At 66.4% G+C, this 54,750-nt stretch carries 58 protein-coding genes and 1 pseudogene (2 of these 59 cut by a window edge); 31 read left to right on the top strand and 28 right to left on the bottom strand.

Translation table 11 applies throughout. The features are described from left to right. The 5 genes from rpsN to AC5RUM_RS04825 all read right to left on the bottom strand — a co-directional run. On the bottom strand, positions 1-33 hold the beginning of the coding sequence (gene rpsN, locus AC5RUM_RS04845) for a 30S ribosomal protein S14 (RefSeq protein WP_003798555.1). 273 nt of this gene lie to the left of the window's left edge; 33 of the gene's 306 nt are visible here — the first part of the coding sequence; the start codon lies at positions 31-33; the stop codon falls past the left edge of the window. A 2-nt stretch (positions 34-35) separates the two neighbouring features. Further along, on the bottom strand, positions 36-203 hold the full coding sequence (gene rpmG / locus AC5RUM_RS04840; protein WP_003798558.1) for a 50S ribosomal protein L33: 168 nt from the start codon (positions 201-203) through the stop codon (positions 36-38). Next, positions 203-439: a 50S ribosomal protein L28 gene (gene rpmB, locus AC5RUM_RS04835; protein ID WP_400481670.1), complete on the bottom strand. Its 237-nt coding sequence runs from the start codon at positions 437-439 to the stop codon at positions 203-205. The genes rpmG and rpmB overlap by 1 nt, the downstream gene beginning before the upstream one ends. 381 nt (positions 440-820) lie before the next feature. Beyond that, positions 821-1,582 carry an SGNH/GDSL hydrolase family protein gene (locus AC5RUM_RS04830; RefSeq protein ID WP_494033849.1) on the bottom strand — a complete coding sequence of 254 codons (762 nt, stop codon included), beginning with the start codon at positions 1,580-1,582 and terminating at the stop codon, positions 821-823. 4 nt (positions 1,583-1,586) lie between these two features. After that, on the bottom strand, positions 1,587-2,078 hold the full coding sequence (locus AC5RUM_RS04825) for a MarR family winged helix-turn-helix transcriptional regulator (protein ID WP_494033848.1): 492 nt from the start codon (positions 2,076-2,078) through the stop codon (positions 1,587-1,589). Between the two features lie 89 nt (positions 2,079-2,167). On the opposite strand from AC5RUM_RS04825, the gene AC5RUM_RS04820 reads away from it, so the two are divergent. Further along, entirely contained in the window at positions 2,168-2,470 is a 303-nt protein-coding gene (locus tag AC5RUM_RS04820) for a YciI family protein (RefSeq protein ID WP_494033847.1), read from the top strand. 5 nt (positions 2,471-2,475) lie between these two features. Here AC5RUM_RS04820 and AC5RUM_RS04815 read toward each other — a convergent pair whose 3' ends face one another. The 10 genes from AC5RUM_RS04815 to AC5RUM_RS04770 all read right to left on the bottom strand — a co-directional run bounded on the left by AC5RUM_RS04815 (position 2,476) and on the right by AC5RUM_RS04770 (position 15,719). Beyond that, positions 2,476-3,309 carry an SGNH/GDSL hydrolase family protein gene (locus tag AC5RUM_RS04815; RefSeq protein ID WP_494033846.1) on the bottom strand — a complete coding sequence of 278 codons (834 nt, stop codon included), beginning with the start codon at positions 3,307-3,309 and terminating at the stop codon, positions 2,476-2,478. Positions 3,310-3,392: 83 nt separating this feature from the next. Next, positions 3,393-4,424: a siderophore-interacting protein gene (locus tag AC5RUM_RS04810; RefSeq protein WP_494033892.1), complete on the bottom strand. Its 1,032-nt coding sequence runs from the start codon at positions 4,422-4,424 to the stop codon at positions 3,393-3,395. A gap of 62 nt (positions 4,425-4,486) precedes the next feature. Then, the gene (locus tag AC5RUM_RS04805) at positions 4,487-5,317 is read right to left on the bottom strand and encodes an ABC transporter ATP-binding protein (RefSeq protein ID WP_494033845.1); all 831 of its coding nucleotides are present in this window, start codon (positions 5,315-5,317) and stop codon (positions 4,487-4,489) included. Between the two features lies 1 nt (position 5,318). Further along, on the bottom strand, positions 5,319-6,386 hold the full coding sequence (locus AC5RUM_RS04800) for a FecCD family ABC transporter permease (RefSeq protein WP_494033891.1): 1,068 nt from the start codon (positions 6,384-6,386) through the stop codon (positions 5,319-5,321). An 89-nt stretch (positions 6,387-6,475) separates the two neighbouring features. Beyond that, complete coding sequence (locus AC5RUM_RS04795) at positions 6,476-7,462, bottom strand: FecCD family ABC transporter permease (protein ID WP_494033890.1); 987 nt, start codon at positions 7,460-7,462, stop codon at positions 6,476-6,478. Between the two features lie 159 nt (positions 7,463-7,621). Beyond that, a complete protein-coding gene (locus tag AC5RUM_RS04790) occupies positions 7,622-8,731 on the bottom strand; it encodes an iron-siderophore ABC transporter substrate-binding protein (protein WP_494033844.1) in 1,110 nt (369 codons plus the stop codon). A 173-nt stretch (positions 8,732-8,904) separates the two neighbouring features. Beyond that, positions 8,905-9,678, bottom strand: coding sequence for a hypothetical protein (locus AC5RUM_RS04785; protein ID WP_494033843.1), 774 nt, complete (start codon positions 9,676-9,678; stop codon positions 8,905-8,907). Between the two features lie 221 nt (positions 9,679-9,899). After that, complete coding sequence (locus tag AC5RUM_RS04780; RefSeq protein WP_494033842.1) at positions 9,900-13,367, bottom strand: ATP-binding protein; 3,468 nt, start codon at positions 13,365-13,367, stop codon at positions 9,900-9,902. Further along, positions 13,364-14,269 carry a DUF4194 domain-containing protein gene (locus AC5RUM_RS04775; protein WP_494033841.1) on the bottom strand — a complete coding sequence of 302 codons (906 nt, stop codon included), beginning with the start codon at positions 14,267-14,269 and terminating at the stop codon, positions 13,364-13,366. The genes AC5RUM_RS04780 and AC5RUM_RS04775 overlap by 4 nt, the downstream gene beginning before the upstream one ends. Then, positions 14,262-15,719 carry a DUF3375 family protein gene (locus AC5RUM_RS04770; RefSeq protein ID WP_494033840.1) on the bottom strand — a complete coding sequence of 486 codons (1,458 nt, stop codon included), beginning with the start codon at positions 15,717-15,719 and terminating at the stop codon, positions 14,262-14,264. Before AC5RUM_RS04770 ends, AC5RUM_RS04775 begins: the two co-directional genes overlap by 8 nt. Positions 15,720-16,045: 326 nt before the next feature. Between AC5RUM_RS04770 and AC5RUM_RS04765 the strand changes: the two genes are divergently transcribed. The 3 genes from AC5RUM_RS04765 to AC5RUM_RS04755 all read left to right on the top strand — a co-directional run bounded on the left by AC5RUM_RS04765 (position 16,046) and on the right by AC5RUM_RS04755 (position 19,465). Then, entirely contained in the window at positions 16,046-16,348 is a 303-nt protein-coding gene (locus AC5RUM_RS04765; protein ID WP_494033889.1) for a hypothetical protein, read from the top strand. 62 nt (positions 16,349-16,410) lie between these two features. Further along, on the top strand, positions 16,411-18,456 hold the full coding sequence (locus tag AC5RUM_RS04760) for an acyl-CoA dehydrogenase family protein (protein WP_494033839.1): 2,046 nt from the start codon (positions 16,411-16,413) through the stop codon (positions 18,454-18,456). A gap of 178 nt (positions 18,457-18,634) precedes the next feature. Next, entirely contained in the window at positions 18,635-19,465 is an 831-nt protein-coding gene (locus tag AC5RUM_RS04755; protein ID WP_494033838.1) for a YrzE family protein, read from the top strand. A gap of 57 nt (positions 19,466-19,522) precedes the next feature. On the opposite strand, the gene AC5RUM_RS04750 is transcribed toward AC5RUM_RS04755, so the two are convergent. Next, positions 19,523-19,930, bottom strand: coding sequence for a YchJ family protein (locus tag AC5RUM_RS04750; protein WP_494033837.1), 408 nt, complete (start codon positions 19,928-19,930; stop codon positions 19,523-19,525). A gap of 202 nt (positions 19,931-20,132) precedes the next feature. Between AC5RUM_RS04750 and AC5RUM_RS04745 the strand changes: the two genes are divergently transcribed. Both AC5RUM_RS04745 and AC5RUM_RS04740 read left to right on the top strand, forming a co-directional pair. Continuing rightward, positions 20,133-20,960 (top strand): hypothetical protein, encoded by an 828-nt coding sequence (locus tag AC5RUM_RS04745; protein ID WP_494033836.1) that lies wholly within the window; start codon positions 20,133-20,135, stop codon positions 20,958-20,960. A gap of 99 nt (positions 20,961-21,059) precedes the next feature. Further along, positions 21,060-22,169: a sulfite oxidase gene (locus tag AC5RUM_RS04740; protein ID WP_494033835.1), complete on the top strand. Its 1,110-nt coding sequence runs from the start codon at positions 21,060-21,062 to the stop codon at positions 22,167-22,169. A gap of 42 nt (positions 22,170-22,211) precedes the next feature. Here the strand turns inward: AC5RUM_RS04740 and AC5RUM_RS04735 are convergent, their stop codons facing one another. After that, a complete protein-coding gene (locus AC5RUM_RS04735; RefSeq protein WP_494033834.1) occupies positions 22,212-22,985 on the bottom strand; it encodes an SDR family NAD(P)-dependent oxidoreductase in 774 nt (257 codons plus the stop codon). Between the two features lie 39 nt (positions 22,986-23,024). Next, a pseudogene (locus AC5RUM_RS04730) lies at positions 23,025-23,342 on the bottom strand (sugar phosphate isomerase/epimerase family protein); the annotation flags it as partial. Positions 23,343-23,555: 213 nt separating this feature from the next. Between AC5RUM_RS04730 and AC5RUM_RS04725 the strand changes: the two are divergent. From AC5RUM_RS04725 to AC5RUM_RS04700, 6 genes are all read left to right on the top strand, one after another. Further along, positions 23,556-24,893, top strand: a complete 1,338-nt coding sequence (locus AC5RUM_RS04725; protein ID WP_494033833.1) for an MFS transporter — start codon at positions 23,556-23,558, stop codon at positions 24,891-24,893. 65 nt (positions 24,894-24,958) lie between these two features. Continuing rightward, complete coding sequence (locus tag AC5RUM_RS04720) at positions 24,959-25,825, top strand: transketolase (RefSeq protein WP_494033832.1); 867 nt, start codon at positions 24,959-24,961, stop codon at positions 25,823-25,825. Next, the gene (locus tag AC5RUM_RS04715; RefSeq protein ID WP_494033831.1) at positions 25,822-26,859 is read left to right on the top strand and encodes a transketolase family protein; all 1,038 of its coding nucleotides are present in this window, start codon (positions 25,822-25,824) and stop codon (positions 26,857-26,859) included. Before AC5RUM_RS04720 ends, AC5RUM_RS04715 begins: the two co-directional genes overlap by 4 nt. 117 nt (positions 26,860-26,976) lie before the next feature. Continuing rightward, a complete protein-coding gene (locus AC5RUM_RS04710) occupies positions 26,977-27,636 on the top strand; it encodes a GntR family transcriptional regulator (protein ID WP_494033830.1) in 660 nt (219 codons plus the stop codon). Positions 27,637-27,852: 216 nt separating this feature from the next. Continuing rightward, complete coding sequence (locus tag AC5RUM_RS04705; protein WP_494033829.1) at positions 27,853-28,752, top strand: glycosyltransferase family 2 protein; 900 nt, start codon at positions 27,853-27,855, stop codon at positions 28,750-28,752. 1 nt (position 28,753) lies between these two features. Further along, positions 28,754-28,948: a DUF2795 domain-containing protein gene (locus AC5RUM_RS04700; RefSeq protein ID WP_400580751.1), complete on the top strand. Its 195-nt coding sequence runs from the start codon at positions 28,754-28,756 to the stop codon at positions 28,946-28,948. Positions 28,949-29,064: 116 nt separating this feature from the next. Here the strand turns inward: AC5RUM_RS04700 and AC5RUM_RS04695 are convergent, their stop codons facing one another. Further along, a complete protein-coding gene (locus AC5RUM_RS04695; protein WP_494033828.1) occupies positions 29,065-29,481 on the bottom strand; it encodes a hypothetical protein in 417 nt (138 codons plus the stop codon). Continuing rightward, positions 29,478-29,852 (bottom strand): PadR family transcriptional regulator, encoded by a 375-nt coding sequence (locus AC5RUM_RS04690; protein WP_494033827.1) that lies wholly within the window; start codon positions 29,850-29,852, stop codon positions 29,478-29,480. Before AC5RUM_RS04690 ends, AC5RUM_RS04695 begins: the two co-directional genes overlap by 4 nt. A 77-nt stretch (positions 29,853-29,929) precedes the next feature. On the opposite strand from AC5RUM_RS04690, the gene AC5RUM_RS04685 reads away from it, so the two are divergent. Continuing rightward, positions 29,930-30,310, top strand: coding sequence for an RNA-binding S4 domain-containing protein (locus tag AC5RUM_RS04685; RefSeq protein ID WP_494033826.1), 381 nt, complete (start codon positions 29,930-29,932; stop codon positions 30,308-30,310). A 45-nt stretch (positions 30,311-30,355) separates the two neighbouring features. On the opposite strand, the gene AC5RUM_RS04680 is transcribed toward AC5RUM_RS04685, so the two are convergent. The 3 genes from AC5RUM_RS04680 to AC5RUM_RS04670 are packed head-to-tail and all read right to left on the bottom strand — an operon-like array spanning position 30,356 to position 32,930. Then, positions 30,356-31,006 carry a dihydrofolate reductase family protein gene (locus AC5RUM_RS04680; protein ID WP_494033825.1) on the bottom strand — a complete coding sequence of 217 codons (651 nt, stop codon included), beginning with the start codon at positions 31,004-31,006 and terminating at the stop codon, positions 30,356-30,358. Next, the gene (locus tag AC5RUM_RS04675; RefSeq protein ID WP_494033824.1) at positions 31,003-32,523 is read right to left on the bottom strand and encodes a DUF4389 domain-containing protein; all 1,521 of its coding nucleotides are present in this window, start codon (positions 32,521-32,523) and stop codon (positions 31,003-31,005) included. Before AC5RUM_RS04675 ends, AC5RUM_RS04680 begins: the two co-directional genes overlap by 4 nt. Further along, the gene (locus AC5RUM_RS04670) at positions 32,520-32,930 is read right to left on the bottom strand and encodes a hypothetical protein (protein WP_494033823.1); all 411 of its coding nucleotides are present in this window, start codon (positions 32,928-32,930) and stop codon (positions 32,520-32,522) included. The genes AC5RUM_RS04675 and AC5RUM_RS04670 overlap by 4 nt, the downstream gene beginning before the upstream one ends. A 301-nt stretch (positions 32,931-33,231) precedes the next feature. On the opposite strand from AC5RUM_RS04670, the gene AC5RUM_RS04665 reads away from it, so the two are divergent. Next, positions 33,232-34,722: an amidohydrolase gene (locus AC5RUM_RS04665; RefSeq protein ID WP_494033822.1), complete on the top strand. Its 1,491-nt coding sequence runs from the start codon at positions 33,232-33,234 to the stop codon at positions 34,720-34,722. Between the two features lie 22 nt (positions 34,723-34,744). Here AC5RUM_RS04665 and AC5RUM_RS04660 read toward each other — a convergent pair whose 3' ends face one another. After that, on the bottom strand, positions 34,745-34,969 hold the full coding sequence (locus tag AC5RUM_RS04660) for a hypothetical protein (RefSeq protein WP_494033821.1): 225 nt from the start codon (positions 34,967-34,969) through the stop codon (positions 34,745-34,747). Between the two features lie 171 nt (positions 34,970-35,140). Between AC5RUM_RS04660 and AC5RUM_RS04655 the strand changes: the two genes are divergently transcribed. Both AC5RUM_RS04655 and AC5RUM_RS04650 read left to right on the top strand, forming a co-directional pair. Next, entirely contained in the window at positions 35,141-35,293 is a 153-nt protein-coding gene (locus tag AC5RUM_RS04655) for a hypothetical protein (protein WP_494033820.1), read from the top strand. Between the two features lie 64 nt (positions 35,294-35,357). Next, positions 35,358-37,475 carry an AfsR/SARP family transcriptional regulator gene (locus AC5RUM_RS04650; protein ID WP_494033819.1) on the top strand — a complete coding sequence of 706 codons (2,118 nt, stop codon included), beginning with the start codon at positions 35,358-35,360 and terminating at the stop codon, positions 37,473-37,475. Between the two features lie 15 nt (positions 37,476-37,490). On the opposite strand, the gene AC5RUM_RS04645 is transcribed toward AC5RUM_RS04650, so the two are convergent. After that, on the bottom strand, positions 37,491-37,790 hold the full coding sequence (locus AC5RUM_RS04645; protein WP_494033818.1) for an antibiotic biosynthesis monooxygenase family protein: 300 nt from the start codon (positions 37,788-37,790) through the stop codon (positions 37,491-37,493). A 179-nt stretch (positions 37,791-37,969) separates the two neighbouring features. Between AC5RUM_RS04645 and AC5RUM_RS04640 the strand changes: the two genes are divergently transcribed. The 4 genes from AC5RUM_RS04640 to AC5RUM_RS04625 all read left to right on the top strand — a co-directional run bounded on the left by AC5RUM_RS04640 (position 37,970) and on the right by AC5RUM_RS04625 (position 42,003). Next, positions 37,970-39,124 carry an FAD-dependent monooxygenase gene (locus tag AC5RUM_RS04640; RefSeq protein WP_494033817.1) on the top strand — a complete coding sequence of 385 codons (1,155 nt, stop codon included), beginning with the start codon at positions 37,970-37,972 and terminating at the stop codon, positions 39,122-39,124. Positions 39,125-39,166: 42 nt separating this feature from the next. Next, complete coding sequence (locus AC5RUM_RS04635; RefSeq protein WP_494033816.1) at positions 39,167-39,520, top strand: hypothetical protein; 354 nt, start codon at positions 39,167-39,169, stop codon at positions 39,518-39,520. A 463-nt stretch (positions 39,521-39,983) separates the two neighbouring features. Further along, the gene (locus tag AC5RUM_RS04630) at positions 39,984-41,327 is read left to right on the top strand and encodes a sensor histidine kinase (protein WP_494033815.1); all 1,344 of its coding nucleotides are present in this window, start codon (positions 39,984-39,986) and stop codon (positions 41,325-41,327) included. After that, positions 41,320-42,003: a response regulator gene (locus AC5RUM_RS04625; RefSeq protein WP_494033814.1), complete on the top strand. Its 684-nt coding sequence runs from the start codon at positions 41,320-41,322 to the stop codon at positions 42,001-42,003. The genes AC5RUM_RS04630 and AC5RUM_RS04625 overlap by 8 nt, the downstream gene beginning before the upstream one ends. Position 42,004: 1 nt before the next feature. Here AC5RUM_RS04625 and AC5RUM_RS04620 read toward each other — a convergent pair whose 3' ends face one another. Next, positions 42,005-42,367, bottom strand: a complete 363-nt coding sequence (locus AC5RUM_RS04620; RefSeq protein ID WP_494033813.1) for a VOC family protein — start codon at positions 42,365-42,367, stop codon at positions 42,005-42,007. Positions 42,368-42,496: 129 nt separating this feature from the next. Here AC5RUM_RS04620 and AC5RUM_RS04615 point away from each other — a divergent pair, with 129 nt between their 5' ends. Next, entirely contained in the window at positions 42,497-43,114 is a 618-nt protein-coding gene (locus AC5RUM_RS04615; protein WP_400580735.1) for a uracil-DNA glycosylase family protein, read from the top strand. 8 nt (positions 43,115-43,122) lie between these two features. Here the strand turns inward: AC5RUM_RS04615 and AC5RUM_RS04610 are convergent, their stop codons facing one another. Both AC5RUM_RS04610 and AC5RUM_RS04605 read right to left on the bottom strand, forming a co-directional pair. Beyond that, positions 43,123-44,349: a type II toxin-antitoxin system HipA family toxin gene (locus tag AC5RUM_RS04610; RefSeq protein WP_494033812.1), complete on the bottom strand. Its 1,227-nt coding sequence runs from the start codon at positions 44,347-44,349 to the stop codon at positions 43,123-43,125. Next, the gene (locus tag AC5RUM_RS04605; RefSeq protein WP_494033811.1) at positions 44,346-44,642 is read right to left on the bottom strand and encodes a type II toxin-antitoxin system Y4mF family antitoxin; all 297 of its coding nucleotides are present in this window, start codon (positions 44,640-44,642) and stop codon (positions 44,346-44,348) included. The genes AC5RUM_RS04610 and AC5RUM_RS04605 overlap by 4 nt, the downstream gene beginning before the upstream one ends. A gap of 220 nt (positions 44,643-44,862) precedes the next feature. Here AC5RUM_RS04605 and AC5RUM_RS04600 point away from each other — a divergent pair, with 220 nt between their 5' ends. The 10 genes from AC5RUM_RS04600 to AC5RUM_RS04555 form a co-directional block, all read left to right on the top strand. Next, positions 44,863-45,579, top strand: coding sequence for a FadR/GntR family transcriptional regulator (locus tag AC5RUM_RS04600; RefSeq protein ID WP_494033810.1), 717 nt, complete (start codon positions 44,863-44,865; stop codon positions 45,577-45,579). Between the two features lie 33 nt (positions 45,580-45,612). Then, on the top strand, positions 45,613-46,728 hold the full coding sequence (locus AC5RUM_RS04595; protein WP_494033809.1) for an asparaginase: 1,116 nt from the start codon (positions 45,613-45,615) through the stop codon (positions 46,726-46,728). A gap of 9 nt (positions 46,729-46,737) precedes the next feature. After that, positions 46,738-48,168: an aspartate ammonia-lyase gene (locus AC5RUM_RS04590; protein ID WP_494033808.1), complete on the top strand. Its 1,431-nt coding sequence runs from the start codon at positions 46,738-46,740 to the stop codon at positions 48,166-48,168. Positions 48,169-48,213: 45 nt separating this feature from the next. Further along, complete coding sequence (locus AC5RUM_RS04585) at positions 48,214-49,755, top strand: amino acid permease (RefSeq protein WP_494033807.1); 1,542 nt, start codon at positions 48,214-48,216, stop codon at positions 49,753-49,755. A 193-nt stretch (positions 49,756-49,948) separates the two neighbouring features. Continuing rightward, positions 49,949-50,197, top strand: coding sequence for an SCO4226 family nickel-binding protein (locus AC5RUM_RS04580; protein ID WP_494033806.1), 249 nt, complete (start codon positions 49,949-49,951; stop codon positions 50,195-50,197). Positions 50,198-50,335: 138 nt separating this feature from the next. After that, a complete protein-coding gene (locus AC5RUM_RS04575) occupies positions 50,336-51,700 on the top strand; it encodes an MBL fold metallo-hydrolase (RefSeq protein WP_494033805.1) in 1,365 nt (454 codons plus the stop codon). A 35-nt stretch (positions 51,701-51,735) separates the two neighbouring features. Then, positions 51,736-52,230 (top strand): universal stress protein, encoded by a 495-nt coding sequence (locus AC5RUM_RS04570; RefSeq protein WP_494033804.1) that lies wholly within the window; start codon positions 51,736-51,738, stop codon positions 52,228-52,230. Between the two features lie 117 nt (positions 52,231-52,347). Continuing rightward, entirely contained in the window at positions 52,348-53,664 is a 1,317-nt protein-coding gene (locus AC5RUM_RS04565) for an ATP-binding protein (protein ID WP_494033803.1), read from the top strand. Positions 53,665-53,758: 94 nt separating this feature from the next. Continuing rightward, positions 53,759-54,385, top strand: coding sequence for a transmembrane-type terpene cyclase (locus tag AC5RUM_RS04560; protein ID WP_494033802.1), 627 nt, complete (start codon positions 53,759-53,761; stop codon positions 54,383-54,385). Positions 54,386-54,438: 53 nt separating this feature from the next. Continuing rightward, a protein-coding gene (locus AC5RUM_RS04555; RefSeq protein WP_494033801.1) for a low temperature requirement protein A crosses the window boundary here: on the top strand, positions 54,439-54,750 show its 5' end (the start). 951 nt of this gene lie beyond the right edge of the window; 312 of the gene's 1,263 nt are visible here — the first part of the coding sequence; its start codon is at positions 54,439-54,441; its stop codon lies off the right edge, out of view.

The raw sequence follows: 54,750 nt of genomic DNA, 5'->3' as shown, positions 1-54,750 counted from the left end.
CTCGTTGCGAGCGATCTTGGACTTCTTAGCCATGTTTAGCGCTCCTCTCGGAATTCGACGTGCTGGCGGATCTTGGGGTCGTACTTCTTCAGGACCAGACGGTCCGGGTCGTTACGACGGTTCTTACGGGTGACGTAGGTGTAACCCGTGCCCGCGGTCGACTTGAGCTTGATGATCGGACGTACGTCCTTGTCCTTAGCCACTAGAGCTTCACCCCTCGTGCAAGAATGTCGGCGACGACTGCGTCGATGCCGCGCACGTCGATGGTCTTAATGCCCTTTGCAGAGACCTGCAGGGTGACATTACGGCGCAGGGACGGAACCCAGTAGCGCTTCTTCTGAATGTTCGGGTCGAACCGGCGCTTGTTGCGGCGGTGCGAGTGCGAAATGCTGTGTCCAAAGCCCGGCTCGGCTCCGGTCACCTGGCAGTGTGCTGCCATGACGACTCTCCTCTGAAAAATGATTGAAACGGCTGGCAGCGTTCTGCGTCACCGTGCGGCAGGCGGCGTCCGCATCCAGCCCCATTGCCATTCCCCACGCTAAACTCTTCGGCAAAACCGGGAATTCATTGCTGCGGCGAAATGCGATGGGCCACGGGCACCGGGCAATGGAAGCCATTGCGAAGTGCCGGAATGCTGGGCGAATACAGGAATGCACGCAACTTGAGCCCCTAACTACCGGCCTGCAGGACTGTTTATTACTGCCAACAGCCACCGCCAACCGGAGCAATTGCACACGCTCCGCGCCACCTAGCGCCTACCAAGTCTACGAGACGTGCGATTTAAAGGCGAATCCGGCGGCGCAAACCGTTAGGCAAACCCTTAGAGCCGGGTGAGTTGGGCGTACTTCGGCTGGAGGCCGTCGCCCGAGGATTTTCCGGTGACCCGCCGGACAACCCAGGGGGCAGCGAACTCGCGGAACCATTGCGCGTTCGCACGGAGGGCGTCCACGCCGCTGACCTCCGGCACCGGCGTCATGGGCGGAACCTCGATGGAGTGGTCATGCTCAAGCACGGTGAGGACGCGCTTGGCCATGTTGGCGTGGCCGGCGGCGGACATGTGCATGCGGTCCTTGGCCCACATGCCCCAGTCGTAATACTCGTTGAAACGCCAGTAGTCGACCAGCAGCGCTCCATGGTCGCCGGCGATGCCGCGGACGAGTTCGTTGTAGATGGCAGTGCGGCCGCGCATCGTGCCGAACACTTTTGAGCCGCGGGCGTCGAAACCGGTAAACATCACCACCGTGGCGCCGGCCGCCCTGAGTTTGCCTATCCCGGCGTCGTAGTCCTCCAGCAGGTTGTCGATGTCGATCTTGGGCCGGAGGATGTCGTTGGCGCCGGCGTAGATGCTCACCAAAGTCGGTTGAAGTTCGACGGCGGCATCCACCTGTTCAGCCATGATCTGTCGGAGCTTCTTGCCACGGATGGCAAGGTTCGCGTAGCCAAATCCCGGATCCGCGGCACCGAGTTGCTCGGCGACCCGGTCTGCCCAACCGCGGACGCCATTGGGACGTGCGGGGTCCTCGTCACCTACGCCTTCCGTGAAGGAGTCTCCCAAGGCTACGAATCGGGACGTGAAATTCATGGGGTTACTTCCTGGGCGGCTGTTCGCGGAGGATCCAGTGGTTGCTGTCCAGGCGCGCCACGATCTTTTCCCCAATGCGCGCGAGGTCCGCGACATCCTGCTCAGTCAGGGCATCAAGGAACAGCGAGCGGACTGATTCCACGTGACCCGGAGCCAGTCCCACAATGGTCCTCATGCCCTGCTCAGTCAGGTGTGCGGTGGTCACGCGGGCGTCCCCCGGGTGCGGCCGGCGCTCCACCCACCCACGGCTCTGGAGTTTGGTGACCACGTGGGAAAGCCTGGACAGTGACGCGCTGGTCCGGGCGGCCAATTCACTCATGGGCAGGAAGCGCCCCTCGGCCTCGGAGAGCATCGCCAGTACGTTGTAGTCGAACAAAGACACCTTGCCAGCGGCATGCAGCTGGGTGTCCAAGGCCGCCGGCAGCATGGTGTTGATGCTCAGCTGGGCGAGCCAGGCCCGGCGTTCATCGGCGTTAAGCCAGCGCGGTTCGATCATGGCTCCATCCTAGGAGAAAAGAAGATTGACGATTCAAGCGGCACACTATCCGGGGAAGGCAATCTGTGAATAACGGTAGGCTGGCGGGCATGTACGTTGTTTCCCTGACCTACAAGGTTGCCCAGGATATCGTCGACTACCACCTCGATGCCCACGTGGCCTGGCTTAAGGACGCCTTCGACGAGGGCGTATTTATGGCAGCCGGGAGGAAGGTCCCGCGCACGGGCGGCCTGCTGCTGTCGAAAGCTGACCGGCAAACGCTGGACGCCTCCCTGGCGAAGGACCCGTTCTACGTCAACGGTGTGGCCGAGTTCGAAGTCATGGAATTCGCCGCCAACCGGGTGGCTCCGGGGTTTGAGAACCTGCTGGACCAACCCGCGCCGCAGACGTAGCCCACTCAGGGTTCGGCCTGTTCCATCAGTTTCTTCAGGCCGCCCTTGCGGGGCACCTTCACGGGCTCGGGCCAGCGCGGGGTCAGGTTGTCCCCGAGCGTGACGCCACGGAGCTTTCGTCCAAAGAGCGGCAGCACCCAGTCGTTCACCCAGCGTCGTTGCCGTCGCTCCCAGTCGCGGAGCGTAATCCTCGACGGGGGCTCCCACTCCTTGAGGCTGATCTTGTGCGGCACGCCCAGGTGGTCCAGCACCTGCGCCGCTACATACTTGTGGCCTGCCTTGGACATATGCAGGCGGTCCGCATCCCACATCCGGCGGTCCTGCAGGGCGTCGAAGCACCAATAGTCCACCAGCACTGCTCCGTACTTGACGGCGAGTTCCCGCACTCGTTCGTTATAGGAGGCGTTTCTCTTTTTCAGCGGCTCCAGGAGCGCGGACACCCTGACGTCGAATCCCGTGAACAGCACGAGGGTGGCGCCGGTTCCGGCGAGTGTGGCCACGAGCGCCTCATACTGCTCCATGAGCGCATCCATGTCCGTGCCGAAATCCAGGATGTCGTTGCCGCCGGCATACAGCGTAACGAGGGTAGGTTCCAAGGCAACCGCCGGTTCAAGCTGTTCGGCGATGATGTGGCGCAGCCGCTTGCTCCTGATGGCGAGGTTGGCGTATTCCCAGCCCGGCTCCGCTTTGGCGAGCCTCTCCGCCACGCGGTCGGCCCAGCCCCGCACACCGTTCGGCAGGTGCTTGCTCCGGTCCCCCACACCCTCGGTGAACGAATCACCCAAGGCCACGTACCGCCGTCGCCCATCCCGGTCCGGAAGCAAAGGATAAGAACCCACCCGGGACAAGGTACACATCCGGAGCAACGCGCAGGCAAACCGCACATGAACGGTGGCGCTCCTTCCGGGGCAGAGTGCCGGGCCTAGAGTTCGGCCTTCCCCTGCCGCCAGTACCCCATGAAGGCAACCTGCTTCCGGTCGATGCCGACATCCCGGACCAAATAGCGCCGCAGGTCCTTGATGACGCCGGCCTCGCCCGCCATCCAGGCGTAGAACGGCATGGCACCGGCGGGCACGGCCGGGTTCTTGCTGGCGACGATGGCCGCTGTGTCCATGCGCGCAGGCGTCTCCCACAGGATCTCCTGGTCGACGTTGACGTCCTCCGGCTCGGGACCGGCGGCCGCGTCGGGAGACTTGATCCCCACCCAGCCCGGCACCGGGACGGCGGCCTGGACCGCTTGCTGGAGCAGCTCGCCGTGCGGCCGCGATCGCCCGATCGCAGCACCGCGTGCGAGCCAGGTGATGTCGACGTCGGCATCGGTTTGGAGATCAAGGAAGTCGCCCGCCTCCGGGACTTCCAGGAACGCGTGGCCGGTCATGTACTTCGGCAGGCTTTCCAGGACGGCGCTGATGGCGGGAACGGCCGTCTCGTCGCCCGCCAGGAGCACGCGCTGGGCCAGGCCCGGCCGCCATTCGATGCCCGAGTAGATCTCCGCCGTAACGCAGTGCGCGGCACGGTTGTTTGGCCCGATGATGGTCATGGCATCGCCCGGGCGGGCGTTCCGCGCCCAGTTCGCTGCGGGCCCGCCGTTATCGTCTTCGTCGAAGTGCATCACGAAGTCGACGTCGATCTCGGGGTACACGGCGTCGAGCCTGGCGTGGCGCACTGTGTAGGTGCGCATGGAGCCGCGGATGGCCGGATCCATAGCGAGCCATTCCTTGTACCAGCCCGCGTTCTCCATATGGAAGGGTGGCAGCGCGAGCTGCGTGCCGTCGTCGGCAAGGGAAGGGATCACCAGCTTGATGCGCAGGTCCATGGTCCTGCCGTGCACGCCGAAGTCCCGCAGCGAGTAGCCGCCGAACGTGATGCGGCGGAAGTTTGCTCCGAGCTCCTGCACGGCGCTGACCGTGACGTCGAACGCGAGCGTCATCGGCTCGGTGGCGAGCTGCGGCATGGCCCCGGACCTTGCCCGTGCCGCGGCCTTGGCGCCTGTTCCTGCGGGGCTGTTGACTGAGCTCACGAGACCAACTCCAGGGTTGTGGGTACGGTTTTTGGGGATGCGGCGTGGTGGCGTCCGATCGGGATGATCAGCGGGGTGCCGGAAACCGGGTCCGGCAGCACGCGGGATTCCAGCCCGAAAACATCCAGGACCAGCTCTTCCGTGATCACGTCGCGGGCCCCGCCCTCGGCGACGATCCGTCCGCCTTTCAGGGCAATGACGTGGTCCGCATACCGGGCTGCGAGGTTCAGGTCGTGCAGCACGATGGCCACCGTGGTGCCGCGCTGCCGGTTGAGGTCGGTGACAAGGTCCAGTACCTCCACCTGGTGCGCGAGGTCCAAGTACGTGGTGGGCTCATCGAGCAGGAGCACGTCCGTTTCCTGCGCCAGGGCCATGGCGATCCACACGCGCTGGCGCTGCCCGCCTGACAGCTCGTCGACGTTCCGCCCGGCGAGCTCCAGCGTTTCGGTGGCTTCCAGCGCGCGCTGCACCGCGGCGTCGTCCTTTTCCGACCAGCTGCGGAAGAAGCCCTGGTGAGGGTACCGGCCGCGGCCCACCAGGTCCCTGACCGTGATGCCGTCCGGGGCTGTGGGGTGCTGCGGCAGCAGACCCAGGATGCGGGCCAGTTCGCGGGCGGGGAGGGAGTGGATGTCCTTGCCGTCGAGGGTGACGGTTCCGCCGACGGGTTTGAGCAGCCGGGACAGCCCCCGTAGCAGCGTGGACTTGCCGCAGGCGTTGGCGCCCACGATCATGGTCACCCGGCCCTCCGGGATCTCTGCCGTGAGCCCCTCAACGACGCGCCGCTGGTCGTACTGCAGCGTCAGGTCCTTCGCTTTGAGAACAGCCATGTCAGGCATCCTTTCGGTTGGCGGTGACGAGAAGCCACAGCAGGAAGGGGGCACCGAGGGCGCCCGTGACCACGCCGACCGGCAGTGCCGTGCCGTCCAGCAGCAGCGGGGCGATGTTGGCGGCGAAGTAATCGGCGGACAGCACTATCAGGGCGCCTACAAGGGCCGACGCCGGGAGGCTGGCTTTGCCGGTGAAGCGGCGGGCAATGGGGCCCGCCAGGAAGGCGACGAAGGCCACCGGCCCGGCTGCCGCCGTCGCCACGGCAGCAAGCGAGACGGCGGTGAGCACCACGCCCAGCCGGGCCCGCTCCACGCGGATGCCGAGCCCAGCGGCGGTGTCATCGCCCAGTTCGATGATGCGCAGCGGGCCGGCCAGGACTGCGACGGCGGGCACGAGGACCAGGAGTGCCGCCGCCAGCACTCCGGCGCGGTCCCAGCTCGCGTGGTTGAGTGAGCCGTTGAGCCAGACCAGGGCGTCGGCCGCGGTGCGGATGTCCGTTCGGGTCAGCAGGAAATTCACCAGCGCGCCGAGTGCCGAGGCGATGCCCACCCCCGCGAGGATGAGGCGGTTGCCGGCGGCGCTGCCGCTTCCGGCACGGGAGCCGCCTCCTCCCCTCAGCGAGCCGCTGCGGGAGATCCCGTAGATCAGTGCGGCGACGCCAAGGGCACCGCCGAGGGCTGCACCTGAAACGGCCGCGCCGGTGGCGCCGAATACAACGATGGCCGTGACGGCGGCAGCGCTGGCCCCGTAGCTGATGCCGATGACGTCGGGGCTGGCCAGCGGATTGCGGAGCATTGTTTGGAACAGGCCGCCGGACAGTCCGAAAGCAACGCCGATCATAGTGCCAATCACCGCCCGCGGCAGTTTGCTTTCCATCACGATGAAGCTGGCACCCGGAATTCTCTCGCCGCCGGTGAGGTGCGCAGTGAGGATCCGGAAGAAGTCGGGAATGGTGACCGTGTAGCTGCCGAGCAGGATGCCCGCGGCGAAGAGGATCACGACGGCCGCGCCCAGGATCGCTGTCCGGTTCAGCAGCGCCCGGCGCAGGAATGACGCGCGAACTGGCAGATAATGCCCTGTTTTCGCGGTTTTGAGGGCATTATCTGCCAGTTCGCGCTCTAGTCGGGGGGCCTCAAGTGCCCGTTCGCGCTGGGTGGTCACAGTCCGGCCCCCTTACCGCGGCGGACTAGCCACACAAAGACCGGGGCGCCGACGAGGGCGGTCATGATGCCTGCGGGAACCTCGCCCGGCAGCAGCACCACACGCCCGATGACGTCGGACACAAGGAGCAGGGCCGGGGCGAGCACCAGGGAGAAAGGGAGGATCCAGCGGTAGTCCGGACCGGTCAGGAAGCGGACCGCGTGCGGGATGACGAGGCCGACGAACGCGATCGGGCCTGCGAGTGCGGTGGCTGAACCACAGAGCAGCACGATGCCCAGCGCCGTCACCGATCGTGCCAGGCCGACCCGCTGGCCTTGCCCCCGGGCAAGGTCGTCGCCGAGGGCAAGGCCGTTCAGGATGCGACCGGTGCTGAGCACGATCAGCGCGCCGGCCGCCAGGAACGGCAGGCCGGGCAGGATGACAGACCAGTCGCGGCCGGCGATGCCGCCCACCTGCCAGAACCGGAAGCGGTCCAGGGTGTCCTGGCTGGAGACCAGGATGACGTTCATCAGCGAGTACAGGCCGGCGCTGAGGGCTGCGCCAGCAAGGGCGAGCTTGACGGGCGTGGCGCCGTCCCTGCCCATGGACGCAATCAGGTAAACGACGACGGCGGCCGCCGCGGCCCCGCCGAATGCGAACCAGATGTACGCGCCCAGGGAGGACGCGCCGAAAAGGTAGATGCCCGTGACCACGGCCAGGGCCGCACCGGCGTTCACGCCGATGATGCCGGGATCCGCCAGCGGGTTGCGGGTCACGCCCTGCATCGCGGCGCCGGCCAGACCGAGCGCCCCACCGGCAAGCAGTCCCATGATGGTGCGCGGGATCCGGGCATGGATCACGGCGTGGTCGCCGTCGCCCGGATCGAACTGCGTCAGTGCCTGCCAGACCGTGGCCAGGGAAAGGCCCCGCGCGCCCACGGCCAGCGACACTCCACAGACAACGACAAGTACGACGACGGCGGCGGCCAGCCAGGCGGCCCGCATTCCGGGGGCGCGCTTTCCCTTCGCGCGAACTGTCAGCCGATGCCCCCTCAGAGCCGAAATGGGGTCATTAGCTGCCAGTTCGCGCGGGGCGAGCGGGCCGGACGGTGAGCCGGGCGTCTTGCTGCCGGCCGCCGTCGTCGTACGTGGTGTCATTGCTGGTTACTGGACCGCGTCGGCAGCTTTGCCGAGCTGCGGGAGGAACGTGTCCAGCGACCACGGCAGGCTCAGGGGCGAGGCGGCCGAGATCGAGAGGGTCAGCGTGTTGTCCGAGTCGGCGACCAGGGCACCGTCCTTGATGGCGGGGATCTGGCCGAGCAACGCGTCCTTCTTGATGGCGTCGGTGGTCTTGGCGTCCGGGACCCACGTCACGAAGATGTCGGAATCCAGTTCGTTGGCCTTCTCTGCGGACCATGCCAGGAAGAAGTCCTTGGAACCCTTGGCCTTCTCCTCCACAACCGGGGCCAGCTTCATGCCAATTGAGGACAGGAACCGCGGGCGGTTGTCATTGGCGGTGTAGACGTTGACACCGTCGCCCTTGGCGGGCTCAAGGTTGCCGTAGATGAAGGTCTTGCCCGCGAGCTGGGGGTACTTGGCGGCCTTCTCCTTGATGGTGGCCTCGGTCTCGGAGATCAGCTTCGCTGCCTCGGCTTCCTTGCCGAGGGCCTTGCCGATGATGCTGGTGGAGTCCTGCCAGGAGGTGCCGTAGGCGACGTCGGGGTGGGCAACGACGGGAGCGATCTCGCTGAGCTTCTTGTAGTCCTCTGCGGTCAGGCCCGAGTAGGCGCCGAGAATGACATCGGGGTTGAGCTTGGCGATCTCAGTGAAGTTGATGCCGTCAGCCTCGGAGTACTGGGCGGGGGCCTTATCTGTACCGAAGCCTGCGCCGAGCTTTTCGAGGGCGGCGTCCTTCCAGGGAGTGGAGCCTTTGTCGTTGCCGCCCCACTCGTTCTTCGGGATGCCCACGGGAACCACGTCGAGGGCGATGGCGACATCGTCATTTACCCAGGACACGGTGGCGACGCGCTTGGGCTGCTCTTTGATGGTGGTCTCGCCGAAGGCGTGCTTGATCGTCACGGGGAACTGCGTGCTGGACGACTCCGAAGCGGACGGATCCGAAGCGGAAGCAGCCGGGCCGGTGGAGCAGCCGGTCAGCGCCATGGCTGCGGCAGCCACAACGGCGGTGGCCTTGCCGGCGGTCTTGAGGAGGGCGCGGCGGGTGGTGCCTGCGCCGGGCACACGGCCGGGGCCGGAGAAGAGGGGGGAAGTCACGGAACTCCTTAGATCAATGAAGCGAACGCGACTAAGGCTAGCCTATCCTCTCTCGAATTACGAAAGCTTTGCGTCGCGTAATTGTCCGTGTGATGCCGTGCGCCCCCAGCGCCCTACTGCTCCGTGGTTGAGCTTGCCGAACCTTGCTCGGCAAGCTCAACCAGAGCCCGGGTTTAGCGGTACGAAATGCTCAGCAGGAGTGCCTTCAGGGCCTGCCCTTCGTCGCCCGCCAGCCATGCCTTGGCGGCTGCGTCGCTGGCAAAGGGCTTTTCGATGAACTGGACATCCGCGACGAGCACATCTTTTCCGACGCGGATGATGCCGTCCTGCGCCAGGTCTGCTCCGGAAGGCGGGGCCCCGGCCGTGAGGTGCATGCGGTAGACGGACGCGTCCGCCACCCGGTCCACGTAGAAGGAGTAGTGCGCGGCGGGAGCCGGCTGCTTCTGCAGGCCGGGAACCGGCTGGGTTTCGAAGACCTCCCTAGTGACCGGGTGGGTCACGCCATCAGCAATATGCCCCGAGTAAATGGTCGCCTGCCGGTTGCCGTTGGCGTCGTAGACAGTCGCCGTGCCCGATGCCGGCGCTGCCCCCGACCCGGTGAAGAGTTCCACTTTCCATGTGGCCGGGTATTTAAAGGACACCCTGTCACCCGGGAAGGTGAAGGTTGCCAGGTCAGCGGAACCGGGCGCGGCGGTGCCGGACCCGGCAGCACCCGGTGCACCGGCACCCGGCGCATCAGCTCCTGGCTTCGTGCTGGAAGGTGCAGGCGAGGCCGGCGCAGGCGTGGCGGACGCATCCGTGGCAGTCGCGGTGGAGGTGGCGCCGACAGCCGCCGACGGGGTCGCATTGTTGGACGCCGACTCCGCGACTGCCCCGCAGCCGGCAAGGCTGAGGGCGGCTGCGGCCGCCAGGGAGGTGACGAACGTGGCGCGGTGAGCAGTACGCATGATGGTGCCTTTCGTGAGGACGCCGTCAAGCTCGGCAGAGGGTGGCTCTGGCCCGCCGCATGGGAGTGTTGATGACCCTGTGGAGCTGTGGCGAAGTGTTGGTGCTCACCAGATTCGCACGCGGAAATGCGCTCCCACTAGCTTCTCATCAATAAATCCATCGATTTGTTATAAAGCGGAGGCAAGGTTACAGGGGGATGGAGCCCCGGGCGACGGCACGCTCAGCGCAGCACGATGTCCACAGGGTTGGCCTCGGACCTCCATTGGCCTTCGGATCCGGGCTTCGGCGCAATCACAGGGGCGGTCAGCACGCCCGAGCGGTTGGTGCGCTTGTCCCGCAGGATCTCCGTGACGGAACCGAGATGCCGCGACAGGTCGATCACGTTTTCGGGGGCGGCCAGGAGCAGCTGGAAGCCGAATTCGTGCAGCGCCTTGATGCCGGCGCCGGCGAATTCCTCGGAGGCCAGGACGAACGCTTCGTCCATCATCACCGTGCCGTATGTGGTGAAGCCCTGTTCGGCGATGCCCAGCTGGTAGCTCAGCGCCGCCGCCATGATGAACGCCGTGAACCGCTGCCGCTCACCACCGGACATGGAGCCGGTGTCGGCGTGCATGAACACCTCGGTCCGTTTGCCGCCCTTGCTTCCGGCCGGCGCGTGGACTTCGCGGTGCTCCTTGCACTGGATGAACAGGTGGCCGCGGACATCCAGCACCTCGGCCCGCCAGCGCCGGTCCTCCGGGGCCTGCGAACCCAGCCGCTTCACGAGCGTTTCCAATGACTTGTAGCGGCTGGTGAGCTCGGCGTCGTCGTCCACGCTCGTGTGGGGGACTTCCCTGCCGGGCCGCGAATGACGGGTCTTCAGCGCGTTCTGGATGGCGTCCTTAAACTGCTTGGCCGTGGCCGGCAGGGTCTGCTTGATGTCCAGCTCCAGGAAGCTGCCTTCATGGAAGTTGACCTCGGAGAGAATGCCGTTGAGCGGCAGGATGCGGCTCATGATGGAGCGCCGTTCCTCGTCCAGCAGGTGCAGCAGCGTGCTGAACGATTCGTGGGTGCGCTGGTTGAAGAACTGCCGGAACTCCGCTTCCTGTGCCGGCAGGCCGTCGCTGACGATCGCGTGGTAGCGGGCTTCAAACTCACTGGCTGCGCCGATCGACGTGCCGTGATCGGCCGAGATCGCCGTGCCCCACTCGCGCACGAATCCCTCGAAGATCCGGGTCAGCCGCTCGGACATCGCCTGGCCCCGGGATTCCGCGGCGTGCAGTTCCCCCAGCAGCTGAGTTCTGACCCGAGCGGCCAGGTTGTCCAGCTCATGCATTTCCGTCACGTCGCCGAAGCCCTCGAAGTACGGCTCCAGCGCGGCGGCGATGGAGGCCGACGGCGGTGCCTGGGCCAGGCGGGTCCGCGCGGCTTCCAGCAGTGAATCAGCGGTGGTGAGCTGGTGGTCCAGTGCCTTGTACTCGCTCTGCAGCACCGCGGCCGCTTCGGTGCTGGACTGGTGCTTCTGGCGTGCCGCCTCGATATTGGCGCGCAGCGGTTCGAGGTCGGCCTGGGCCGCAAGGGCGTCCTTGAGCCGCTGTTCGATCCGGGCGAGTTCGTCCGCGGCGACCGCCGCGGAGACCTGCTCCCAGGGACGGTGGTCCTCGGCCACGCGGCGCAGCGCCTCGAGCTGCCGGGACATGCCCTGGTGGGATTCCTCCCTGCTCTGGGCGAGTTCGGCTGCCTTGGCCAGCTCCTGCTGCAGGTCCGCCACCTGTGCCGCGACGAGTTCCATTTTGGAGGCGTTATCAAAGCCAAGGACGTAATCCTGGCGGCCGGTGAAGCGGTCGTCCTTCTCTACGGTGTGCCTGTTGCGCTTGACCACGCCGCCCAGGCTCAGGCCTTTGTCGAGCGCGGCAAGGTCGTCCGGATTTTCCACGCAGGGGTAGGCGAAGTCCAAGGCGATGCGTTCACGGATCCACTCACTTGCCTGTGCGGCGGAGCCGCCGCCGGGCCCGGCGGTGAGGATGTCCAGCTTGGTCAGCAGATCGCCGTCGGAGACGTCCTCCACAGCCAGCGCGCCGCCGGCGAGCGGCTTGGACACATCGACGGCGCGCAGGGCGCCGCGGACGGTGTGGTCGTTCAAATAGCGCGTGACGGCGGCGAAGTGCTCCCCCGGAACCAGCAGCGTCGTGGCGAGGCTGCGCAACGCGCGCTCGGCGGCGGGTCGCCACCGTTCCTCTCCCTCCGCGAGGTCGATGAGCTCGCCGCCGAAAGGCATGAGTTCCTCGGGGACGCCCGTGGCGGCGGCGATGGCAGTGCGGTTCTCAATGCTCGACGGCGGCAGCAGGGACTTGCGCGTCTTCAGGGAGATGAGCTCCTGTTCGGCCGCAGCGAGTTCACGTTTCTTCGTCGCATGCCCGTCAAAGGCCTCGAAGCGGAGCTCCTTCAACGTCTCCGAATCGTCCCTGAGTTCCGCGGAGCGGGCGGCGGCCAGTTCGTGGGCCTGCTCCCACCCCTCGGCCGTCCAGTCCAGCTGCAGGCCGGCATCGGAGAGCGACTGGCGGGCCGCTTCTTCCACCTGCTGGCGAAGCTTGAGGCCGACCCGGGCGTTCTCCAGCGACTGCTCGATGGAGGAGATGGCGTTGCCGCCCTGGTTGTTGTACTCAGCCTCGAGCTGGCGCAGGTCCTTGGCGAGGCTGTCACGGACGGCCCGTTCGGCGCCGAGCTCCTTGGCCTTGGCCTGCGCTCGTGCCTTGACCCGGGCGAGGGTCCTCTCGTGGACGGCGACGGCGAGCCGCTGCCGGTAGGCCTCAAATTCTTCGCCGGCAAGTTCCCGGAGCCGGTTTGCATCCAGCAGGGCCTGGGCATAGTCCCTGTTCAGCTCCGGTACCGGGGCCAGCTGATCGCGTTGCTGCCGCACGTCCTCAAGCCGCTGCCGGATGGACATCAGGTTGCTGAATTCCTCAACGACGCCGTCCGCAGCGGCCAGCGTCGCCGGCGCATCCAGCACCTGGTCGCGGAAGAACGTGTTGACGCTGCCGCCCAGGCCCTTGCCGGCCTGGATCACGCGGAGCAGCGGGAGCGCCTGGTCGGAGTTGATGCCCAGCAGGCGGCGGAACCGCTCGGCGAAGGCCTTGTGGACGTCGAAAACCTGCGCGTCCGGGAAGATGCCTTCAAGCGCCGCCTTGGTGAAACGCTTCTCGGCGATGCCCTCAATGGCGGCAAGATCCAGGGGCTTGTTGTCGATCAGGTAATAACGCCCGACGCTGGACTCGGTGCCGTTCTTCGGCAGGTCAAACAGCGCGGACACCGTCACCGTCGTGCCGGCGGCGTTGTCGAACGTCAGGGCGACGGCGGACCAGGTGGCCCCGGGGCGCTGGAACGCGCTGGCCGAGCCCTCCCCCACAGCCTTGTCGCCCACTTTGCCGCGCATGTACGTGAAGGTGGTCCTCTTGTCCTCCACGGCCCCGCCGGAGCGCTGGGCCGCCGCCTCGTTGGAGCGCGGGCGGGCGTCAAACACGCGCAGCATGGCGTCGAACAGCGTCGACTTACCGACCCCCGAGTTGCCGGTCAGGAGTGTACCGTTGCGGTCCACATGCATGGTGTGGGCGCCGTGGAACGTGCCCCAGTTGACCACCTGCACCATCGCCAGGCGCATCTGGCCGGGGTTGGTGAGTTCGCCCATCGGCAGCATGGTCGCGATGCTCACTTGCCGCTCCCTTCGGCGGCGTCGCCGTCGTCCTCAGTGTCCGCCTCTTCATCGGCTTCGACAGGCTCAACCGGCGGGCTGTCGTCGAGCTCCAGCATCGCTTCCGTGCCGGCGGGGTCTGCCGTTGCTGCGACCAGCGCTTCGATCTGGGCCGGGATGTCGCCGATGTTTTCGAAGGGGAGAGCCAGCGGGAGGGCGTTGGAGATCGTGTAGACGTCGTCCAGGCCGGTGGTGAGGAGGAGTTGGCGGGCGAGGAGCTTGGTGATCGCCCGGTTCACCACGTCCGAGTCGCGGAGGGCGTCCTGCTGGCCTGCGGGCTGGTAATGCGCCACGAGTTCGGCGATTTCTTCACGCGTGATGGTGGGGTCCGTCTGGGCTGTGACGTGGCGGTCCAGCAGCAGCCGGAGGCGGAGCAGCACGATGGTTTCCACCCGGCTCAGGGCACGCTGCTGGCGCAGGATGCTGGAGCGTGCGCTTCCTCCGATGGCCTCGGGGTCGACCGGCCGCAGGACAGCGATCTTGCGCTCGTGGTCCAGCTGCAGGGTGAGGAACAGTTCGGAGAGCCTGCTGCGGAGGATGAGCTGGTTGTCCAGCAGTGTGGTCCACAGCTTTTCGTCGCGTCCGCCGTCGACGTAGGGGCCTTTCAGGAGCTTCACAAGTGCCTGGCGCAGCTTCATTGGGAGCACGCCGGTATCACCAGGGAACAGGGCCGCACCGTCGACGAAGGTGTCCCGGGGGCGGACCGGGAAGGGGTCGGTCCGGGTTTCGTTCCCCACCTGCCCCCTTACCTCGCAAGCTCGGTCAGCAAACCCGGCAGGCGTGGGCCCAGGTTCCGCCACCGGGGCTTCGGCTTCGTCGGGTTCAACCGCCGGGACGGCCGCCGTCGTCATCTCTTCAGTCATCGGAATCCTTCGTGAGGGTGACCACCGGAAGGTAGGCCTTGCGGGTGGTGCCGTCGATCTGTTCAAACTCGACGGCGTCCCAGGCTTCGCGGTCGAAGCCGGCGCCGTCGTGGAGGGCGTGCGAGAGCAGAGCACGGATGGAGTTGATGTGCCGCTCCTCGGGAGGCAGCTGCCCCCACGCCTCGGCAAGGGAAGCGGCGCCCGCCATGGCTGCCCGGATGGCCTCCGGGTTCGCCTTGCCGGTGCGTGGCGAGCGCACGCGGTCGGAGTCGCTGAAGGCAATCGGATCCGCGAGCTTCGGCGGGGCCGCGAACTCGTCGGGATCGAACAGCTTCACCATGGCCAGCGATTCGAAGCCTGCGTTGAAGAGCACAGGGCCGGGGACGAGGCCTGGCCGCTCACGCTCGTACGGCAGTCCGCGGATGGCCTGTTCCGCTTCGCGCAGCACCTTGCGCAGCCGGACGGACTGGCGGAAGTCATCACTTTGGACGTAGGTGTTCAGGCTCTCGCTGAGCTTGCCATAGATGCGCTGGATCTGGCTGTGCTGGTGGCGAAGCTCGGCCACGAGATTTTTCAGAGTTTCGCGGTCCTCCGCTGAGAGGTCGTCCGCGAATTGCCGGCTCAGCACCTCTCCGATCGCCGAGCGGAAGCGCAGCTGCTGCTGCGGATCATCCAGGAAGGCCGTGAAGGAACGGAATGTCCTGCCCTCCGGGCTTTGCCGCAGCCGCTTGTCCGCTTCCAGCACCTGGGCCATGGTGGCGCCCTTGGTCAGCGATTCCTCGATGATCTGGTTGCGCAGCTCGCCCACAAGCTCCTCGATGCGGTCGCGCATCTTCTTGTAGTCGGCGGGCAGGCTGGCCGCGAGGTCCAGGATGTTGCCGGCGGCTTCCACGGCCTCGTCGTCATCGAGCAGCCCGTCAAAGTCCCCCGAACTGATGTCCTGGATGAGCTGTTGGCGCTCCTCGATCTCCTCCTCCAGGGACTCCAGCCGGGCGCTCTGGTCCGGGTTGGTTTCGTTGGCGAGCTTCTCCACGTCGCCCAGCAGCGTGCCCAGCCGGGAACCGTTGAGCGTGGAGCGTTCGCTGGAAAGACTGTCCAGGAAGGCCAGCACGCGGGCGGCCGGTTCCGTGACCTCGTACACGATCTGTCCGGACTGGTTCCGTCTCGTCAGGAACTGCTTGCGCGTCCATTCATCGCCAAAGGTCTTCCCGTTGGCCGCACCACCCAGCCCCGGCTCCTGGCGGCGGAGCTGCTCAAGGAAGGAGTCGACGTCGGCATGGAACTCTTCCAGCGGAAGCTGCGGCCGGGTCCTGGTGAAGGACGCCTGCAGCACGGCAATCACCCAGGGGGCGGAGCGCGTGAGCGCCCAGGCGGGCCCCTTGGTCAGGAGCTCGAGGTCCCGGAGCCGTGCGCTGATGGCGTCAGCGGAGGACGCGGCAAACCGGGGCACACACTCTCCTAAGCTGCGTCGGGGATGGTCTGGGCAGCCGGAAACCGGAAAACTGCCAACTACAAGGTTAACGCAGAGCCTCTTTCCGCCGGCGCGCCCCGGCGCCACCCGGGACGGACAGCGGGCGTTGCCCTCCCCGTCGCCTGCCGCGTAACGAAACCACTGTGACGGGTGAGAATTCTGAGACAAGGCCGTGACCTACGGAGCAGTATGATTTCGATCCCGTATCAACCGGCCCGACCCGCCTGCGAGGCTGTGGATGGACTCCGCCTCTGCACCCTACGCTCGTGCTACTGATCAACCGCAGCAACGGCGCAGGGGGAAACATGCAGTTTGACCTAAGTGCAGTGGAGAACGCCACCTTGGTGTTCATCGGAACGCTGGTTTTTGCCTTGGCACTGGTTCTGTTCGTGGTGGTGGCGGCAATGGCCGCCCTCGTTCTGGTAGGCGTGGGGAGGCTGGCATGGCTGGTTGTCGCCGGCACTCTGCTGGGCCTGGTCCACGGCATCAACCACGTGTGGGACCGGCTGGTCCACCATGCATCCACGGTTGAGTTGCCGGGTGATTTTGCGGGGCAGCCTTCCCCTAGCACGGGTACTTACCCGCGGGTAGCATTGAGGGACAGCTGAAGGGTTCTCCACCCGCGGCGGACCCAGGGCTTGAACCGGTCACCGGTTAGAGGAGATGCCCCGTGAGCTCCGCCACTGAGAGTCCCGCCACTGACAGCCAGGTCACCCGGCCTCAGGCCGGCACCATCCCGCCCATCGACAGTCCGGCCTCCGAAACGCCGGTGGCCGCCGAGAAGATCGGGGCCGGTGCATCTGCCGAGGATGCCAGAGCTGTCGCCGAGGCGGCCCGCGAGACCGCATGGGAGCAGCCGAGTTTCGCCAAGGGCCTGTACCTCGGCAGCTTCGACCTCAGCCTCATCCACCCCTGGCCGGCAGCCAAAGCCGATGACGTGGAGCGCGGCGAGGCTTTCATGGAGCAGCTCACGGCGCTGTGCCGGACCATGTCCGGGCGGGTCATTGAGCGCGATGCCAAGATTCCGGACGAGTACCTGAAGGCGCTGGCTGACCTTGGCGTGTTCGGCATGAAGATCCCGAGGGAGTATGGCGGACTGGGGCTGTCGCTGGTGTACTACGGCCGGGCACTGGGGCTGCTGGGCTCGGTGCACCCCAGCCTGGGCGCGCTGCTCTCCGCCCACCAGTCCATCGGCGTGCCGGAACCGGTGAAGGTGTTCGGCACCGCCGAACAGAAGCGGGAATACCTGCCGCGCTGCGCTGCCGGCGCCGTTACCGCCTTCCTCCTTACAGAACCCGACGTCGGCAGCGACCCGGCCCGGATGGGCAGCACTGCTGTCCCCACGGACGACGGCGACGCGTACATTCTGGACGGCGTGAAACTCTGGACCACCAACGGCGTGATCGCGGAGCTTGTTGTGGTGATGGCCGTGGTGCCGCGGCACAGCACCCCCGATGGCACGGTCCACAAGGGCGGCATCACCGCCTTCGTGGTCGAGATGGACTCACCGGGCATCACGGTGGAAAACAGGAATGCCTTCATGGGTCTTCGCGGCATCGAAAACGGTGTCACCCGCTTTCACCAGGTGAGGGTTCCGGCGGCCAACCGGCTGGGCCGCGAGGGCCAGGGCCTGAAGATCGCACTTACCACGCTCAATACCGGACGTCTTTCCCTTCCCGCCCTGTGCGTTGCCACGGGGCGCTGGAGTTTGAAGATCGCCCGCGAATGGTCCAATGCGCGCACCCAGTGGGGCCGGCCGGTGGGCAAGCACGAGGCCGTAGGCAAGAAGATCGCCTTCATTGCCGCAACGGCGTTCGCCCTGGACGCGGTCTTTGAACTGTCCGCCGAAATGGCCGACGCCGGGCAGAAGGACGTCCGCATCGAGGCCGCCCTCGCCAAGCTGTGGTCGACGGAAATCAGCTGCCGGATAGCGGATGAGCTGGTGCAGATCCGTGGAGGCCGGGGTTTCGAAACCGCGGATTCGCTGGAGGCCCGGGGCGAGCGCGCCGTGCCCGCGGAGCAGCAACTGCGTGACCTTCGCATCAACAGGATCTTCGAAGGGTCATCGGAGATCATGAAGCTGCTGATCGCCCGTGAGGCCGTGGACGCCCATCTGGCCGCCGCCGGGGATCTGGCGTCCGCGGACGCCAGCCTGTCGGACAAAGCGAGGGCCGCCTTCGGGGCCTCCGGCTTCTACGCGAAGTGGCTGCCAAAACTGGTGGCGGGCCCCGGGATGGATCCCCGCTCCTACAGCGAGTTCGGCCGGCTCGCCAAGCAGCTGCGCTTCGTGGAACGGTCCTCACGGCGGCTGGCCCGGCAGACGTTCTACGGCATGGGGCGGTGGCAGGCCAGACTGGAGCACAAGCAGGCCTTCCTGGGACGGATCGTGGACATCGGCGCCGAGCTCTTCGCCATGGCCGCGTGCTGCTCGCGGGCGGAGATGTTGCTGCGCACGGCTCCCGAGCAGGGCGCCACGGCATTCGAGCTGGCCGAGGCCTACTGCGAGCAGGCCCGCGTCCGCGTGGACGAATACTTTGACCAGCTGTGGCGGAACACGGACGACGGCGACCGCGAACTGTCACGCAAGGTCCTCGCCGGGGATTACGTGTGGCTGGAAGCCGGGGTGCTGGACCAGTCCGAAGGCACCGGGCCGTGGATCGCCGACGCTTCGCCGCACGCGTCGTTAAAGGAAGACCTGCACCGAAAGTACCGCTGACCGGGGAAGGAATCCGGTGGCATCCAGGAAGGGCGGCACGAAAACCCAAATAGTAAGCATCCTTGCTACAAAGCATTGAACGGAGTTAGCTAGAAGTGAGGCCAGCGCCTTGGCCTCGGCATTGCGTTGCCCGGCTTAGATCGTGAGCCTGGTCCGTTCAATGAAAGTGAGGCGTTCGATGAGCAGCCCAATTAGTTCCGAGGACAGACGCCCCCGGCACATGCAGTCCGGCCGCAGGCCCGACGAAACCCCGGTGTACGACGCCACCCAGTCACGCGAGGGGGGTACGCGGGAAGCGGACACCGGCGCACGGGACACTGACACAAGCACCAGGGCCATGACCACTCAGGCGCCTTACGCCGAGCGGGACTATGCTCCGGACCCGGAGGGCGACGACGCGCGGCCGCACTCCGACCCCAACCTCGCCTCGCGGGAGACCGCGATGGCCCGCGAAAAGGAGGCTTTCGGCGGGGTCAAGGTGGGCTCGGCGTTCTTCGGCTGGCTGGCGGCCACCGGCATGGCCGTGTTGCTGACGGCCTTTGTGGCGGCAGCCGGAACGGCCGTGGGGCTCGCCACCAATCCCGACGTCAACGCAGCCATCGGCCAGGCGGCATCGAACCAGACGGTGGGCCTGGTGGGCATCATCGTGCTGCTCGTGATCCTCTTCGTCTCGTATTACAGCGGAGGCTACGTGGCCGGGCGGATGGCGAGGTTTAACGGCGCCAAGCAGGGCCTGATGGTCTGGATCTGGGCGCTCATCGCCGCCGTCATCGTTGCCGTCCTCGGCATGATCGCCGGCGAACAATTCAATATCCTCGCCCAGCTGAACAGCTTCCCGCGGATTCCCGTGAACGAAGGCCAGCTCACCACCACGAGCATCATCGCCGCCGTCGTGGTCGCGGTCGTCGCCCTGGTGGGCGCCGTCGTGGGCGGCATGGCCGGCATGCGCTTCCACCGCAAGGTCGACCGGGCTGGCTTCACGCCGACGGCCGACTACGAGGAGCACTAGGAACCGCGGCAGAGAGGGCCCCGCAGGCCGCGCCCTGCAGGGCCGGGTCCGGACCAGCTAGGCCTGGTGAAGGACGACGCCGTCAAGGTAGAACCAGCGGCGGTCCACCCTGAGGAAGCGGCTGGTTTCGTGCTGGATGCCCCGTTTGCCGTCCTGCCTGAAATGCGCCGTGAACTCCACCAGGCCCTGATTGTCCAGCGGGCCGCCGCGGCTCGTGGAGACGATGTCCAGCCGCCGCCACTCCAGCCCGGGATCCAGGTCCAGCTCGGTGGGCCGGGTGTCCGGGTGCCAGGTTTTCAGGAGGTATCCGGTATCCAGGAGAACGAATGCACTGTACCGGGAGCGCATGAGCTGTTCGGCCGTCGCAGCGTCCGCGGCTCCGCTGTGGAAGCGGCCGCAGCAGTCTGCGTACTGCTCTCCGGAGAGGCAAGGACAGTTGCCGGTAAAGGTCTGGGACTGGCTCACGAAGTTTCCCAAAGTGTGGAGGTAAATTGCTGATCTCGACTATATGCCTGAGTCGACAGACCCGTCCGGTAACAGGTTCGAAACAACACCCGCCCGGCCTTGTCATGCGGGCATGTCGGCAGTAAATAGTCCGTAAGGTGGTAAAGGCTGTTGCATGTGGGCAATGCCCCGGCTTGCAGCAGCGGTGGGTTAGGAGGGTGAAGTGGAAGATCCGACAACGGTTGCACTGAACCTGACATTTTTCGGCACGGTGTTCGTGGCCTTTCTCATGTCGCTGGGGCTGTTCATTAGTTTCATCGTCATGCTCGTCATCGCCGGCGTCAGCCGCCTGCTCGTGCTGATCGTGATGGCCCTGTTTGGCAGGATCCCGAAGAACGACACCGTCGAAGTTGTGCGGCTGCCGGCCGACACGAAAACTGCGGAGGCGCTGCCTTCGAAGCCCGCGAAGGTACGGCCTGCGAAGGAACCCCGCGCCCCGCGCCCGGTCCGCGCGCCGCGTCCTTCTGTGGACTGGAAGACACTGATGACCCGCGCCGGCCTCCAAAGGGCGCTGCGCACCGCCGTCGCCGATCACCCGCTGCTGACGGCGGCACGCCCGGTGCCGCCGGTCCTGGCGAAGGACTGGGCAGAGGCGGTTGCCGCTGCGGATGCCCGGGCCGTGGCCCGGGCACGGGAGACCGCGCCGGTGCTCGACATCCCGGTCCCGGAGGCGCCCGTTACAGGCGTGGGAGAAGTGGTGAAGGTGGCCCCGCTCGTGGAGTCAGCGCTGCACGGCGGCGAAGGCGCCCCCGTCAATCAGGTCCCGCCCCGGCCGACCCGCGCCCCCAGGGCCGGCGCCGCAAGCGGACCAGATGCGGCAAGGGCCGCCGGGACTGCGCCGCAAGTCCAGCCGGTCCAGTCCTCGCTCGCCGCCTCTGCCCAGCCGCCGCGGCCGGCAAAGAAGCCTGCAGACGTCGGCCACATGGCCGTCCTGGACACAGGATCCATGGTCTCGCTGGCGCAGCATACGGAAAACCGCGTCCGATCTTAGGTGGCCTGACGGGAAACTGCGGCATTGACGGCTTCGCGGGCTCGGCGTAAACCTGTCAAAGGGGACCAGCCCGCAGAACCGAGCAGAATCGCAAATGCCATGTCCAAGGTGATCTACAGGCGCCGCAAGCCCGTTGGGCCCGCGGCGCATCCGGAGGAACCCACGTACGGTCCGCTGACCAGTGCGGAGTTGCAACTCGCGGTACGGAACCATTCGATGCCGCTGGAGGCGCTCCGTGAGGATGTCACCCCGCCCGGACTGCACTACGTACTGACGCACTTCGACATACCGCACGTAGATCCGGCCGCCTGGCACGTGAGGATCGGCGGTGCCGTTGAGCGGGCCATGGAACTGGGGCTGGCCGCCCTGAAGAGGGATCCGGCGATCAGTGTGCCGGTCACACTCGAGTGTGCCGGCAACGGGCGTTCACTCCTGAAACCGAGGCCGCTGAGCCAGCCCTGGACCCTCGAAGGCGTGGGCACGGCCGTATGGACGGGTGTACCGCTGGCCTACCTTCTGGGAAAGGCCGGGATTGAGCCGGAGGCCACCGAGGTGGTCTTCACCGGCCTGGACGAAGGAATCCAGGGCGGCGTCCGCCACCACTATGCACGCAGCCTGCCCATTTCAGAGGCCCTCCGCGCCGACGTGGTGCTGGCCTACAAGATGAACGGCGCTGACCTGCCGCCGCAGCACGGCTACCCGCTGCGGCTGGTGGTTCCCGGCTGGTACGGCATGGCCAGCGTCAAGTGGCTGCACTCCATCCAGGTGGTGGCCTCGCCGTTCCAGGGTTTCCAGCAGGCGGTCGCGTACCGCTACCAGCACACCGCGGACGACGCCGGCACTCCGGTGACGCGGATGAGGGTCCGCGCGCTGATGGTTCCGCCGGGTGTCCCGGACTTCTTCACGCGCCGGCGGCACCTGCCGCGGGGCCCGGTGATGCTGCACGGCCGCGCCTGGTCCGGCGAGGGCCCCGTGACGGGCGTGGAGGTCGGCGTCGACGGGCACTGGATGCCCGCGCAGCTGGACAAGCCGGCCGGCGCCTATGCGTGGTGCAGCTGGAGCATGCCCTGGGTGGCAGACCCCGGCGAGCACGAACTGGTATGCCGTGCGAAAGACGCCACGGGCGCCGTCCAGCCGCTCGAACAGCATTGGAACTATCAGGGCATGGGCAACAATGTGGCCCAGTGCATCCGCGTCACCGTTGAGTAGGCAGGGAGCCGTTCTTCGTAGTCACTGAGCACCGTGCCGCTGTTAGTGCATGTGGCTTCCGCCGTTGATGTCGATGGTGGTGCCGGTCAGGTAGGCCGAGTCCTCGGAGGACAGGAACGTGATGACGGCGGCCACCTCCTCGGTGGTGGCGTTGCGGCCCAGGGGGATGCCGGCGTTGATGGCGGCCTCCTGTTCCTCGGTGCTTCCCACGCGGATGTTAGTGTCCACGGCACCGGGGGTGATGGCGTTGACGGTCACGCCGGTGTCACCTACTTCGCGGGCCAGGGCCTTGGTGAAACCCAGGATCGCGGCCTTGGCGGCGGAGTACGGGACCTTGCCGAAAACCCCGCCGCCGCGCTGGGCGGAGACGGAGGACATGTTCACGATCCGGCCCCAGCCGTTGTTGATCATGTCCGGCAGGAAGGCCTTGGTGACGAGGTACGTGCCGGTGGCATTGACGTCCATCACCTTGCGCCACAGCTCCAGGGTGGTCTCCAGGAACGGCGCCGGTGAGGTGATCCCGGCGATGTTCGCGAGGGCGCCCACGGGAGGGAGGGCACCGGCGCCGACCTCAGCCGCCACTGCCTTGTGGGCGGCGTTGACGGAGCCTTCGTTGGCGACGTCAATTTCGTAACCGAACGCCGGAACGTTGAATTCGTTGCCGATTTCGGCGGCGACCTTCGCCGACTTCTCGCCGTCCAGATCCAGGATCACCACGCCCCAGCCCTGGCTGGCGTAGCGGCGGGCGGTGGTGAGGCCGATGCCCCGGTCAGAGGTTGCCCCGGTGAGGACGGCGGTGCGCTGGATGGCGGTCATGATGCTCCTTGGGTTGCTTGATGTGTTTTTTGGGGGGGTTCAGATGAGGTCGGTGATGAAGCTGGCAGCCTTGGCGGCGGCGGCCGGGCGTTCGTCGTGGGTCACGTCGCCGGTTTCCAGTTCGAGGGAGAAGTGGCCGGTGTAGCCCTGTTCCGCCAGCGAGCGCAGCCCGCCGGCGAAATCGGCGAGGCCGTTGCCGATGCTGAGGTTGATGTTGCCCGGCACGGCATCGCGCAGGTGAACGTGGGCAATCCGGCCCTGGTGGCGCCGCAGGTACTTCTGCGGGTCCTCGCCGGCGGCAACGATGTGGCTGAAGTCCATGCCAATTCCGACGCCGGAGCCCGGATGAGCATCCGAGTCGGGAATGGAACATCGTCGTTGATCCTCTGGTTGTTCGTGCCCGGCAGGCAGGGTAGTGATGGCCACCACAGTAGTCGGGTTGACTGTTAACAGTCAACCTCCTAGGTTAACTGTTGACACTGAGCATGACCCCGGTCACACTGGGATCTATCTTGTTAACAGTCGACAGCGCTGGATGCTGATTCAGTCGCTCTTCGAAAGGGAACCACCATGAGCAACGATGCTCTGAACATGCGCGGGCCGGTCCACGGCACCAAGGACGCCAAGAGGGTCGCCATCGGCTCGGGGGTCGGCGCAGTGATCGAGACCTACGACTTCATCGGCTTCGGCACTGCGGCCGCCCTGTACTTCGGAACGGCCTTCTTCCCCACGGGTGACCCGGTGACCGGCACGCTGGCCGCCTTCGCCACCCTCGGCGTGGGCTTTGCCGCCCGGCCGCTGGGCGGCATCATCGGCGGCCACCTGGGCGACAAGGTGGGACGCAAGCCCGTCCTGGTCACCTCGCTCATCCTGATGGGCGTCGCCACCTTCCTGATCGGGCTGCTGCCCACGTACAGCCAGGTGGGCCTGCTGGCTCCGGCACTGCTGGTCTTCGTCCGCATCGTCCAGGGCCTGGCCTTCGGCGCGGAATGGGGCGGAGCGATCCTGATGAGCTACGAACACGCACCGTGGAAGGCCAAGGGCAAATACACCGGCATCGTCCAGGCCGGCTTCCCCGTCGGACTGCTGCTGGCCAACCTGGTGTTCCTGGTCAGCGTGAACCTCGGCGGCGAGCTCGCCTGGCGCATCCCCTTCCTTGCCAGCATCGTGCTGGTGGTCGTCGGCCTGATCATCCGTTCCAAAGTTCCCGAGTCCCCCGTGTTTGACGAGGTCAAGGACAGCGGCGACATCGTGAAGTCCCCGATCGTCGAGGTCATCAAGACGGACTGGCGCAACATCGTGAAGGGCATCGGCCTGCGCGTCGCGGAGACCGCCGGCTACGCCGTGTCCATCACCTACATGATTTCCTACCTCCACACCGAACAGCTGGCCGACAAGACCCAGACCCTGGTGGCCCTGTGCATCGCATCCGCCGTGGGCATCTTTGCCACCGCAGCCTGGGCGCGCCTGACCGACAAGATCGGCCGCCGCCCCGTGTACATCTGGTCCTGCGCGTTCGCTCTGCTGTTCGCCATTCCGATGTTCCTGCTGGTCAACACCGGCCTGTTCGTCTTTGTCATCGCCACGATTGTCATCTCCTACGCCGTCTGCCAGAACTCCCTCGCCGGAGCCCAGGGCGCATGGTTCCCGGAGCTGTTCCAGGCCAAGACCCGCGCATCCGGCGCCTCCCTGGCCTACCAGATCTCCGCCATGGTTTCCGGCTTCACGCCCTTCGTCACCACCCTGCTGTTCGTCAGCTTCGGCTGGATGGGCCCGGCGATGCTGTTCGCCCTGTACGCAGCAGTTGGCCTCTGGGCGGCCGCCGTCACCCGCGAGACCTGGGGCACGCGGGAACGCCAACTCGCCGATGAGATCACGAAAAGCACACCCCAGTCGGTGAACGCCTGATGCCCGCCGTCAACGAAATCAGCACGCAGGAACTGCACTCCCGCGGACTCTCTGAGAAGGAACGAATGAACACGGAAACAGCTAACGAACGCCGGGAGCGGGTCGGTGCCGCCGCCTACCGCATCCGGCACCACGCCCTGACCATGGGCGAGGTCCAGGGCCAGGGCTATGTGGGACAGGCACTCGGCGCGGCGGACATGCTCGCCGCCGTCTACTCCGACCAGCTCCGCTTCCGGGCGGACGACCCGGAGTGGGAGGAGCGCGACAGGTTCCTGCTGTCCACCGGCCACTACGCCATCGGGCACTACGCGGCCCTTGCCGAGGCCGGCGTCGTCCCCGTCGAGGAACTCGAAACCTACGGCTCCGACGATTCCCGGCTCCCTATGTCCGGCATGTCCACCTACACTCCGGGCATGGAAATCTCCGGCGGCTCGCTCGGCCACGGACTGACCATCGCCGTGGGCATGGCCCTCGGTTTGCGGCATCAGGGCTCCGGCGCCCGCGTCTACAACTTCCTCTCCGACGGGGAACTGGACGAAGGCTCCACCTGGGAAGCGGCCATGGGCGCCCACCACCACCAACTCGGCAACCTCACTGCCATGGTGGACATCAACGCCCTGCAGGCCGACGGCAAGACCGACACCGTGCTCCGCACCGAGCCGGTCACCGAAAAATGGGAAGCCGCCGGCTGGTACACCCAGCGGGTGGACGGCAACGACCTCGGCGCGCTGCTGGAGGCATTCGACAACGCCGCCGCCCAGGCCGCCGCGGTGGGACGACCCTCCGTGATCCTCTGCGACACCAAAGTGGGCCGCGGCGTGCCGCTGCTGGAAGAACGCGAGAAGGCGCACTTCATGCGCATCGAAGAACACGAGTGGCAGCTCTGCCGTGAGCAGCTGACCGCTGGATACGAAGGAAAGGCCGCCCAATGAGCACCGCCACGGCAGCGACGACCACCGCAGTGAAGGGCACCGTCGCCACGAGCACAATCCCCAAGCTCAAGACCTCCGCCATGATTGCGTCCTTCGCCGATCCCGGCCAGAAGACCACCCCGGCTCCGTTCGGACACGCCCTGGTGAAGGCCGCGCAGGAAAACGACAAGATCGTTGGCCTCACCGCGGACCTGGGCAAGTACACGGACATGCACATCTTCGCGAAGGCCTTTCCGGAGCGGTTCTTCCAGATGGGCATGGCCGAACAGCTGCTTTTCGGGGCAGCGGCCGGCCTCGCCGAAACGGGCCTGGTGCCGTTCGCCTCCACCTACTCCGTGTTCGCTGCCCGCCGCGCCTATGACTTCCTCTGCCTCGACGCCGCCGAACCCAACCTGAACGTCAACATCGTCGGCGGCCTCCCCGGGCTTACCACCGGCTACGGGCCCAGCCACCAGGCAACCGAGGACATGGCGATCTTCCGCGGCATGCCCAACCTGACCATCGTGGACCCCTGCGACTCCGTGGACATCGAGCAGGCCGTGCCGCAGCTCGCCGCCAGCGAAGGACCCACCTACCTGCGCCTGCTCCGCGGCAATGTCCCCACCGTGCTGGACGAGTACGACTACACCTTCGAACTGGGCAAGGCCAAGGTGCTGCGCGGAGGCAACGACGTCGTCTTCGTCTCCAGCGGACTCATGACCATGCGGGCCCTGCAGGCAGCTGATGCGCTGGCGGCACACAAGGTGGACGTCGCCGTCGTCCACGCCCCCACCATTAAGCCGTTCGACGCCGCAACCGTCCTGGCCGAAATCAACACCGACCGGCTCGCGGTGACCCTGGAGAACCACAGCGTGGTGGGCGGGTTGTTCGAGACCGTTGCCTCGGCAGTTGTTAGTGCCGGTGTGGGGAAGCGGGTGGTGCCGGTGGCCCTGCCGGACGGATTCCTCGACGCCGGCGCCCTGCCCACGCTGCACGAGCGTTACGGCCTGTCCGTACAGCGGATCGTGGCCAAGGTCCTCGCAGAACTCGGCTGACCCGCCGCAAAGAAGCGCGGGGGACGGCACGTGCCGTCACCCGCGCTTCTGCCGTACCATCTACTGTTAACAGAGCGTCTGTAAACAGTCGACCACCAGCATTGGGGAGAACCATCGATGGCCGCGCCAACAGCGTCCCTGCTGGGACTGCAAAAGAAGAGCCTTCGCGAGCAGGCGCTGGCCGCGTTGCGCGCCGCCATCACCAGCGGCGCCCTGGAACCCGGCCGCCATCTGGTGGAAACCGAGCTCTCCGACATGCTGCAGATCAGCCGCGGAACCCTCCGCGAGGCCCTTCGCCAGCTCGAGCAGGAAGGCCTGCTCTCGGCAGGCCCGCGCGGCCGCCTCTCGGTCCGCAACCTCGATGCCAAGGAAATCCGCGATATCTACTCCGTGCGGGCTGCCCTTGAATCCCTGGCGGCCCGCACCCTGTGCGAACTGCCGGACCGCCAGCACGTCATCGATTCGCTCCGCGCTGCCATCCAGGCCATGGAGGACGCAACCAAAGGCACGCTCGAGGAGCGGGTCGAATCCGATCTCGAGTTCCACCGCACTATGTGCCGCCTCACGGGCAACGAGACCCTGCTTCACTCCTGGGAAGCGCTGGAAGGGTCCATCCGGATGTCCATCATGTTCGCGGGGCTGGAAAAAGGCGTCAAGAACATGAGTGTGGCCCGCCATCACGACATCGTGGCCGCGATCGAAACCGGCGATGCCACCCTGGCCCGCAACACAATCCGCGAACACATGGACTCTGCGGCAGCCGTACTGGTGGCTTAGGCCTCTCGCCCCCGAGGGCATGCTGCGCAGCCGCCGCGCCGCCCGCCTCCGCGTGCGACTCGCCGGAGACGCGTTTAGGAACCGGGCCGCGGGGGTATCTGGACAATGCACACTTTCGGGGCAATGCATCCTTTCAGGACAATGCCCCGCTCAGAACAATGCACCGTTCCAACTAACGCACCGTTCAGATGAATCGGCCACGGAAAGGCGGTGGTCATGAATCGCCACACTTCAGCCAGCTGGGCCACAGGACAGATCATCGAAGACGCGTCCCTGGACATCCTCATCCCCACGCGCAACAGACCGGCAGAACTGGCCGTCACACTCGCTGGGCTGGCCGCTCAACCGGACCCCATTTTCCGCCTGGTGGTCAGTGACCAGTCCGACGGCCAACCCGTCTGGGACAAGGCGCCGGTCTCTGCCATCGTGCGCGTGCTCAGGGCGCAGGGGACGGAAGTCGGGCTGCTACGGCACCTGCCGCGCCGGGGCCTGGCAGAACACCGGCAGTTCCTCCTGGAACAGGCGATCACGCCCAAGGTGCTCTTCCTCGATGACGACGTGTGGCTGGAGCCCGGCGCCTTGGGCAGGATGAGCGAGGCCTTGGACGAGCTCCGCTGCGGCTTCGTGGGCATGGCACCGCAAGGCCTGTCGTATCTTGCCGACCGCAGGCCCGAGCAGACCGGGGCTTTCGCCGCCTGGGAAGGGCCTGTCATGCCGGAACGTATCCGGCCGGATGAGCCTGCCTTCCAGCGGTGGCCTCTGCACAGTGCCGCCAACCTTAGCCACCTAAGCGCCGAACTGGGCCTCGAACCCGGGCAATGGCTGCCCTACAAGGTGGCGTGGCTGGGCGGCTGCACGATGTTTCGCCGCCAGGCGCTGGAGGAAGCCGGCGGCTTCCTCTTCTGGGAGCAGCTGCCGCCCGAACACTGCGGCGAAGACGTCGTGGCCCAGTGGCGCGTCATGGAATCCTCCGGCGGGGCCGGAATCCTGCCCACAGGCGCCGTGCACCTCGAGTCGCCCACCACGGTTACGGACCGCCGGGTGGAGGCCTTCAACGTGGTCCTCCCGGAGTCTCCGCAAGAAAACGCCCTACCCCTCATTAAGGAAAGGAACTGAAATGAGCGACGCCCCCAACCCGATCCAAGTTCAGAAATTCCTTGGCGGTATCGATTACCCCGCCACCCGTGACGCCCTCATCGCGCATGCCCAGGAATCAGGTGCCGACGGGAATGTCATCAGCGCGCTGGAAAACATTCCGGACAAGGAATACGACAGCCCGACGGCTGTCAGCTCCGCCGTTTCGGATTCCTGAACAACATGCCCTACCCGGGGCCGTCGCTCGAGGCAGCCCCGGGTTTGCATGCGCGCCTTGGAACTCACTTGGACGCTGGCAGGTATGTTGCTCGGCAGCAGTCATGAGCAGTCTTCCTATTCGAAGAGGTCCTTGCCCGTGTAGCCCTGGTCAGTCCGCCTTATCTTGAGCTGGATCAAAGCCACCACGGCGGCGCAGACGCCTGAGAACACCAGAACGGCTGTCCAGCTCAACGGCATGATGGTGGGCCAGATAAGCTTTCCCGCCAGAAATACCAGGATGGCGATGCACAGTGAGAAGGCTGCATAGCTCAAGCCCGGATGGTATTGGCGTGTGGCTGCATTGTCTGCGATGCCGGTCACAAGACCGCTGACAAACCAGACAGCCCCGTAGCCGATTCCTGTTATTGCGGCTCCAAGCTGGGATCCGCTGACCACGAAATGATTCATGAGCGGCAGAAACACCATCGTGCTAATCGTGTTGATGAGGATAAACCACTTGAGGTTGGTGCGAAGGATGACCTGTAAGTTCATGCTGGCTTCCTCTCAATAACTGTTCGGACTTCAGGTCGTGAGAACGGCTGAATGTTCCGGAGTGTGAACTGCTCCAGCACGTCTCGCCCGCGCGGGGAGAGCGTATAGAGCTTCTTCGGCGGACCTCCCGGGCTGCTTTCCAGACGCATGTCCACCAAGCCAACGTCCAAATGGCGCCGCAGCTGGCGGTAGAGCGTCTGGTCGGCCGGATCGTACGTTCCGCTCGTCAGTTGCGAAATCCGGACCTTGAGGCTGGATACGTCATGCCAGTCCGCGTCCAGCGCGATGAAGGTCCAGAAAGTCAGCACTCCCTGCCGGAAGACCGCTTCCCAGTCCCTGAGTGTCTCCTCCAGCTCCTTATGCCTAACCATGCTCAGTACTATACCTCGTGTACAGTACTACCAATATAGTAGCTGGCCGGAAACAAGGCCTATACTCGGCAGCAGTCATGAGCAGCCTTCCTTCAGCCCCCGCAACGGTCCGCATTGATGCGTGGCTGTGGGCCATCCGTGCCTACAAGACACGCTCAGCGGCCACTGCCGCCTGCCGGGCAGGGCATGTCCGGCTCAACGGAAACCCGGCCAAAGCGTCGCAGTCGGTGGTCCCCGGCGACACTGTCCGGGTGCGCCAGCCGGGATACGAGCGCATCCTCGAGGTGCGCCGCCTGATTGCCAAGCGCGTCGGGGCAGAGGCGGCTTCGCACTGCTTTACCGATCACACGCCTCCCCGCCCGATCGCCCCGGCGCTTGGCCTGCCACAGCGTGACCGCGGCGCAGGGCGGCCCACAAAGAAGGACCGGCGGGAAATGGAGCGGCTTCGTCGGAGTTAAGATCGGCGCATACGGGAAGCTCCCGATCCCTCCCGCCGGATGGGCCTACTCCTTGATTTGGCCACGCCCCTCCCGCACCTCGAACTCCCCCGCTTCCAGCTCCGCAGCACCGAAGGCCGTGGGGACCAATGTGACGTGGACGGCGCCGGCCGACGTGGCCTTGTGCCCGGCCAGGGTGTACGCGGAGGGCATGGCCCCGCCTTCGAAGAGCCGTTTGCCCTGGCCTAGCACAAGCGGAAAGACGAGGATCCGGTATTCGTCCACGAGGCCGGCGTCGTGCAGTGCCCGCGCCAGGCGGTGGCTGCCGTGCACCTGCAGTTCCCGGCCCGGTCCGGATTTGAGGTCATCAATCGCCTCGAGGAAGTTGCCGGAGAGAACGCTGGTGTTGTTCCACGTCGGGTTGCTGATGGTGTTGGAGACCACGTACTTGGGCAGCGAGTTGAGGGCGGCGGCCACAGCGTCCCCCGGGTCGGTGACCTGCTCCCAGTAGGGCTGAAACATTTGGTACGTGGTGCGGCCGAGCAGGATCGCGTCGGCCTCTGCGAACCAGCCGTCGACGAGCCGGCCAAAGTCGTCGTCCACGTACGGTACCAGCCAGCCGCCGAATTCGAAGCCGCCGCTGATGTCCTCTTCCCTGCCGCCGGGTCCCTGCATGACGCCGTCGAGGGTCACGAATGTATGAACCGTGAGTTTCATGATTGGCCTTTCGGAGGATTGGTGGGCAGCGCTTCTCCCGGGTCGGCCGGGCCCATGTCGAGGCGGAACGGAGGATACTCGTCCCGCATGAGTGCCACATACGCGGTGACGCGGTACACCCAGCGGTTCAGGCCGAGCAGCAGGTCGAACAGGCTGGGGAGGTACCGGCCGGTGAAAAGCAGAATGACGGCGGCGATGAAAGTCAGGAGGGCGATCAACGAAAAGGAGCCACCCGCTGCGTAGCGCGCCCCGTAACCCGACCAGTCGTCGTCGGACGCCACCCAGGCTCGACTCGTTCCGGCCAGCACCCCCACAATCAGCAGGTGCGGAATGGCGAGCAGCCATGACTTGACGAGCACCAGGCCGCGCGAGAGGCGCTCCGGGTAGTCGACGTCGAAGTCGGCGGGATAGTCGGTGCGGGCCAGGGTGAAGGGCGGGTAGCGGTCCGTGCCCACGGCCGTGAAGGCGTAGAAGGACACCCGCCAGCTCCACCGCAGCACGCCCACGTTGAAGTTGAACAGCGAGCGCGGATACCGGGCGGTGAACAGGATGGCGAACCACGCCACGATGGAAGTGACAATCAGGGCGAACCACAGGAAGAACAGCACGATCACGTGCGGGATCGCCAGGAACCACTTGACCAGCCACATCCACCGGGACAGTGCCGGGTCGAGGTTGCCGCTGAGGCGGGCGGGGTACGGCGCGTTGGAGAAGAGCCCGACGGCGGACGGCGGCGGTGGCGTGGCCACGCCGCCCCCGGCAGGGCCGGCGGTGTACGGGGATCCGCCGCCTGCGGGGACAGCGGCGGGAGGTCCCGCCGTCGGACGCTGCGGCGGCGGTCCATGGCGGCCGAGCCCCATGGCGCCCGCGACGATCAGCGGCACGCCGATGGCCAGCAGCACGATTCCGGCGATGAGCAGGCCAACGAAGAGCGGCCAGAGCAGGTCGGAGCGGATGCCGCCCTGCAGGTCGGCGGCGACGGGAGCGGTGGCGTCGGCGTTCATCACCACGATGGCCCAGCTGCCGGGCATCAGGTCCCACCGGAGTTCCTGTGTCCCGGCGCCCGTGGCGGAGGCCGCCCAGAACGTCTGTGCGCTGGGACGAGCGGGGGTTCTGGTGCCGGGAAGGTCCCGGTACTCCACCCTGAAGGGCCGTAGGTTAAGCTCCCGGATTTCGGAGCGCCTAACGCCGTCGAGGTACCGCGTCACGTCCTCCTGCCGGGCGACGCCTATGAAGATGTCCTTGCCCGCGGTGGCGGACGCTCCGCGGACGAGAATGCTGCCTGCGGCGTCCGACGGTATGACGTCGGGGAGGCGCTGGCTCACCATGATGTCCAGCCCCACGGAAGTGATGGCGTGGGAGCTGGCCTCGAAGCGCTCGGTGGACGACGTGAAGAAGCCCTCGTCGCGCTGCTGGAAGTTGAGCCATCCGGTTCCCGCGGCAGCGGCAAGCAGCCCCAGGCCCAGCAGCGCCGCGAGCGTGCCCAGGACAAGCATCACGACGCGGCCGGGTTTCATACTTTCTCCTGCCTCTTGAGCGGCCGACCCTTTGGTAGCCTCCTGTGCTGTTCGCCGTGGAGCGGGTGGGTTGTGCTGGCCTCGGGCGGATGGCTGCCGTGCATGTGCGGGGGGTCCAGGATCCGCAGCGGGCACAGCAGCCCCTTGTTGCCGGAAGTGATGGCGAGGCTGTTGAGCTGGACCGGATCGTGCAGGACGCTGACGGCGTCCGTGGCCGCCCGGGCATGCGTGAGGTCAATGACGATTTCGCGGCCGGGCAGCAGCACGCTGGTCCTGCGGGCAATAACGTACAGGGCGCGAAGGTTGGCGACGGTAAGGGTTCCGCGCACTTCGATGCTGGCCGTCAGCAGGTGGTCATCGATGTGGACATGGATCTTGAGCCGGTGCTGGGCGAGGGTGCGATCCATGCGATCACAGGTCCCGGGCAGGGTGTGGAAGCGTGTGCTGGGTTTCGGTGGTGCTGTGCATGCGGCTGAGGTTTCCCATTCCTGCTCGGCGGGAACGGCCCGGGCAGGCACGCCATTCCCCACTTATGGCGAGACCATTGACGTCGGCGGACCGCGGCTCCTCCCCCGACGTCCTTGTCGGAACCGCGCGTTCAGGTCCAGAATGCACCCTCCAGCCGTTGCTGTGAAGAGGCGGCCTGTGCCGGCCTTCGCTGCCCCGGCGGGATTTGCTGGCCGGGCGGTCCGCCCCTAGCCTGTTCCCATGCTTCCTCAGGCGACGGACCCCGCTGCGGCCGACCTACTGCTCGCCTCCGTAAGGCAGCCCGGGGAGGCGGCGCTGCTGGATATGCGCGTTTCCTGTGGGGTCATCACCCATGTCGGCCCGGCAGGAGAGGTGCCCCGCGACACTCCGGTGGTGGACCTGGGCGGCCGGTTCGCCATCCCGGGCCTGTGGGATGAGCACGTGCACATGACGCAGTGGGCCCTCGCAGCCAACAGGGTCGATCTGTCCAAGGCGGAATCCGCGCGGGACGCAATCGAGGCGGTCCGGGCCCGCCTTTCGGGCACTTCGCCGAACCGCACGTTGGTGGGGGTCGGCTTCCGGGACGCGGTGTGGGCGGACGTGCCCAGCCTTGAAATGCTCGACGCCGCCACCCACCACCTGCCGACTGCCCTGCTCAGCCACGACCTTCACTGCGTGTGGCTAAACTCAGCTGCCGCGTCAACGTACGGCGTGGAGGTGGATGCCAGCGGCCTGCTGCGCGAGGATGCGGCGTTTGCTGTGACGCGGGAGCTGGGCAGGTTGCCGGATGAGGTGGTTGATCCGTGGGTACTAGATGCCGGCCGGGCCGCCGCCGCCCGCGGCGTTGTGGGCATCGTCGACTTCGAAATGAACTGGAACCGCGACGTCTGGCTGCGCCGCGTGGCCGGCGGCTTCGGCTCCCTCCGGGTGGACGCGGGCGTTTATCCGGGTGACCTGCATCGGGCGGCCGCCGCCGGGATGCACACCGGCCAGGAGCTCGACGGCGGGGCGGGACTGTTGCGGGTGGGGCCGCTGAAAGTGCTCATCGATGGCTCGCTGAACACGCGCACTGCCTACTGCGTGGACCCGTATCCGCACGGCGGCCACGGGATGCTCACCGTCAGCGAAACCGAGCTCCTCCAGCTGCTGCTGCGCGCACGGGAATCAGGCTTCGTCCCGGCCGTCCACGCGATCGGCGACGGCGCCAACAAGGTGGCGCTCGACGCCTTCGCCGCCGCCGGCGTTTCGGGGCGGATCGAGCACGCCCAGTTTGTGCGGCGGGAGGACTTCGCGCGATTTGGCGAACTGGGGCTGACGGCGAGCGTTCAGCCCGCGCACGCTATGGACGACCGCGACGCCGCCGAGTCCAACTGGAGCGGCCGGACCGACCGGGCATTCCCGCTGCGGTCGCTGCTGGACGCCGGCGCAACCCTGGCGCTCGGCTCCGATGCCCCGGTCGCCCCGCTGGATCCGTGGCTGGCGATGTCCGCCGCGACCACCCGCTCCCGCCCGGACGGCCGCGGCCCGTGGCACCCGGAGCAAGCTCTCACGCGCGAAGAGGCGCTGGCGGCCTCGTCACGCGGGCGCAGCCGCATCCAGGCCGGTGACCCAGCCGACATCGCGGTGCTCGACGGCGACCCGCTGGCTGTTCCGGATGCCGTCTTCGCCGAAATGCCGGTGGCCGCGACGCTGGTGGCGGGGCGGTTTACGCACCGGGACCCGGGAGTTTAGAAACTCCATTGCCCCCGCGCTGTCACCTGCCGTCAGTTTTGGGACCATCCTCTTTGGCGGCCTCACCGTGGTGCTCATGGTCTTTATGTTGCGGATGGTCTTTGTGGCGCGCTTCCTGAAGGTGTTGCTCCAGCTTCTCCTCCGCGTCGCGGCGGCGCTGGCCCACGGTACGTATCTGTTGGGTTGTCGGTGCGGCGTGGGCATGCTGATGCGGGCCGTGATCGGCCGCGCCTGGTTTCTCGCTCATAGTGGAATCGTCCCACCGGAGGTGCATATCCGGAAGCAGTCGCCGCGGCTCGTAGCGGGGGGATTACCATGCTGGCACGGAAGCGGCAGGCAGGGCCCACGGGCGCAGCATTAAAACGTCGAAACCGAAGACTGTGGTTCCGACACCACTCACACAGAATCAGGAGAAAGAATGCAGACCCTCAAGAAGACCCGTTCCCGCGGTGCCCGCATCGCCGCCTCCGCCGCTGTTGCCATGAGCCTGGCCGTGGTGCCCCTTGCGCTTGGCGGCGCCCGGCCCAGGCGTCCACCACCAAGGCTATCCATTGACTGGATAAAAGAGTAGCCCCCGGTACATCAGTGGGAGGCCGGCACTGTCATTGACAACGTGGGAGTGGGATTCTAGATGAGTGACGGCGGCGGTCGAGGGCGAGGTTCGAATCCGGTTGCTGGGCGGCTTCCGGGTGTCCGTGGGTTCGCGGGACATCCCGGATGGCGAGTGGCGTTTGCGGAAGGCCAGGGCCGTGCTCAAGCTTCTGGCCTTGGCGCCGGGTCACCGGTTGCAGCGCGAGCAGGTGCTGGATTACCTGTGGCCCGAGTTGGACCCGGATGCGGCTAGCGGTCAGCTTCGCAAGGTGGTCCACGAGGCCCGCCACGTCCTGGATCCGAGCCCGTCGGCATTGGACCGGTACCTCATCTCAGGTGAGCAGCTCCGGCTGCACCGCGAGTCGACGTGGGTGGACGTTGAGGCCTTCGAGGCTGCGGCATTGCGGGCACGCCGGACGGGCGATCTGGCCGCGTATGCGGCAGCAATCGAACTGTACAGCGGGGATCTGCTCCCGGAGGACAGGTATGAGGACTGGGCAATAACCAAGGAAGCTTCGCTCCGGTCGGATTTTCTCGCCCTGTTGGTCGAGCAGGCACGACTGTTGGAGGCCCGTGCGAACTTCGACGGCGCCGTATCGGCGCTCCGGCGGGTCATTGCGGCCGATCCCGTCCACGAGGAGGCAGGTGCCGCGTTGATGCGTGTGCACGCGCTGACGGGCCGCCGGAACGAGGCCATGCAGGAACACGATCGTCTGCGAGCGGCGCTGGACCGGGAACTGGGCGTCGAGCCAAGCCCTGACACGGAACGGCTGTTCGAACAGATCCGCTCAGGCATGTCGGCGGAGCCACAGCTGGCTGGCGATTTATTGGAGGAGGTCGGTGGCCTGCGTTTGGTGTCGGGGGATTTTCAGGGGGCGGTCACAGCGTTCGTTGCGGCGATAGCGCGCCTGCCCGGTTCCGACGCAACTCGCCAATCGGCCCGGCTGCACCGCAAAGCCGCGCAGGCCTACCTCATGACCCAAGACGCCGCTTCCGCCGAGAGGCACGTACGGGCGGCCGAGGGCCTGCTGTCAGGAACACAGGATGAAGCCGAGAAAGCGCGGGTTCTTGAGGCGCACGCGAACTGGCTGTGGGCCGTGGGGCGCTACGACGAGGCGCAGTCCGCAGCGGAGGCCAGCCTGGCGGCGGCCGAGGCCCACGGAACCGGCGAGGACGTCGCCGCGGTGCAGGAGACACTCGCAATCATCTGTCACATGCGCGGAGCATGGCGCCCGGGTGTTCAGGCTGAGATCGAGCGACTCGGTGATGCGGGCAACGGGGATCCGCGGCTGGGAAGGATATTCGAATTCCATTGCTGCATCGGCGAATACCATTTGTATGGGGACGGGCTGTGCGAGACGGTCGAAGACTATGCCCGCGGCACGCTGGCTCTGGCCATCGACCGGCGTGCGCGCCACGCCCAGGCATTCGCATGGTGCCTGCTCGGGGAATCACTCCTGTTGCAGGGGCGCTGGGATGAGGCCGCGGGGTGCCTGGAGCGCAGCACGGAACTGTACGCTGAGCTCGATGCCCGTTCCGGCGTGCTGCCTTGGCAGCGGCTCGCCGAGCTCGCAGTGATGCGAGGTGACAGCGTCGCGGCGGCGGCGTACCTTCGTCACGGGATGGCGATCGCCGTCGTGTCGCCCCTGGCCCAGCACGCCTGGGGTCGGCTATATGCGACGGCGGCGTTGGACGCGCTGGAGCGCGGCGATCCGACAGAAGCAGTCCGCCTGGTACGGTCCGCGGCAGCGACCGCGACGCGCTACGGCGAATGTCCAACCTGCACCGCCCTGCTGTATCCGATGGCGGCCGAAGCGTTTGCTGCGCTCGGCGACCGCGCTGGTGCCACGGTATTCACCCAAGCCGCCGAGAGTGTTGCGCACTCCTTCCAAAGTTCGGCGTGGACTGCCATGGCCGAGTCCGCCCGCGGTTCACTGGCACTGACCGACGCCGACGCCGGCGGGGCACGCGAACGTTTCCTATCCGCGGCGCGCCTCTACGAAAGGGCCCATCAGCCGTTCTGGTCCGCCCGCTCCAAGCTGCAGGCCGCATTGGCCGGCGCGGGCGGCCCAGCTGACCGGCACCTGCTGGAGGAGGCGGCAATTGCATTCGAGCAACTCGGCGCGTTGCGGATGCTCGCAGCCGCACGCCGCGCACCCTGATCGCAGGCCCAGGCGTTATATGGTCGCTACCCGGTCGAAATCTGCACCGCTCATGTGCTCACACAGCGCAAAGCAGGCATCGAAATGTGTCGCGAACTCCGGGTTCTGCTTCCACGCATCCCGGGACGCCTCGTCCGTCCATTCCGCGAACGAAACATAATGACCGGGGACACGTCGGTCACGAATGAGGTTCGCCACCACGATCGACGGGTAGTTCGCCCGAGACCACTGAAGGAATTCCGTCCAACGGTCTATGAATTCCTGATCGCAGCCCTGCTTCACCTGCCAGGTTCCTGATGCATAGTGGTCTGCCATCGGTCTCACCTCCTTTCAGAATCTCGCTTAACCGTAGGTCGCGACCGTTCCCCACGCGTTCCCCGGTTTCGGGTTGCCAGCACGTGGGCGTCGGGCTAGGCGGAGCGTAGCGTGGGTAATGCCCACGGCGCAGAATTCGACCCAGCCGTGGGGTCCGGACGAACCGGGAAGGGATTCCCATGAAGGCGATCATTTGCGGGGCCGGCATCAGCGGGCTCTCTGCTGCGGCTTTCCTCGCGGACGACGGCTGGGACGTCGTCATGGTGGAGCAGGCTGCGGGACCCCGGCCGCAAGGCTACATGATCGATTTCTTTGGTCCGGGTTGGCAGGCTGCGACGGCCTTGGGCATCATCCCGCGGATCCGGGACCTGGGCTACTTGGTGGAACGGCTGGATTATGTGGACCGCCGAGGCAACACCCGGGCCAGCCTGCCGTTTGCCAGGTTTAGCCAAGTCGTCAGGGGTGAACTTGTCAGCATCCTGCGTCCTGACTTGGAACTGGCCATCCGTGAAGTAGTGCCGCCCGGCGTGGATTTGCGCTATGGCCGCACGGTGTTGGCCGTCGGGCAGAGCCGCGCTTCCGTGTCCGCGACCCTGGATGACGGGACTTTCCTGGAGGCGGATCTGCTCATCGGCGCGGACGGCATCCACTCTGGGATCAGGGAACTGGTTTTCGGGCCGGAGGCAGATTTCTTCCACTATCTTGGCTTCCATGTGGGCGCTTATTCCTTCAGGGACGTGGAGGTGGCCCCGCTGGTAGGTGACAGGTTTGCCGTTACCGATACCCGCAAAGAGGCCATGTTCTTCTACCGTTTGCGTGACGGAAGCCTTACGGCGATGGCCGTGCACCGCACTGATGATCCGACCCCTCCCGATGACCCGCGGGCCGCGCTCCGCTCCAGGTACGGGGGGTTGAACTGGATCTGCCCGGCAGCCCTCCGTCTGTGCCCGGAAGACCTCTACTACGACCAGGTGGCCCAGATCAGGATGCCCCGTTGGCACACCGGACGCGTCGTCCTGGTGGGCGATGCGGCAGCGGCAGTGTCCCTGCTCGCCGGCCAGGGAGCCTCTCTTGGAATGGTCGCCGCGTACGCGCTGGCGACTGAACTGAAGAAACAACCGGACCTGGGACGGGCTCTCGATTCCTTTGAAACGCGCATTCGGCCTTTGGTCCTGAGGCACCAGAAGGCGGGCGTTTCCGCCGCGCATTGGTTTGTCCCCGGTACCCGCCACGCCGCGCTGATGCGGCGGACGGTGATCCGACTGGCAGGGATCCCCGGCATGACGCGCCTGATCAGTTCCGCAGTGGTCGGCAAATCCGGCGCAGCGCTCTAGCCACTGAGCGCGCTGGCAGGCATAAGCTACAACCAGAACAGAATGTTCTATTCCAACGCGGGAGTGCTCATCATGGACGCCGAAATCGCCGAAGTCATCGATCATGATGTCACCACCATCACGTGCGTCTGCGGCAACACCGTCAGCAACGAAGGATTGATTCAAGCCAATTCACAGGGCGTCCCCGTTTATAACGGACGCAGCATCCCTGTCCCCGCAGGGTTGGCTGCCTGGCCCGAAGATGAGGATCTCTATACGCTCTGCCCGTCATGTGGCCGCGTGTACCGTGACACGGTCATCGAAGAGACAGGGACCGCGCCCGTCGCGTTCCGGGTTGATGTCACCACCGGCCCTATCGCAGAGGCAATCCGGGTCTACTGGGGCATCGACCGCTAAGAACGGCGGGCCCTCCCTCATAACGGACGGGCCCTGTTGTGCGGAGGCAAACTGCCCGTAGTCTGGAATTGCTGTCCAATACCAGAGCAGGATTCAGGGGGAGCCCATGACCATTCCGCCGCTGCCAGAACCCGAGCCGTTTCCGGGTGAGCCGGGACCCACGGTACCGGGCTCGCCGGATCCGACCTCTCCAGAACCTGCCCCGGGTTCTCCGGACCCGACATCTCCGCAGCCCCCTGACCCGAATCCTGATCCGGTGCCTGGCCCACTGCCGGGGCCCGGCCCGAGGCCGCCGGAACCGGACCCAACACGCAGGTCGTAAAACACTGGCGCCAGCATGGCTGGTGCCGTGACGTTCGGAGGCTGGCAAGAACTGGCCCCATGAATGAATCGTCTGGCTTTTAGGTTGAGATTGCCGTGATCAGCCGGGTTCCGCCTGTTTGCCGTGGATATGGTGGCAGGCATGGAATCAGTTCTGAATATTGCACGGCGTTGGGGCGCCCCCGTGGCGGCCGTCATTTTCTTCTCCCTCTGGTGCGTGGCCGAAGCCGGCAGAATGCAGGGGTCGTTTCTGGCGTGGTCGGGGAACTTGCCATTGGTCCTTATGGCATTGGCTGTTGCCTCGGCAGCGTGGCAACCGGTGGTGTCTCTGGGGTGCACGGCTGCACTGCTCGCGGGGCAACTGAGCTATTCCATCCCGATGATGGCGTCCAATCACTGGGCGATCTATATCGGCTCATTCATCGCTCTCGGCTTCATCCTGTGGACCGCCCCGCGCCGGATGCGTTACGTCGCCGCGGGGGCCAATGTGGTGTTTGCGGCCATCATTACTTTCCTGATGCTCTCGTGGAGGTACGGCGGCGGCGTCGGCTGGTACATGCCCTTGCATTACGGTGACAGGCCGATGCTCATGACCTATGGCTGGCAGTTGTTCGCCCTCCTGCTTCTGATTGCGGGGGCCTGCGCGGCCGCCGGTCTTCTGCTCGCTTTGTCTCAGGAGCGCGGCAACCTGTTCCGTGCCCGCGAACTCGCGCAGAGCAGCCTGAAAGAAACCGAGATCGACCTGGTGGTGGAGCAGGAACGGACACGCATCGCCCGCGATCTTCACGACGTCCTCGCCCATTCCCTTGCGGTCATAGCGGCACAGGCCGACGGAACGCGATATTTGAGCAAGGGCCAGCCCCCTGCTGTCCTCAACGCCCTGGACACGATCGCCCGGTCAGCCCGCAGCGCCCTGGTGGACGCCCAGCGCGTAATCGAAGGTGTCCGCGACGATGGGATGGTGACGCCCCAGCCTCGACTGAGCGACATCAAGGCGCTGATCGATAGCATGCAGCGGGGCAGCCTGAACATCCACCGCAGCGAATCGGGCGCGCCGGTGGAGCTCTCCACCGGGCAACAGCTGGCCGTTTTCCGGATCGTTCAGGAATGCCTGACGAATGCGCTCAAACATGGCGGCCGCGGCACAGATGCGAGGCTCCACTTTGACTGGACCGGACCGGGACTGACCCTGCACGCGGCGTCGGCAATCGGGCCCGTGGATCAGGAGCGCCTTGGGAACCAGGCCGAGCCGAGGATCGGGCGCGGGCTTCCCGGCATGCGCGAACGCGCCCATCTTGCCGGAGGCTGGCTGACGGCCGGACCGGATGGGGAACACTTCCGCGTGACCGTCTTCATTCCTTACGGAAGCCGGGACGCCTCTCCGGCGGCGGAGGACGCAGCTCCTGCGGAAGCGGAACCGCCTCTGATGGGAACGGGTCTGCCGCGACGGGAAGCGGTTGAACAGGGAGCGGCCGGCCGTGGCTGATGCAGGGTCGCGCATCACGGTGGCTCTCGTTGACGACCAGTCCTTATTCCGTGCCGGCATCCGGATGCTCGTTGAGAGCCAGGAGGACATGGAAGTCTCGGGCGAGGCCGGCGACGGGAAACAGGCGGTAGCCCTGGCAACGGAACGGCGTCCGGACGTGATGTTGATGGACTTGCGCATGCCCGTAATGGGTGGCGTCGAGGCGACGCGAAGGATCGTTGAGCATGCCGATGCGGCGGGAATCGACAAGTCAAAGATCATCGCCCTGACCACTTTCAACCGTGATCAGGCGGTGGTTCAAGCTGTGCAGGCGGGGGCCAGCGGGTATCTGCTCAAGAGCGCGGAGCCTGAGTTTCTGCTGGCCGCCGTCCGCACCGTTCACTCCGGCTACTCGGTTATCGCGCCGGGATCCATCCATTCCCTCTTTGAACATGCCGCCCGCAATGCTCCGGCTGCCGGACCGGACCTGTCGGTCCTCGATGTCCTCTCCGTGCGGGAGCGGGACGTCTTCCTGCTCGCGGCCAAGGGCCTGAGCAATGGTGAAATGGCGGAGGGCCTGTTCATCTCTGAAGCGACGGTTAAAACGCACCTGCGCAGCGTGCTGGACAAGTTGAAGCTCCGGACCCGGATCCAACTCGTTGCGTTTGCTCACGAACGCCGCCTGCTCGGCGGCTGAATCAGCCCCAGCAGAGGCAGAACGGATGCCCCGCGGGATCCGCGTAGACCTGAAAACCTTCCGCCGATTCGGTGTCATCTGCCGGCTTCAACAGACGGGCACCCAATGACATGGCGTGCTCATGGGCGACGGCCAAATCGTCGACGTACAGGTCGAGGTGGATTTGCTGTGGTGTCCCGTCGGGCCACTCAGGCGGAATGTGGTTGGGTGCGAGCTGAAAACCCAGCCGGGGCTCTTCCTCGACGTATACAGTGTGCCAGTCGTCATCGGTCTCCACCGTGCCACCCAGGAGTCCGGCCCAGAAGGTGCTCTCGGCGGTCAGATCTGCTGTATCGAAGACGACGATCTGTCGGGTGATCTTCATGCCGTCATCCTTTCACGGGGTGTCCGATATTCCGAGGGGTTGGGAATCTCCCCGCGCACCCAAACCGCCAAAAGCGTACAGTGGAACAAGACGCCTGATTCTGGACGCCTTGCTGCCGAGGGAGAGACCGTGACGATTGACTGGGACGAAAAAAAGGCCCTGCTACAGGAACCGAACATCGCGGCGGTAACGCAGCTGTGTGACGAACTCATGGAAAAAAAGCCGGGATCCACCGTTCCCTACATCGACCCCATCCATGATGAGGACGAGTGCCGGATCGTCAGCCTGCACGTCAGCCCGGGCAAGGGCACCGAATCCGGCTTTGTGTCCCACCTCAATGACGATGAAGCCGCCCGCCGGGCCACCCAGATCTACGAGCTCGCGGAACTCGACCCCCGCTACGTGATGCCGTGGAACGCTTACCCCTGGGTACGTGACCCGGACATGCCCTCAGCGCTCAACGTCCAGGAAAAAACGGACGGACTGCGCCCCTTCCGGCAGTTCCTGAAAATCAATAAACGGGTCTCGGCCATCATCGCCCACGGCACGGACGCCTCTACCTTCCTGACCCTCTTTGAGAAGACTTACCACTCCTCCCTGAAGAACAACGGCATCAAAATCTACAAGGCCAGCGCGCTCGGCGGGCGGGCCTTTGCTGTTTCCGAGGCCAAGCAGGAGGAACTCCTCGCCAAGAGCGTGGACATCTACAAAGATGCGATGCAGCGGGCAGGGATCCAGCACCTCTAGGTTCCGGCTCACCCTTCCAACAGCCTCCGTCGGTGTTTCAGCTCCTTGACCCACGCCCTGGTGACCATGTCCGGGAAAGGCGAGCCGCCGCCGTCGTGCGTTGACGCAAAAGCCGCGCCCGCTTCCAGGTCCGCGAGCAGCGGGCCGGCCGCTTTCAGCGCAAGCTCCACCACCTGCGTTGCCGCGCGTTCCGTCAAACCCAGGCCGGTGGCCCAGCCCAGGAAGTGCTTCCGCGAGATGCCGGTGCGCTTGCCGCCGAGCGTCAGCGCGAGGGTCTTGTCGCCGTAGACGACGGTGGAGGGGATGTCGTACACCGGCGCGATGGACCACTCCCCGTGTGGCTGCTGCACCATGGACACGTTCTTCGCGTGCAGGTCCCCGTTGCCGCTCAGCCACGCGAAGGCGGCCTGAATGGCCAGGTTCCGCAGGGCCGGCAGGGGTGCGGCGCAGTACTCGGCGAGCGCGTGGCAGACCGTTCCGAAACCCACGTTGTACTTGTCCGCCGGATAGAGCTTCAGCACCTGCGCCCCGTCCTCGACGGCGAGCCGGGCCACTTGGTCAGCACTGCCCGCCACCGGCACGCGGTCGAACCGCTCCACGAGCAGCCCCGGCCGGCCCGCAACGTCCCGCATCAGTTGCACCCGGCTCAGCGGAATCCGCAGCTTCGCCGCATAGCGGAACATGATGAGTTCGTTTTCCACCACGTGCGGGAATTCGGGCGCATTGAGCTTAAGGATGAACCGCCGGCCGGCGCTGGCCACCGGCATGGAGATCATCCCGGCTGACAGCTTGTCCTGCACGCCCGCGAGCGCCACGGGATCGATCAGGCCCGAGTCCCCAAGCAGCTCATCGAAATCCACCGGCCTCCGCGGGTCCACCTCGACCGCGTGCTCCTCGACATCCAGCGGCTCGCCGTGCCCCACGATCTGCACATCACCCACCGGGTTGCCGCCCGCGGCGATCAGCAGGGAGAGGTCATCGTCGGCGCTGGTCTTGATCGACCTCCGCAGGGCGTTCAGCCGGCGGCCCTCGGGCAGCAGCCCGGTGAAGTACGGCGGGGCCGCGCCTGCCGCGGACAGTACCGGTTCCGCCGTGAGCGGCAGGGAACTCGCGACGGCGGGGCCGCCGTTCTGCAGGTATGCGGGCAGATAGCTGAACTTGGTGCCGCCATCGTGCCGTTCCAGCCGCGCCGCGAGGACGCCCCGCTTGTAGATGTCCGCGATGCGGTGCCTCATGGCCGTCCGCCGCCTTCTGCGGCTGCGGCGTCGGGCGGAACGGGCGACGGCGGCTGGCTCACCAGTGCGCGGGCCGCTTCCCTCGCCCGTGTGGCGAGCCGGAGCTCCAGGCCCAGCGTCTCCAACACCGCGAGGAGGGAGTCCAGCTGCACAGTCGGTTTGCCCTGCTCGACGAACCGGACGAAGCGTTCGGAGACTCCGGCCATGGCGGCGAGATCCTGCTGGCTTAGCCGGAGTGCAGCGCGGCGGGCGCGGACTTCCGCCGCAAGCATCCGTGGAAAATTATCAGCCAATGGAAGCCCCTTATAGGCACGTTCGTACCGATTACGGATATTTTCCAGCCTAGCCCCGTTTTACAGATATGAAAAGCATCAAAGCGGCACGAACGTTCCGATTGCACGGGGAACCGCGTCCCGGGATTCACGCTCATCCTTTCGGCTGGCGGGTTTCAATAGCACAGCTTCATAGAGGCCCTGGGTTGACACCAGGTGTGACCAGTGCCATATTTTAAGCGTGAACCTGTCAGACAGCCGGACAGCCGGACAGCAAAGTGGAGAAACTCCCGCACCGCTGGCCCGCCTCAGCGCCGCGGAAGCCGTGTTTAACGCCATCCGCGCCGACATCGAAACCGGCAAGGTGGCCGTTGGCGCCAAGCTCAGTTCCGAGGCTGCCCTCGCGCAGCAGTACGGTGTCAGCCGCTCCGTGATCCGCGAGGCCCTCCGTTCCTGCACTGCCTTGGGCCTGACGGTGACGCGCACCGGGCGGGGCACGTTCGTCGTCGCGGATCACGTGGCCAACGACCTCGTCCTCGGCCAGTTCTCGGCCCGCGACCTCAACGAGGCGCGGCCGCACATCGAAGTCCCCGCCGCCGGGCTCGCCGCAGAACGCCGGACCGCAGAGGACCTGGAGGTCCTCCGCTCCATGGTGGCGTCCATGGCCGGGGAAACCGATCCCGAAGCCTGGGTGGCGCTCGATTCCGGCTTCCACGCCGCCATCGCCCGCGCCAGCGGCAACAAGGTCTTCGAAAGCGTCGTGGCGGACATCCGCGACGCCCTGACCCACCAGTCCGAAACCCTGAACCTGGTCACAGACCGCCAGCACGCCTCCGACATCGAACACCAGCGCATCCTCGACGCCATCGAAGCCGGCTCGGCAACGGACGCCAGCGCCGCCATGAGCGCCCACCTGCTCGCCGTCGGCGAGGCCCTCGACTCCATCCTCAATCAGTAACCGCCAGCAGTAAACCACCACCCCAAGGACTCCATGCCCTCCCCCGCCATGCCGGCAAGCCCTTCGTTCACCGCGCCTGCTGCAGCGGCGCCTGCCTCAGCAGCCGTTGCACAGGCTCTACCGCGCCACGAGCCGCTTGCCCTCCAGACCCGCGACGGCCTCGTGGAAAGCATCCACTACGGCTCGCTGATCGCCACCGCACCGGACGGCAGCTCGCTACTCTCCGTCGGTGAGCCGCAGGCCGCATTCTATCCGCGGTCATCGCTCAAGCCGCTGCAGGCCGTGGCCTTGGTCCGCGCAGGGCTCGACATCCCGGCTGATCTCCTGGCCCTCACCGCCGCGAGCCACTCCGGAGCCGCGGAGCACCGGAACGGCACAACCCGGATCCTGGACATGCACGGGCTCACCGCCGCCGCACTCGAAAACAGCGCCGACCTGCCCTACGGCGTGGCCGAACGCGAAGAATGGGTGCGAGAGGGCGGCCGGGCCACCCAGATCACGCAGAACTGCTCGGGAAAGCACGCCGCCATGGCCGCCACGTGCGTCATCAACGGCTGGCCCGTACGGGGCTACCTGGACCCGTCCCATCCCTTGCAGCAGCTCGTCAGGGAAACCGTGGCCGAGCTGACCGGGGAGCAGCCGTCCGGCATCAGCACCGACGGCTGCGGCACCCCGCTCTTCGCGCTGTCCCTCCGGGGGATGGCCCGCGCCTTCGGCCGGCTCGCCGCCGCAGGACTCCCGGATGGCGCCTCCGACGACGGCGGGAAGGGCCCCGCAAGTCCGGAAGCCGCCGTCGCGCATGCCATGCGGCGCCACCCGGAGATGGTGGCGGGCGAAGGCCGCGATGTCACCGAGCTCATGCGCCTCATGCCGGGCCTGCTGGCGAAGGACGGCTTTGAGGGCATCCAGGCCGTGGGGCTGCCGGACGGCCGTGCCATCGTCATCAAGATTTCCGACGGCGGCGACCGCGCCCGCATGCCGGTGACCGTCCGCGCGCTGGAAGCGCTCGACGTCGACACCGCACCGCTCGCCGGCATCGCCACCGGCCCCGTCCTCGGCGGCGGCAGGCCCGTGGGCCTGCTCCAAGCCGTTGATTTCCCCTCTTCTCTCCCTGCCACCGACTCTGTCCCTGCCAACGATGCCAACTAAGGACTGCACATGACCGAAACCCTGCCCCTGCCGGAGGCGCAAGACCTGCACGTCCGGTCCGAGCATGACCTGCTGGGTGACCGCGATGTCCCCGCGGGCGCCTACTGGGGTGTCCACACGCTCCGCGCGGTGGAGAACTTCCCCATCACAGGTCAGCCGCTCTCCACCAACATGCACCTGGTCCGCGGCCTGGCCGCCGTCAAACTCGCCGCCGCCCGCACCAACCTGGAACTCGGCCTCCTCGACGCCGAACGCGCCGCCGCCATCGAACAGGCCTGCCAGGACATCCTGGACGGCCGCCTCCACGAGCAGTTCGTGGTGGACGTTATCCAGGGCGGCGCGGGGACGTCCTCGAACATGAACGCCAACGAGGTCATCGCCAACCGGGCCCTGGAAATCCTGGGCCACGCCAAGGGTGACTACGCCCGGCTGCACCCCAACGACCACGTCAACCTGTCGCAGTCCACCAACGACGTCTACCCCACTGCCATAAAGCTCGGCACCATCTTCGCTGTCAAAGAGCTCCTGGCCGCACTCGAAGTTCTCGAAAACGCCTTCGCCGAGAAAGCCTTGGAATTCCGCACCACAGTCAAGATGGGCCGCACCCAGCTCCAGGACGCCGTGCCCATGACCCTGGGCCAGGAATTCGGCACCTACGCCATTACCATCGGCGAAGACCGGCTGCGCCTCGCCGAGGCGGACCTGCTCATCCACGAGATCAACCTCGGGGCCACCGCCATCGGCACCGGCCTGAACGCTGCTCCCGGCTATGCCGAGGCCGCCTGCCGGCACCTGGCCGAGATCACCGGGCTGCCCCTGGTGACCGCCGTCGACCTCATCGAGGCGACCCAGGACGTCGGCGCGTTCGTCCACCTCTCCGGCGTGCTTAAGCGCGTTGCCGTCAAGCTCTCCAAGATCTGCAACGACCTCCGGCTGCTCTCCTCCGGACCCCGCGCCGGCCTCGGCGAGATCAACCTCCCCGCCGTACAGTCGGGATCCTCCATCATGCCCGGCAAGATCAACCCGGTGATCCCGGAAGTGGTCAGCCAGGTGGCCTATGAAGTCATCGGCAACGACGTCACCATCACCATGGCCGCCGAAGCCGGGCAGCTCCAGCTCAACGCCTTCGAACCCATCATCGTGCACAGCCTGCACAAGAGCATCTCGCACCTCGAAGCCGCCGCCCGCACCCTCACCACACGCTGCGTCCGCGGCATCACCGCCAACACCGAACACCTGCGCCTCACCGTGGAACAATCCATCGGCCTGGTCACCGCCCTGAACCCCCACCTGGGCTACGCCACCGCCACCGCCATCGCCCAGGAAGCCCTCGCCACCGGCAAGGGCGTCGCCGAACTCGTCCTCGAACACGGCCTCCTCACCGCCGGGCAACTCCAGGAACTCCTCAGTCCCGAGCGCTTGGCCAACCTCAGCAAGTAATTACCACCGCCCCCCAACCGGAAACCGGAAACCAAAGGATCCCCCATGCCCAACCCCCAACAGGGCGCCGCTACCGAAGCGGCCATCACGGACCACACCGTCCCGGCCCAAGCCCACGCCACCGAATCGCTCCTTCACGCGGAGGACAAGGGCTACCACAAGAGCCTCAAGCCGCGGCAGATCCAGATGATCGCCATCGGCGGCGCCATCGGTACCGGTCTGTTCCTCGGCGCCGGTGGCCGGCTCAACGCCGCAGGACCTTCGCTCGTGATCGCCTACGCGGTCTGCGGGTTCTTCGCCTTCCTCATCCTGCGCGCCCTGGGCGAACTCGTCCTGCACCGCCCCTCCTCGGGGTCGTTCGTCTCCTACGCCCGTGAGTTCTACGGCGAGAAGGCCGCATTCATCTCGGGCTGGTTCTACTGGATCAACTGGGCCACCACCACCATCGTGGACATCACCGCCGCGGCCCTGTACATGAACTTCTTCGGCAACTACGTCCCCTGGATGGCCGCCGTGCCGCAGTGGGCCTGGGCGCTGATCGCGCTGGTTGTTGTGCTGTGCCTGAACCTCGTTTCGGTCAAGGTCTTCGGCGAGATGGAGTTCTGGTTCGCGCTCATCAAGGTCGCAGCCCTGGTCGCATTCCTCCTCGTCGGCACCTACTTCGTCATCTTCGGCACCCCGGTCGCCGGGCAGGAAGTCGGATTCAGCCTCATCGCCGACAACGGCGGCATCTTCCCGAACGGGCTGCTGCCAATGATCATCCTGATGCAGGGCGTCCTGTTCGCCTACGCCTCCATCGAGCTCGTGGGCACCGCCGCCGGCGAGACCGAGAACCCTGAGAAGATCATGCCCAAGGCCATCAACTCCGTGGTCTTCCGCATCGCCGTCTTCTACGTCGGCTCCGTCATCCTGCTGGCGCTGCTCCTGCCCTTCACCTCTTACGAAAAGGGCGTCAGCCCCTTCGTGACGTTCTTCGGCTCCATCGGCATCCAGGGCGTGGACGTCATCATGAACCTCGTCGTCCTCACCGCGGCCCTGTCCTCCCTGAACGCCGGCCTCTACTCCACCGGCCGGATCCTGCGCTCCATGTCCGTCGCCGGCTCCGCCCCGAAGTTCGCCCAGCGCATGAACAAGGCCGGCGTCCCCTACGGCGGCATCGCCATCACCGCCGGAGTATCCCTGCTCGGCGTCCCGCTGAACTACCTCGTCCCCTCCCAGGCCTTCGAGATCGTCCTGAACGTCGCCTCCGTGGGCATCATCGTCACCTGGGCCACCATCGTGCTGTGCCAGATGCAGCTCAAGCGCTGGGCAGACAAGGGCTGGCTGAAGCGCCCCTCCTTCCGGATGTTCGGCGCCCCCTACACCGGCTACCTCTCCCTGCTGTTCCTGCTCGGCGTGCTGGTCATGGTCTTCATCGACTCGCCCCTGACCCTGCTGGTCACGATCGTGGCATGCGGGTTGATGGTGGGCGGCTGGTACGCCTGCCGGAAACAGATCCACGAGATCGCCGAAACCCGCGACGGGTTCACCGGCATGTCCCCGGTGGTCGCCAACCGTCCCGGGCCAGGAGCGGCTGACCGCATCTGACCCCTCCGGCTAAGCGTGAACGGGCTTTTGATCGCGACGGCGGCACGTGCGGTTCTGTTTTCACTGAACCGCACGTGCCGCCGTCGTTCTGCCTTTAAGTGGGCACCAAATCCTCTTGACGGGGGCAGGGCACAGGTCTACCGTCAGCCCCATCCCGGGTATTCATCGTCGAACAAAATTAGGGAGCGTCATCATGCCGGAATTCATGGATGTCCACCGCAACATGGCGGGACTGACTCAGGAAGCGCTCAAGCAAGCACATGAGGCCGACCTCGCTATTCAGAGCGAGGAAGACGTGGTGTTCAAGAACGCCTGGGCCGACCCCGACTCCGGGCTTGTCTACTGCCTCTCCGAGGCGCCTTCCGCGGATGCCGTGAAGCGCATTCATGAGCGCGCAGGTCATCCCGCAGACGAGGTCCACGCCGTCCCCCTGAAGGTCTGAAACCGCCAGGCCACGGCATTTCTGCACCACTTTAGGCCGCGCAAAGAGGCACCGGCCCGGCCAACCAGGGCCGGTGCCTCCGTGCAGGCCGGCATAGTGGAGCAGAACAGCGGGAGTGTCGCGGGAAGGACGGGTTTTATGGACGTTGTTGTCATCGAGACCCCGCAACTCGGGGACCGCAGCTACCTGGTCCACGACGGCCACGTGGGCCTGGTGATTGACGCCCAGCGCGACACGGACCGGATCGAGGAAGCCGCCCGCGCAGCCCGAGTGCGCATCACCCACGTCGCCGAAACCCACGTCCACAACGACTACCTCACTGGCGGCCTGACCCTTGCCCGCGCCCACGGTGCCGCCTACCTGGTCAACGCTGCGGACGCAGTCGGTTTCGAGCGGGAGCCCATCGCCGACGGCCAGACGGTGCCGATCGGCCGGCTGTCACTGCGCGCCGTAAGCACCCCCGGGCACACGCACACCCACCTGTCCTACATCGTCACCTCGGAGGACGGGGAGCAGGCGGTATTCTCGGGCGGCAGCCTGCTGTACGGCTCGGTGGGGCGGACCGATCTGCTCGGACCGGCAGACACCGATGAACTGACGAGGGACCAGTACGCATCGGTCCGCAGACTGGCCGATGAGGCCGGTCCCGCGGCCGCGCTGTATCCCACGCACGGCTTCGGATCGTTCTGCTCGGTGGGACCGTCCACTTCCGCCAGGTCATCGACGATCGGCGAGCAGCTCACCACGAACCACGCACTCACTGATCCTGATCCCGAGCACTTCGTCGCAGAGCTCCTGGACAATCTTGCGGCCTACCCCTCGTATTACGCGCACATGGCTCCGATAAACCTCACCGGTCCGCCGCCCCCGGACCTGGGCCTGCCCGAGCCGCCGGACGCCGACGAGCTGACCCGCCGGCTGGCCAACGGCGAATGGGTGGTGGACCTGCGCCGCCGCATGGCCTTCGCCAGCAATCACCTGAAGGGCGCCGTGTGCTTCGAATATGGCTCAGGATCCATGTTCAGCTCCTACCTGGGCTGGGTCATCCCCTGGGGCGAGAAGCTGACGCTGGTGGGCAGCCGGGACGACCTGCAGAGCGCCGTCCGTGACCTCTCCCGGATCGGCATCGACCGGCCGGATGCCGCGGTCGGAACAGAGCCCGCAGCGCTGGCACCGAACGCCCCGGTGGCCTCCTACCCGCGGGTCGACTGGGCCGCCGTCGTCCTTGAGAAGCCGGCCGCCGACACCGTCCTCGATGTGCGGCGGGCCGATGAGTTCGCCGAGTCCCACGTGGCAGGTGCGGTGAACGTGCCGCTGCACGAGCTGCTGGGCCGGCTTGGCGAGCTCCCGGAAGGCCGGATCTGGGTGCACTGCGCCTCGGGATACCGTGCGGGGGTGGCCGCAAGCCTCCTGCAGCGGGCCGGCCGGGATGTGGTGCAGATCGATGCCCGGTTCCGCGAGGCCGCCCCCGCCGGCGTGCAGGTGCAGGGGCCGTCCGGCTAGGGCGCAAGAGAATCCTCGTTTCGAAGGAGAACACGATGGACGCGGAAGGAAAAGTGGTCGTCGGCGTCGACGGCTCGGAATCGTCGGTGCAGGCGCTCCGGCTCGCGGCCCGGCTGGCGCCCGCCTTGGACGCCCGGATCCACGTCGTCGCCTGCTGGGACTTCCCGCAGATGTACGCCGGCTACATCCCCCCGGACTTTGCGGCGTTCGAGGAGTCCGCCGCGAAGACCCTGGCCGAGACCATCGCCAAAGCCTTCGGGCCGGCTGGGCAGGATGCGCCGGAGGGACTGAGCCAGGAGCTGGTCCGCGGGCCGGCAGCTGCCAAGCTCGTGGACGCCGGAGCCGGTGCGGCGATGCTGGTGGTGGGGCGCCGCGGCCATGGCGGGTTCCTCGGCATGCACCTGGGATCCGTGAGCTCGGCCTGCGTTTCGCACGCCGACTGCCCGGTCCTGGTGGTCCACACGGACGGCAGCCAGCGCACGCATCATGTCCGGAAGGGCGCCAAGGGCCAGGACCCGTCCCAGCCGTAGATCCTGTCCTTTCCCGGGCGTAACAACGTACCCGCAACCCCGTACGCGGGCGCGATCACCTATGCTCAGCAGAGCACCTGAGCCCAGGCTCAACGACGAACCCACAGGAGCAATGTCATGACCAACTGGCGAATCAGGGACTTTCACACGGCGGACCTGGACGGCATCCTGCACCTGTGGGAGTCCCTTAAGGCCACGAATGTTGAGCCCGTTTACGCGCTCTCCGAAGTGCTCGCGTCGTGCGAAAAGGACCATGCAGTGGTGGCGGTGCAGGGCGACCTGGTGGTCGGTGCCGCCGTCGGCCGTGCCGCCCATGACCAGGGCTGGATCGTCTTCCTGGCCACCCTCCCCGAGTACCGGGGCCGCGGCATCGGCACCTCCCTGCTGGCCGCCGTCGAAAACCGGATGGCCCCGCACGGGCTGAACAAGCTCTCCGCGCTCATGCCGGAATCCGAAACCCGGGTGGAGGCTTTCCTGAGCCAAGGCTTCCTGCTGAAGAAGAACCTGCGCTACTTCGAGCGGACCATTCCCGTTCAGCGACAGGAGCTTGAGCCGCTCAGCCTCCTCGGCGGCCGTGTCCTCGCCCGGGACCTGTGGGAGAACGTGGCCGGCATGCGCCGCGAGAAGGAGCTGCTGGAGCGCCGGCTGGTCCTCCCGCTGGCCGAAGCCGACCTTGCCGACGAATTCGGCGTGGTGCCGCCGCGCGCCGTCGTGCTCTTCGGTCCGCCGGGAACGGGCAAGACCACCTTCGCCAAGGCGATTGCCTCCCGCCTGGAGTGGCCGTTCGTGGAGGTGTTCCCCTCCCGGCTGGCCTCCGATCCCAAGGGCCTCGCCGGTGCCCTGCGCGAGACGTTCCTGGAAATCGCCGAGCTCGAGCATGCCGTGGTGTTCATCGACGAGGTGGAGGAGATCGCCTCCCAGCGCTCGGGTGAGCCGCCGTCCCCGCTGCAGGGCGTCACCAACGAACTCCTCAAGATCATCCCGGCCTTCCGCGAACAGCCCGGCCGCCTGCTGGTCTGCGCCACCAACTTCATCCGCGCCCTGGACTCGGCCTTCCTGCGCCACGGCCGCTTCGACTACGTCATTCCCATCGGGCTGCCCGACCGCCAGGCCCGCGAAGCCATGTGGCAGCGCTTCATCCCCGCCGCGGTGGTGGACGACGTCGACGTCGAACTGCTGGTGGACCGCACCGAGGGCTTCTCCCCCGCGGACATCGAGTTCGCGGCGCGCAGCGCCTCCCAGCGGGCCCTGGAAAAAGCAGTGTACGACGACGGCGGGCTGGCCTCAGGGGGCACCGTTTCCGTCCGCGAGGCCGTCCGGAAGGGTCCCGCCACGGAGGACTACCTCGACGCCATCGCCGACACCCGGACCACCGTGAGCAAGGAAGTCCACGAGCAGTTCCTCGAGGACATCGACGCCCTGGGCCGCGTGTAGCTGCGCGCCGTTTCGACGGTTCCCTGCTGGCTAGACGCGGGCTGACGTCGAGTGGGCACGGAACCGTCGAAACGGCGACGGGAAGGAGGAAACTGTGATCCTGTTCCTGACTGTTGTGGGCGGGCTGGCCTGGACGGTCGTGTACATCGAGGCCATACGGATCGGTTTCAGGGACCGGAGTTATGCCATTCCGGCGGCGGCCCTGGCGCTGAACTTTGCCTGGGAGGTCATCTATGCCTCACGGTCCGCCGTTACGGGGCTTTCCGCGCAGGGTGTCTTCAACATCGCGTGGGCGCTGGCTGACGTCCTGGTCCTGTACACCTTTTTCAGGTTCGGCAGGTCCGAACTCCCGCCGTGGGTCACGCAGAAACTCTTCGTCGGCTGGGGCATCCTGCTGGGCGTTGCCGCCTTCGCGGTGCAGGGGCTCTTCGTCGTGGAGTTCGGCTGGGACGACGCCGCCAAATACGCTGCCTTCCTGCAGAACCTGCTGATGTCCGGGCTGTTCATCGCCATGTTCGTGACCCGGGGCGGCATGCGGGGACAGTCACTGCTCATTGCGGTGGCGAAATGGATAGGCACGCTCGCGCCCACCATCGTCTTCGGCTGGTACGGGAACTCACCGCTGATCCTGGGCGTGGGTGCCCTCTGCAGCGTCTTCGACCTGGCCTACATCGCTCTGCTGTGGCGGACCGGCCTGCGCTTCGGCACGCCAGCGGCCTGATACGCGATTGACCTGCTGGAGCAGCCGCTGCCCGTGGCGGTACGCTTTGAGCCATGCCCTCCAATCCCCTCCGGCACGCCATGGCCCGCATGGGCGGACGCGACCCGCATGAGCATCACAGGACAGCCACCCCGCTGGAGCTCTTCTTCGACCTGACGTTTGTCATTGCCTTCGGAGTGGCCGGAAGCCAGTTTGCCCACGAGATCGCCGAAGCCCACTTCGGCGCCGGGCTGCTGGGCTTCTCCTTCGCGATGTTCGCCGTGATCTGGGCCTGGATCAATTTCACCTGGTTCGCCAGCGCCTACGACACCGACGACTGGGTGTTCCGCGTGGTTACGATGGTCCAGCTTCTTGGCGTGCTGATC

It is taken from the genome of Arthrobacter sp. B2060, assembly GCF_059090445.1.
The sequence above is the reverse complement of the archived record's forward strand: the minus strand, read 5'-3'. Positions and strand labels throughout refer to the sequence as shown.

Bases quoted from the DNA above. Each gene is read 5' to 3' on its own strand.
- AC5RUM_RS04805 (WP_494033845.1), bottom strand. From the start codon at position 5,317: ATGGCTGTTCTCAAAGCGAAGGACCTGACGCTGCAGTACGACCAGCGG.
- AC5RUM_RS04635 (WP_494033816.1), top strand. From the start codon at position 39,167: ATGTTCTATTCCAACGCGGGAGTGCTCATCATGGACGCCGAAATCGCC.
- AC5RUM_RS04820 (WP_494033847.1), top strand. From the start codon at position 2,168: ATGTACGTTGTTTCCCTGACCTACAAGGTTGCCCAGGATATCGTCGAC.
- AC5RUM_RS04810 (WP_494033892.1), bottom strand. From the start codon at position 4,424: ATGCCGCAGCTCGCCACCGAGCCGATGACGCTCGCGTTCGACGTCACG.
- AC5RUM_RS04740 (WP_494033835.1), top strand. From the start codon at position 21,060: ATGTCCAAGGTGATCTACAGGCGCCGCAAGCCCGTTGGGCCCGCGGCG.
- AC5RUM_RS04710 (WP_494033830.1), top strand. From the start codon at position 26,977: ATGGCCGCGCCAACAGCGTCCCTGCTGGGACTGCAAAAGAAGAGCCTT.
- AC5RUM_RS04705 (WP_494033829.1), top strand. From the start codon at position 27,853: ATGAATCGCCACACTTCAGCCAGCTGGGCCACAGGACAGATCATCGAA.
- AC5RUM_RS04720 (WP_494033832.1), top strand. From the start codon at position 24,959: ATGAACACGGAAACAGCTAACGAACGCCGGGAGCGGGTCGGTGCCGCC.
- AC5RUM_RS04700 (WP_400580751.1), top strand. From the start codon at position 28,754: ATGAGCGACGCCCCCAACCCGATCCAAGTTCAGAAATTCCTTGGCGGT.
- AC5RUM_RS04565 (WP_494033803.1), top strand. From the start codon at position 52,348: ATGACCAACTGGCGAATCAGGGACTTTCACACGGCGGACCTGGACGGC.
- AC5RUM_RS04610 (WP_494033812.1), bottom strand. From the start codon at position 44,349: ATGAGGCACCGCATCGCGGACATCTACAAGCGGGGCGTCCTCGCGGCG.
- AC5RUM_RS04825 (WP_494033848.1), bottom strand. From the start codon at position 2,078: ATGATCGAACCGCGCTGGCTTAACGCCGATGAACGCCGGGCCTGGCTC.
- AC5RUM_RS04725 (WP_494033833.1), top strand. From the start codon at position 23,556: ATGAGCAACGATGCTCTGAACATGCGCGGGCCGGTCCACGGCACCAAG.
- AC5RUM_RS04665 (WP_494033822.1), top strand. From the start codon at position 33,232: ATGCTTCCTCAGGCGACGGACCCCGCTGCGGCCGACCTACTGCTCGCC.
- AC5RUM_RS04590 (WP_494033808.1), top strand. From the start codon at position 46,738: ATGACCGAAACCCTGCCCCTGCCGGAGGCGCAAGACCTGCACGTCCGG.
- AC5RUM_RS04690 (WP_494033827.1), bottom strand. From the start codon at position 29,852: ATGGTTAGGCATAAGGAGCTGGAGGAGACACTCAGGGACTGGGAAGCG.
- AC5RUM_RS04645 (WP_494033818.1), bottom strand. From the start codon at position 37,790: ATGGCAGACCACTATGCATCAGGAACCTGGCAGGTGAAGCAGGGCTGC.
- AC5RUM_RS04715 (WP_494033831.1), top strand. From the start codon at position 25,822: ATGAGCACCGCCACGGCAGCGACGACCACCGCAGTGAAGGGCACCGTC.
- AC5RUM_RS04735 (WP_494033834.1), bottom strand. From the start codon at position 22,985: ATGACCGCCATCCAGCGCACCGCCGTCCTCACCGGGGCAACCTCTGAC.
- rpmB (WP_400481670.1), bottom strand. From the start codon at position 439: ATGGCAGCACACTGCCAGGTGACCGGAGCCGAGCCGGGCTTTGGACAC.
- AC5RUM_RS04660 (WP_494033821.1), bottom strand. From the start codon at position 34,969: ATGAGCGAGAAACCAGGCGCGGCCGATCACGGCCCGCATCAGCATGCC.
- AC5RUM_RS04785 (WP_494033843.1), bottom strand. From the start codon at position 9,678: ATGCGTACTGCTCACCGCGCCACGTTCGTCACCTCCCTGGCGGCCGCA.
- AC5RUM_RS04595 (WP_494033809.1), top strand. From the start codon at position 45,613: ATGCCCTCCCCCGCCATGCCGGCAAGCCCTTCGTTCACCGCGCCTGCT.
- AC5RUM_RS04695 (WP_494033828.1), bottom strand. From the start codon at position 29,481: ATGAACTTACAGGTCATCCTTCGCACCAACCTCAAGTGGTTTATCCTC.
- AC5RUM_RS04685 (WP_494033826.1), top strand. From the start codon at position 29,930: ATGAGCAGCCTTCCTTCAGCCCCCGCAACGGTCCGCATTGATGCGTGG.
- AC5RUM_RS04755 (WP_494033838.1), top strand. From the start codon at position 18,635: ATGAGCAGCCCAATTAGTTCCGAGGACAGACGCCCCCGGCACATGCAG.
- AC5RUM_RS04830 (WP_494033849.1), bottom strand. From the start codon at position 1,582: ATGAATTTCACGTCCCGATTCGTAGCCTTGGGAGACTCCTTCACGGAA.
- AC5RUM_RS04765 (WP_494033889.1), top strand. From the start codon at position 16,046: ATGCAGTTTGACCTAAGTGCAGTGGAGAACGCCACCTTGGTGTTCATC.
- AC5RUM_RS04575 (WP_494033805.1), top strand. From the start codon at position 50,336: ATGGACGTTGTTGTCATCGAGACCCCGCAACTCGGGGACCGCAGCTAC.
- AC5RUM_RS04775 (WP_494033841.1), bottom strand. From the start codon at position 14,269: ATGACTGAAGAGATGACGACGGCGGCCGTCCCGGCGGTTGAACCCGAC.
- AC5RUM_RS04675 (WP_494033824.1), bottom strand. From the start codon at position 32,523: ATGAAACCCGGCCGCGTCGTGATGCTTGTCCTGGGCACGCTCGCGGCG.
- AC5RUM_RS04680 (WP_494033825.1), bottom strand. From the start codon at position 31,006: ATGAAACTCACGGTTCATACATTCGTGACCCTCGACGGCGTCATGCAG.
- AC5RUM_RS04670 (WP_494033823.1), bottom strand. From the start codon at position 32,930: ATGGATCGCACCCTCGCCCAGCACCGGCTCAAGATCCATGTCCACATC.
- AC5RUM_RS04570 (WP_494033804.1), top strand. From the start codon at position 51,736: ATGGACGCGGAAGGAAAAGTGGTCGTCGGCGTCGACGGCTCGGAATCG.
- AC5RUM_RS04655 (WP_494033820.1), top strand. From the start codon at position 35,141: ATGCAGACCCTCAAGAAGACCCGTTCCCGCGGTGCCCGCATCGCCGCC.
- AC5RUM_RS04795 (WP_494033890.1), bottom strand. From the start codon at position 7,462: ATGCGGGCCGCCTGGCTGGCCGCCGCCGTCGTCGTACTTGTCGTTGTC.
- AC5RUM_RS04580 (WP_494033806.1), top strand. From the start codon at position 49,949: ATGCCGGAATTCATGGATGTCCACCGCAACATGGCGGGACTGACTCAG.
- AC5RUM_RS04640 (WP_494033817.1), top strand. From the start codon at position 37,970: ATGAAGGCGATCATTTGCGGGGCCGGCATCAGCGGGCTCTCTGCTGCG.
- AC5RUM_RS04585 (WP_494033807.1), top strand. From the start codon at position 48,214: ATGCCCAACCCCCAACAGGGCGCCGCTACCGAAGCGGCCATCACGGAC.
- AC5RUM_RS04630 (WP_494033815.1), top strand. From the start codon at position 39,984: ATGGAATCAGTTCTGAATATTGCACGGCGTTGGGGCGCCCCCGTGGCG.
- AC5RUM_RS04620 (WP_494033813.1), bottom strand. From the start codon at position 42,367: ATGAAGATCACCCGACAGATCGTCGTCTTCGATACAGCAGATCTGACC.